The 54,388-nt window shown below is 62.8% G+C and carries 59 protein-coding genes, 1 tRNA gene and 1 pseudogene; 25 read left to right on the top strand and 36 right to left on the bottom strand.

Annotation, left to right across the window (positions count from 1 at the left end):
* Positions 1 to 60: 60 nt before the first annotated feature.
* Positions 61 to 981 (top strand): diacylglycerol/lipid kinase family protein, encoded by a 921-nt coding sequence (locus AC1DX4_RS27080; RefSeq protein WP_477223218.1) that lies wholly within the window; start codon positions 61 to 63, stop codon positions 979 to 981.
* A gap of 29 nt (positions 982 to 1,010) precedes the next feature.
* On the opposite strand, the gene AC1DX4_RS27075 is transcribed toward AC1DX4_RS27080, so the two are convergent.
* A complete protein-coding gene (locus AC1DX4_RS27075; RefSeq protein WP_477223217.1) occupies positions 1,011 to 1,184 on the bottom strand; it encodes a hypothetical protein in 174 nt (57 codons plus the stop codon).
* Between the two features lie 136 nt (positions 1,185 to 1,320).
* Between AC1DX4_RS27075 and AC1DX4_RS27070 the strand changes: the two genes are divergently transcribed.
* Positions 1,321 to 2,853, top strand: coding sequence for a sensor histidine kinase (locus tag AC1DX4_RS27070; protein WP_477223216.1), 1,533 nt, complete (start codon positions 1,321 to 1,323; stop codon positions 2,851 to 2,853).
* Positions 2,854 to 2,883: 30 nt separating this feature from the next.
* Here AC1DX4_RS27070 and AC1DX4_RS27065 read toward each other — a convergent pair whose 3' ends face one another.
* The 3 genes from AC1DX4_RS27065 to AC1DX4_RS27055 all read right to left on the bottom strand — a co-directional run bounded on the left by AC1DX4_RS27065 (position 2,884) and on the right by AC1DX4_RS27055 (position 4,565).
* Positions 2,884 to 3,342 (bottom strand): hypothetical protein, encoded by a 459-nt coding sequence (locus AC1DX4_RS27065; protein WP_477223215.1) that lies wholly within the window; start codon positions 3,340 to 3,342, stop codon positions 2,884 to 2,886.
* A gap of 11 nt (positions 3,343 to 3,353) precedes the next feature.
* Positions 3,354 to 3,680: an ElaB/YgaM/YqjD family protein gene (locus tag AC1DX4_RS27060; RefSeq protein WP_095201311.1), complete on the bottom strand. Its 327-nt coding sequence runs from the start codon at positions 3,678 to 3,680 to the stop codon at positions 3,354 to 3,356.
* Positions 3,681 to 3,803: 123 nt separating this feature from the next.
* The gene (locus AC1DX4_RS27055; RefSeq protein ID WP_477223214.1) at positions 3,804 to 4,565 is read right to left on the bottom strand and encodes a Crp/Fnr family transcriptional regulator; all 762 of its coding nucleotides are present in this window, start codon (positions 4,563 to 4,565) and stop codon (positions 3,804 to 3,806) included.
* A gap of 80 nt (positions 4,566 to 4,645) precedes the next feature.
* Here AC1DX4_RS27055 and AC1DX4_RS27050 point away from each other — a divergent pair, with 80 nt between their 5' ends.
* The gene (locus tag AC1DX4_RS27050; RefSeq protein WP_477223213.1) at positions 4,646 to 5,095 is read left to right on the top strand and encodes a response regulator; all 450 of its coding nucleotides are present in this window, start codon (positions 4,646 to 4,648) and stop codon (positions 5,093 to 5,095) included.
* A gap of 42 nt (positions 5,096 to 5,137) precedes the next feature.
* On the opposite strand, the gene AC1DX4_RS27045 is transcribed toward AC1DX4_RS27050, so the two are convergent.
* A complete protein-coding gene (locus AC1DX4_RS27045; RefSeq protein ID WP_010911883.1) occupies positions 5,138 to 5,689 on the bottom strand; it encodes an RNA polymerase sigma factor in 552 nt (183 codons plus the stop codon).
* A gap of 3 nt (positions 5,690 to 5,692) precedes the next feature.
* Positions 5,693 to 5,896, bottom strand: coding sequence for a NepR family anti-sigma factor (locus AC1DX4_RS27040; RefSeq protein ID WP_477223212.1), 204 nt, complete (start codon positions 5,894 to 5,896; stop codon positions 5,693 to 5,695).
* A gap of 222 nt (positions 5,897 to 6,118) precedes the next feature.
* Here AC1DX4_RS27040 and AC1DX4_RS27035 point away from each other — a divergent pair, with 222 nt between their 5' ends.
* The 6 genes from AC1DX4_RS27035 (at position 6,119) to AC1DX4_RS27010 (ending at position 9,580) form a co-directional block, all read left to right on the top strand.
* On the top strand, positions 6,119 to 6,913 hold the full coding sequence (locus tag AC1DX4_RS27035) for a response regulator (RefSeq protein WP_477223211.1): 795 nt from the start codon (positions 6,119 to 6,121) through the stop codon (positions 6,911 to 6,913).
* Positions 6,914 to 7,117: 204 nt separating this feature from the next.
* Positions 7,118 to 7,282, top strand: coding sequence for a DUF1328 domain-containing protein (locus AC1DX4_RS27030; protein ID WP_027031438.1), 165 nt, complete (start codon positions 7,118 to 7,120; stop codon positions 7,280 to 7,282).
* Between the two features lie 187 nt (positions 7,283 to 7,469).
* Positions 7,470 to 8,501, top strand: coding sequence for a sensor histidine kinase (locus tag AC1DX4_RS27025; protein ID WP_477223210.1), 1,032 nt, complete (start codon positions 7,470 to 7,472; stop codon positions 8,499 to 8,501).
* Positions 8,502 to 8,614: 113 nt separating this feature from the next.
* Positions 8,615 to 8,791 (top strand): hypothetical protein, encoded by a 177-nt coding sequence (locus tag AC1DX4_RS27020; protein ID WP_477223209.1) that lies wholly within the window; start codon positions 8,615 to 8,617, stop codon positions 8,789 to 8,791.
* A 133-nt stretch (positions 8,792 to 8,924) separates the two neighbouring features.
* A complete protein-coding gene (locus AC1DX4_RS27015; protein ID WP_477223208.1) occupies positions 8,925 to 9,251 on the top strand; it encodes a hypothetical protein in 327 nt (108 codons plus the stop codon).
* A gap of 83 nt (positions 9,252 to 9,334) precedes the next feature.
* Complete coding sequence (locus AC1DX4_RS27010; RefSeq protein WP_477223207.1) at positions 9,335 to 9,580, top strand: YMGG-like glycine zipper-containing protein; 246 nt, start codon at positions 9,335 to 9,337, stop codon at positions 9,578 to 9,580.
* 86 nt (positions 9,581 to 9,666) lie between these two features.
* On the opposite strand, the gene AC1DX4_RS27005 is transcribed toward AC1DX4_RS27010, so the two are convergent.
* From AC1DX4_RS27005 to xylF, 4 genes are all read right to left on the bottom strand, one after another.
* On the bottom strand, positions 9,667 to 11,307 hold the full coding sequence (locus AC1DX4_RS27005; protein WP_477223206.1) for a CHASE domain-containing protein: 1,641 nt from the start codon (positions 11,305 to 11,307) through the stop codon (positions 9,667 to 9,669).
* A 152-nt stretch (positions 11,308 to 11,459) separates the two neighbouring features.
* The gene (locus AC1DX4_RS27000; protein WP_477223205.1) at positions 11,460 to 12,260 is read right to left on the bottom strand and encodes an ATP-binding cassette domain-containing protein; all 801 of its coding nucleotides are present in this window, start codon (positions 12,258 to 12,260) and stop codon (positions 11,460 to 11,462) included.
* 13 nt (positions 12,261 to 12,273) lie between these two features.
* Positions 12,274 to 13,605 carry a sugar ABC transporter permease gene (locus AC1DX4_RS26995; protein WP_477223204.1) on the bottom strand — a complete coding sequence of 444 codons (1,332 nt, stop codon included), beginning with the start codon at positions 13,603 to 13,605 and terminating at the stop codon, positions 12,274 to 12,276.
* A gap of 145 nt (positions 13,606 to 13,750) precedes the next feature.
* On the bottom strand, positions 13,751 to 14,791 hold the full coding sequence (gene xylF, locus AC1DX4_RS26990) for a D-xylose ABC transporter substrate-binding protein (RefSeq protein WP_477223203.1): 1,041 nt from the start codon (positions 14,789 to 14,791) through the stop codon (positions 13,751 to 13,753).
* A 271-nt stretch (positions 14,792 to 15,062) separates the two neighbouring features.
* On the opposite strand from xylF, the gene AC1DX4_RS26985 reads away from it, so the two are divergent.
* On the top strand, positions 15,063 to 16,307 hold the full coding sequence (locus AC1DX4_RS26985; RefSeq protein ID WP_477223202.1) for an ROK family protein: 1,245 nt from the start codon (positions 15,063 to 15,065) through the stop codon (positions 16,305 to 16,307).
* A gap of 12 nt (positions 16,308 to 16,319) precedes the next feature.
* On the opposite strand, the gene phoB is transcribed toward AC1DX4_RS26985, so the two are convergent.
* The 7 genes from phoB to AC1DX4_RS26950 form a co-directional block, all read right to left on the bottom strand.
* Entirely contained in the window at positions 16,320 to 17,009 is a 690-nt protein-coding gene (phoB, locus tag AC1DX4_RS26980; RefSeq protein WP_032917568.1) for a phosphate regulon transcriptional regulator PhoB, read from the bottom strand.
* 19 nt (positions 17,010 to 17,028) lie between these two features.
* On the bottom strand, positions 17,029 to 17,736 hold the full coding sequence (phoU, locus tag AC1DX4_RS26975) for a phosphate signaling complex protein PhoU (protein WP_010911897.1): 708 nt from the start codon (positions 17,734 to 17,736) through the stop codon (positions 17,029 to 17,031).
* Between the two features lie 25 nt (positions 17,737 to 17,761).
* A complete protein-coding gene (gene pstB / locus AC1DX4_RS26970; RefSeq protein ID WP_027041877.1) occupies positions 17,762 to 18,565 on the bottom strand; it encodes a phosphate ABC transporter ATP-binding protein PstB in 804 nt (267 codons plus the stop codon).
* A complete protein-coding gene (gene pstA / locus AC1DX4_RS26965) occupies positions 18,562 to 19,413 on the bottom strand; it encodes a phosphate ABC transporter permease PstA (RefSeq protein ID WP_475456509.1) in 852 nt (283 codons plus the stop codon). Before pstA ends, pstB begins: the two co-directional genes overlap by 4 nt.
* 3 nt (positions 19,414 to 19,416) lie before the next feature.
* A complete protein-coding gene (gene pstC / locus AC1DX4_RS26960) occupies positions 19,417 to 20,400 on the bottom strand; it encodes a phosphate ABC transporter permease subunit PstC (protein WP_477223201.1) in 984 nt (327 codons plus the stop codon).
* A 67-nt stretch (positions 20,401 to 20,467) separates the two neighbouring features.
* Positions 20,468 to 21,523, bottom strand: coding sequence for a phosphate ABC transporter substrate-binding protein PstS (gene pstS, locus AC1DX4_RS26955; RefSeq protein WP_477223200.1), 1,056 nt, complete (start codon positions 21,521 to 21,523; stop codon positions 20,468 to 20,470).
* Positions 21,524 to 22,056: 533 nt separating this feature from the next.
* Positions 22,057 to 26,220, bottom strand: coding sequence for a PAS domain-containing protein (locus tag AC1DX4_RS26950; RefSeq protein ID WP_477223199.1), 4,164 nt, complete (start codon positions 26,218 to 26,220; stop codon positions 22,057 to 22,059).
* 216 nt (positions 26,221 to 26,436) lie between these two features.
* Between AC1DX4_RS26950 and AC1DX4_RS26945 the strand changes: the two genes are divergently transcribed.
* Entirely contained in the window at positions 26,437 to 26,760 is a 324-nt protein-coding gene (locus AC1DX4_RS26945; RefSeq protein ID WP_477223386.1) for a hypothetical protein, read from the top strand.
* Between the two features lie 36 nt (positions 26,761 to 26,796).
* Here the strand turns inward: AC1DX4_RS26945 and AC1DX4_RS26940 are convergent, their stop codons facing one another.
* Entirely contained in the window at positions 26,797 to 27,033 is a 237-nt protein-coding gene (locus AC1DX4_RS26940) for a hypothetical protein (RefSeq protein ID WP_477223198.1), read from the bottom strand.
* Between the two features lie 111 nt (positions 27,034 to 27,144).
* A complete protein-coding gene (locus tag AC1DX4_RS26935) occupies positions 27,145 to 28,095 on the bottom strand; it encodes a DUF2865 domain-containing protein (protein ID WP_477223197.1) in 951 nt (316 codons plus the stop codon).
* A gap of 279 nt (positions 28,096 to 28,374) precedes the next feature.
* On the opposite strand from AC1DX4_RS26935, the gene AC1DX4_RS26930 reads away from it, so the two are divergent.
* Positions 28,375 to 28,590, top strand: a complete 216-nt coding sequence (locus tag AC1DX4_RS26930) for a hypothetical protein (RefSeq protein WP_477223196.1) — start codon at positions 28,375 to 28,377, stop codon at positions 28,588 to 28,590.
* 97 nt (positions 28,591 to 28,687) lie between these two features.
* Here AC1DX4_RS26930 and AC1DX4_RS26925 read toward each other — a convergent pair whose 3' ends face one another.
* From AC1DX4_RS26925 to AC1DX4_RS26895, 7 genes are all read right to left on the bottom strand, one after another.
* Positions 28,688 to 29,059: a hypothetical protein gene (locus AC1DX4_RS26925; RefSeq protein ID WP_477223195.1), complete on the bottom strand. Its 372-nt coding sequence runs from the start codon at positions 29,057 to 29,059 to the stop codon at positions 28,688 to 28,690.
* A gap of 372 nt (positions 29,060 to 29,431) precedes the next feature.
* Positions 29,432 to 30,307, bottom strand: coding sequence for a glutathione S-transferase family protein (locus tag AC1DX4_RS26920; protein ID WP_477223194.1), 876 nt, complete (start codon positions 30,305 to 30,307; stop codon positions 29,432 to 29,434).
* A gap of 29 nt (positions 30,308 to 30,336) precedes the next feature.
* On the bottom strand, positions 30,337 to 30,918 hold the full coding sequence (locus AC1DX4_RS26915) for a VOC family protein (protein ID WP_477223193.1): 582 nt from the start codon (positions 30,916 to 30,918) through the stop codon (positions 30,337 to 30,339).
* 647 nt (positions 30,919 to 31,565) lie between these two features.
* Entirely contained in the window at positions 31,566 to 31,937 is a 372-nt protein-coding gene (locus tag AC1DX4_RS26910) for a hypothetical protein (RefSeq protein ID WP_477223192.1), read from the bottom strand.
* Between the two features lie 20 nt (positions 31,938 to 31,957).
* A tRNA-Glu gene (locus AC1DX4_RS26905) sits at positions 31,958 to 32,032 on the bottom strand.
* A gap of 90 nt (positions 32,033 to 32,122) precedes the next feature.
* The gene (locus AC1DX4_RS26900) at positions 32,123 to 32,530 is read right to left on the bottom strand and encodes a VOC family protein (RefSeq protein WP_477223191.1); all 408 of its coding nucleotides are present in this window, start codon (positions 32,528 to 32,530) and stop codon (positions 32,123 to 32,125) included.
* Between the two features lie 39 nt (positions 32,531 to 32,569).
* Positions 32,570 to 32,953 carry a fimbrial protein gene (locus AC1DX4_RS26895; RefSeq protein ID WP_477223190.1) on the bottom strand — a complete coding sequence of 128 codons (384 nt, stop codon included), beginning with the start codon at positions 32,951 to 32,953 and terminating at the stop codon, positions 32,570 to 32,572.
* 26 nt (positions 32,954 to 32,979) lie between these two features.
* On the opposite strand from AC1DX4_RS26895, the gene AC1DX4_RS26890 reads away from it, so the two are divergent.
* Both AC1DX4_RS26890 and rpoH read left to right on the top strand, forming a co-directional pair.
* Positions 32,980 to 34,020, top strand: coding sequence for an RluA family pseudouridine synthase (locus AC1DX4_RS26890; protein WP_477223189.1), 1,041 nt, complete (start codon positions 32,980 to 32,982; stop codon positions 34,018 to 34,020).
* 212 nt (positions 34,021 to 34,232) lie between these two features.
* Positions 34,233 to 35,144: an RNA polymerase sigma factor RpoH gene (gene rpoH / locus AC1DX4_RS26885; protein ID WP_477223188.1), complete on the top strand. Its 912-nt coding sequence runs from the start codon at positions 34,233 to 34,235 to the stop codon at positions 35,142 to 35,144.
* A gap of 321 nt (positions 35,145 to 35,465) precedes the next feature.
* Here rpoH and AC1DX4_RS26880 read toward each other — a convergent pair whose 3' ends face one another.
* The 4 genes from AC1DX4_RS26880 to AC1DX4_RS26865 form a co-directional block, all read right to left on the bottom strand.
* The gene (locus AC1DX4_RS26880; protein ID WP_477223187.1) at positions 35,466 to 36,338 is read right to left on the bottom strand and encodes an MBL fold metallo-hydrolase; all 873 of its coding nucleotides are present in this window, start codon (positions 36,336 to 36,338) and stop codon (positions 35,466 to 35,468) included.
* Positions 36,339 to 36,479: 141 nt separating this feature from the next.
* Positions 36,480 to 37,139, bottom strand: a complete 660-nt coding sequence (locus tag AC1DX4_RS26875) for a peroxiredoxin (RefSeq protein ID WP_027041898.1) — start codon at positions 37,137 to 37,139, stop codon at positions 36,480 to 36,482.
* 164 nt (positions 37,140 to 37,303) lie between these two features.
* On the bottom strand, positions 37,304 to 37,666 hold the full coding sequence (locus AC1DX4_RS26870; RefSeq protein ID WP_477223186.1) for a cell division protein ZapA: 363 nt from the start codon (positions 37,664 to 37,666) through the stop codon (positions 37,304 to 37,306).
* Between the two features lie 10 nt (positions 37,667 to 37,676).
* Positions 37,677 to 37,949 (bottom strand): DUF4164 domain-containing protein, encoded by a 273-nt coding sequence (locus AC1DX4_RS26865; RefSeq protein WP_006200774.1) that lies wholly within the window; start codon positions 37,947 to 37,949, stop codon positions 37,677 to 37,679.
* A gap of 262 nt (positions 37,950 to 38,211) precedes the next feature.
* Between AC1DX4_RS26865 and tkt the strand changes: the two genes are divergently transcribed.
* The 7 genes from tkt (at position 38,212) to AC1DX4_RS26830 (ending at position 47,664) form a co-directional block, all read left to right on the top strand.
* Positions 38,212 to 40,203, top strand: a complete 1,992-nt coding sequence (tkt, locus tag AC1DX4_RS26860; RefSeq protein WP_477223185.1) for a transketolase — start codon at positions 38,212 to 38,214, stop codon at positions 40,201 to 40,203.
* 160 nt (positions 40,204 to 40,363) lie between these two features.
* Positions 40,364 to 41,374 (top strand): type I glyceraldehyde-3-phosphate dehydrogenase, encoded by a 1,011-nt coding sequence (gene gap, locus AC1DX4_RS26855; protein WP_027041901.1) that lies wholly within the window; start codon positions 40,364 to 40,366, stop codon positions 41,372 to 41,374.
* A gap of 197 nt (positions 41,375 to 41,571) precedes the next feature.
* Entirely contained in the window at positions 41,572 to 43,455 is a 1,884-nt protein-coding gene (locus tag AC1DX4_RS26850) for a potassium/proton antiporter (RefSeq protein ID WP_477223184.1), read from the top strand.
* A gap of 156 nt (positions 43,456 to 43,611) precedes the next feature.
* Positions 43,612 to 44,808, top strand: coding sequence for a phosphoglycerate kinase (locus tag AC1DX4_RS26845; protein ID WP_477223183.1), 1,197 nt, complete (start codon positions 43,612 to 43,614; stop codon positions 44,806 to 44,808).
* A gap of 127 nt (positions 44,809 to 44,935) precedes the next feature.
* The gene (locus tag AC1DX4_RS26840; protein ID WP_477223182.1) at positions 44,936 to 45,961 is read left to right on the top strand and encodes a class I fructose-bisphosphate aldolase; all 1,026 of its coding nucleotides are present in this window, start codon (positions 44,936 to 44,938) and stop codon (positions 45,959 to 45,961) included.
* A 168-nt stretch (positions 45,962 to 46,129) separates the two neighbouring features.
* Positions 46,130 to 46,849, top strand: a complete 720-nt coding sequence (locus tag AC1DX4_RS26835; protein ID WP_477223181.1) for a DUF899 domain-containing protein — start codon at positions 46,130 to 46,132, stop codon at positions 46,847 to 46,849.
* A 101-nt stretch (positions 46,850 to 46,950) separates the two neighbouring features.
* Positions 46,951 to 47,664: an SGNH/GDSL hydrolase family protein gene (locus AC1DX4_RS26830; protein ID WP_477223180.1), complete on the top strand. Its 714-nt coding sequence runs from the start codon at positions 46,951 to 46,953 to the stop codon at positions 47,662 to 47,664.
* A gap of 28 nt (positions 47,665 to 47,692) precedes the next feature.
* On the opposite strand, the gene AC1DX4_RS26825 is transcribed toward AC1DX4_RS26830, so the two are convergent.
* Positions 47,693 to 47,854: a hypothetical protein gene (locus AC1DX4_RS26825; RefSeq protein WP_183447746.1), complete on the bottom strand. Its 162-nt coding sequence runs from the start codon at positions 47,852 to 47,854 to the stop codon at positions 47,693 to 47,695.
* Positions 47,855 to 47,969: 115 nt separating this feature from the next.
* The gene (locus tag AC1DX4_RS26820; protein WP_477223179.1) at positions 47,970 to 48,923 is read right to left on the bottom strand and encodes a ring-cleaving dioxygenase; all 954 of its coding nucleotides are present in this window, start codon (positions 48,921 to 48,923) and stop codon (positions 47,970 to 47,972) included.
* A gap of 309 nt (positions 48,924 to 49,232) precedes the next feature.
* Between AC1DX4_RS26820 and AC1DX4_RS26815 the strand changes: the two genes are divergently transcribed.
* From AC1DX4_RS26815 to AC1DX4_RS26800, 4 genes are all read left to right on the top strand, one after another.
* Positions 49,233 to 49,400: a hypothetical protein gene (locus AC1DX4_RS26815; RefSeq protein ID WP_081850348.1), complete on the top strand. Its 168-nt coding sequence runs from the start codon at positions 49,233 to 49,235 to the stop codon at positions 49,398 to 49,400.
* 141 nt (positions 49,401 to 49,541) lie between these two features.
* The gene (locus AC1DX4_RS26810; protein ID WP_477223178.1) at positions 49,542 to 50,132 is read left to right on the top strand and encodes a DJ-1/PfpI family protein; all 591 of its coding nucleotides are present in this window, start codon (positions 49,542 to 49,544) and stop codon (positions 50,130 to 50,132) included.
* A 74-nt stretch (positions 50,133 to 50,206) separates the two neighbouring features.
* Positions 50,207 to 50,614 carry a hypothetical protein gene (locus AC1DX4_RS26805; protein ID WP_477223177.1) on the top strand — a complete coding sequence of 136 codons (408 nt, stop codon included), beginning with the start codon at positions 50,207 to 50,209 and terminating at the stop codon, positions 50,612 to 50,614.
* 72 nt (positions 50,615 to 50,686) lie between these two features.
* Positions 50,687 to 51,406: a helix-turn-helix transcriptional regulator gene (locus AC1DX4_RS26800; RefSeq protein ID WP_027041910.1), complete on the top strand. Its 720-nt coding sequence runs from the start codon at positions 50,687 to 50,689 to the stop codon at positions 51,404 to 51,406.
* Between the two features lie 62 nt (positions 51,407 to 51,468).
* Here the strand turns inward: AC1DX4_RS26800 and AC1DX4_RS26795 are convergent, their stop codons facing one another.
* The 4 genes and pseudogenes from AC1DX4_RS26795 to AC1DX4_RS26780 all read right to left on the bottom strand — a co-directional run.
* Positions 51,469 to 52,164 carry a DUF1013 domain-containing protein gene (locus AC1DX4_RS26795; RefSeq protein WP_172223075.1) on the bottom strand — a complete coding sequence of 232 codons (696 nt, stop codon included), beginning with the start codon at positions 52,162 to 52,164 and terminating at the stop codon, positions 51,469 to 51,471.
* 181 nt (positions 52,165 to 52,345) lie between these two features.
* Positions 52,346 to 53,428, bottom strand: coding sequence for a helix-turn-helix transcriptional regulator (locus AC1DX4_RS26790; RefSeq protein WP_477223385.1), 1,083 nt, complete (start codon positions 53,426 to 53,428; stop codon positions 52,346 to 52,348).
* Between the two features lie 380 nt (positions 53,429 to 53,808).
* On the bottom strand, positions 53,809 to 53,949 hold the full coding sequence (locus AC1DX4_RS26785) for a DUF1127 domain-containing protein (protein WP_081850349.1): 141 nt from the start codon (positions 53,947 to 53,949) through the stop codon (positions 53,809 to 53,811).
* A gap of 200 nt (positions 53,950 to 54,149) precedes the next feature.
* Positions 54,150 to 54,388 (bottom strand): annotated as a pseudogene (locus tag AC1DX4_RS26780) (IS110 family transposase); the annotation flags it as partial.

Raw genomic sequence — 54,388 nt, 5'->3', positions numbered from 1 at the left:
CGTTTCAGCCTGCGGCTGGGTTTTCCCGGCCTGTTTTGGGCTGGCATAACGGAGTGGGGCATGAAATTTGCGGCGGTGCTGAACCGGGACGGCGGCACTTTGCGCACCACTGACCTCGCCGCCTTTTCCGACAGGATGCGTCAGACGCTGGAAAGCGCCGGCCACTCCTTGAGCATCGATGTGGTTGCGGGCAAGGAGGTGGTGGAAACGCTCAACGATGCTGCTTCGCGCCGCGCCGTCGATGTCGTGCTGGCCGGTGGCGGTGACGGAACCATTTCAGCGGCGGCCGCCAGGCTGATGGGTAAGGAAAAAGCGCTTGCCATACTGCCGGCAGGCACCATGAACCTGTTCGCGCGTGGCCTTGGCATTCCACAGTCGCTTGACGCCGCGCTGAAGTCCTTCGCCGACGGCGAAATCATCGCCGTCGACATGGCCACGGCCAACGGCCGGCCGTTCATCCACCAGTTCTCGATCGGCATGCATGCCAGGATGGTACAGTTGCGCCAGGGGATGGAGTTCGGCTCGCGCCTGGGCAAGATCGGGGCTTCGGCGAAGGCAGCGTGGGCGACGATCAAGAACCCGCCGGCGATGAACGTTACGCTCGGCATCGGCGAAGCCGAGATAACGGCGCGCATCTCAGGCATCGGCGTCACCAACAATCTGTTCGGCGAAGGCCACCTGCCCTATGCCGACAACCCTTCGGGTGGCGTGCTCGGCATCTATGTCACGGTGGCGCAGCAGCGCGCCGAACTGGTGAAATTCCTGTTCAATGTGGCGCGCGGCAAATGGCGCGACAACGAACATGTCGAAATCCATCAATCCGACCGCACCGTCCTGAAAATCCATTCCGGCAGCAGAAAGTTCCGCGCCGTCATGGATGGCGAACTGGTCAGGCTGGAGCGCGAGACGACGATCGAAATTCGGCCTGGCGCGCTTAATGTCCTGGTGCCGGCCAGCATTGCCGCGGCAAAGGCGGCCTGATGCGATCTCGAACGATGACGGCCGAAGATCTAGCCGCCCGACGCATTTCCCTGCTCCGTCGCCGGCGTCTTGGCCGCTTCACCATAGATTTCAGCGATGCCCCAGGCGGCGAAGGCCAGAAGCAGCGCGGCGATCAGGATACGAAGGCCGTGCCAGCCCCACCGGCCCTGACGCGCTTTGTCCTGAGGAATGATCTTGGTCATGGTGGATCCTTGTCTCGTTTTGCCCCCGCCAGCCCGCTCGGCAAATCACGGTCGGGTAACGGTTCCTTGTTAGGATGGTTCCGAGGAAGCCGGACCCATGGGGTAAGACGGCGGGAGCCAGGCATTGGGGATTGGCTTGAATAGCAAGGCGGAAATAGGGGCGGGCCTGCCGGCCGAGGTGGCGCTTGCCGTCAATGCCGAAGACCGGCTGTCCGTGCTGCACGGGCTGGAGATGCTGGATACGGCGGCCGACCCGGACTTCGACCGCATCAGCAGCCTTGCTGCGGCCGTCATGCAGGCGCCGATCGCCCTGGTTACGCTGGTCGATCTTGAGCGGCAATGGTTCAAGTCGTGCGTTGGCCTCGACGAAACCGAGACCGCCACCGACATCTCCTTCTGTGCCCACGCCATCGCCGCCGGCGACGAGCCCATGGTGGTGACGGACGCCACGGCGGACCCACGCTTCAAAGCCAACCCGCTGGTCACTGGCAAGCATCATGTGCGCTTCTATGCCGGCGCGCCGATGGTGGTGGCAGGTGCCAGGATCGGCACGCTATGCGTGCTCGACCACGAGCCGCATGCCTTTCCATCACAGGCCAAGCTCGACCAGTTGAAGACGCTGGCAGGCCTTGCCGCCAGCCTGTTCACCTTGAAGGACGCGACCCGCAGCGGCGCCATCGCCGAGGCCGCCCTGGCGCGTGAGGAAAAACGGCGCGCCATCGCGCTCGACGCCGCCTCGCTCGCCAGCTGGGCATGGGACATCCGCACCGACATGATCGAATGCGATGTCCGGCTGTCGGAGCTGTTCGACCTGCCGCGCTCGACCCGGCTGCGCGCACGCGACATCCTGACCGCGATCGATCCGCGCGACGTCTACCAGACCGAAACCCGCTTTCGCGATGCCTTGTCCGGCAGTGACGACTACTTTGGCGAATACCGGGTGAAAGGCTTTCATCCGCCACGCTGGGTGGCGACACGCGGCCGTGTCATCGAGCGCGACGGCGACGGCAAGCCGACACTGATCTTCGGCGTCAACTACGACATCTCCGAACGCAAGCTGGGCGACGAGCGGCAGCGGCTCCTGCTGCGCGAACTCAACCACCGCGTCAAGAACACGCTGGCGACCGTCCAGGCGCTGGCGACGCAGACCGTGCGTCATGCCCGCCAGCCGAGCGAATTCCTCGAAGCCTTCGGCGCCCGGCTTCAGGCGCTGGGTATCGCCCACAATCTCTTGTCCGACCGCGAGTGGCGTGGCATCGGCATCCGCGAGCTCGTCCAGATAGAGATCAGGCCCTTTGACACCGCCGACCAGCCGCGCATCACGATCTCCGGCGCCGACCTGTTGCTGTCGCCCGACCAGGCAGTCGGCCTCGGATTGATCCTGCACGAACTGGCCAGCAATGCGCTGCAATACGGATCGCTGTCGGTTGCATCGGGCAAGGTCGATCTCGCCTGGAAGACACAAGGCAGGAAGGGTGACCGGCGCCTGGTGTTGACGTGGCGCGAAAGCGGCGGCCCTGAAGTCGCCCCGCCCGAGCGGCACGGCTTCGGCTCGATCCTCATCCGCCGCAGCCTTGCCAAGGTCATTTCAAGCGAAGTGACCCATGAGTTCCGGCCGGAGGGCGTCTTCGCCGAAATATCGCTTCCGCTGGAAGATCTGTCGAAGTGACGGAGCTTTGATCCGAGGCGGGCGCCGACGTTACTTCCCCTCGCCGGCATCCGGATCGTCGGGCTTCACATTCTCACGATAGATGGCATAGGCGGCGAGCGCCACGGCCGGGCCGAGAATGACACCGAGGCCACCCTTTCCCTTGAGCAATGCCGGCAGCACGGCAAGTGCTGCCGTGATGCCGAGCGCCTTCATGTCGGCGTTGCGCCGCCTCGCCGCGCGGCGGGCACGGGCGCCGGACATCAACCGATGGACCAGAAGAACGAGGCCGGCGATCACCAGAAAGCCGACACCGAACCCAAGCGCCGCCGCGAACGATCCATAGCGGGCGGCGGCCCAGATATAAGCTGCCCCGACCAGGAAGCCGAGACCGCAGAATGCCGCCAGCGCGGCAAGCGCATACATGATGGCCGCCGTGCGCGCACGGCGTATGGCGGCCACGGTTTCACCCGAGGCGAAACCCGAGAGCAGGGATGCCAGCAAACCCATCTCAGGCGGGACTAGCGACGCGCAAGCAGCGCGAAGAGGAAGCCGACGCCGGCGGCGATCGCCAGCGACGTCACCGGCTTTTCGCGGACATTGGCCAGCAGCTGCGCCTCTATATCCTTGGCACTGCCGCGAAGGTTGTCAAACGCCGCTTCGCCCTGCGCGCGCAATTGCTCGACGCCCTCGGTGGCCGCGCGGCGGGCAGTGCCATAGCCATGTTCACCGGTCTTGGCCAACTGCTTGGTCAGCTTGTCGATGTCGGCCTTCAACTGCCGGATGTCGGCTTCGAGGTCCGAATTCGCACGCGCTTCGTTGGCGGTCTTCCCTGCGGCGGTTGCCATTGCTTAACTCCTTGTGATTGCTCGATTTCAAACGCGCCGTGCGTCTCAAGGTTCCGGCATCGGGACAAACTAGCCGAAAACGCTAGCGTGCACCAATCGCCAACCCGTGGCGAAGGCGCTTCGTCAGATCAGCGGCCGGCGGCCCTCGCCCAGCCCTTCCCAGCCGGCGAGCGACTTGAGCCCCTCGATATCGACGACCTCGCAGCCACCATCGCGCCAGAGGATCAGCTTACGGTCCATGAGCTTGCGAATCGTCTTGTTGGTGTGAACCAGCGACAGGCCAAGCGTGTCGGCGATATGCTGTTGCGTGATCGGTATCTGGATGGATTGCTTGCCGTTCAGCCCGACAACCTTTGCACGGCTGGCTATGAAAGCAATCAGATAGGCGGCGCGCTCGATGGCGCTGCGGCGGCCGACACTGAGCAGGTTCTCATCCAGCATGCGTTCTTCACGCGATGCGATCCAGGTGATGTCGTAGCCGAGGCCCGGATGGCTGCGGTAGAGCTCGTGCAGATTGTCGCGCTCGAAGACGCAGAGCAGCATCGGCGACAAGGCCTCGACGGAATGCTGCATTTCCCCCATGACGCTGCCTTGCAGGCCGATGAGATCGCCAGGCATGAGGTAATTGAGAATCTGTCGACGACCGTCCGGCAACAGCTTGTAGCGAAACGCCCAGCCGGACAGCACCGTGTAGAGATGGGCGCTGTGGCTCCCCTCGACCAGCACCGTGGCGCCCTTGTCGACCGCGAGTTCCCCCTTTTTGAACTTGCTGATGAAAGCCAGTTCCTCCTTCTCGAATTCCCGGAAAACCGGCAATGGCCGCAAAGGACAATTCTCGCAAGGATACTGTCGGCCGGATAAAGCACGCCCATTCTGGCTTGGCATTTCGACCCTCTTCGAAAGCCTGCTCATCAGCAGGCCTGTTTTAAACGCTTTGCCGGGATCGGAGTTCCGGGGTAGAAGGCATGTCTTTTTTAAATGACAACACACGCAATAGCGATCATGACTCCCGGCGTTTCAAGGAGCCTCCACCTGTGCCCACATTGCTTGACGGATTGCGGATTCTTGTCCTGGAGGACGAATTCCTCATCGCCATGGATGTCGAGCAGCTTTGCCGCGACCATGGTGCACAAGAGGTGGTGATCGCCCGGGACCTCACGGAGATCGACGACCGAAAGGTCGCAACGCAATTCGACGCGGCTATCGTCGACCTGATGCTGGGCGGCACCTCGACGCTCGAATTCGCCGCTGGCTTGCGTGAAACCGGCTTCCCTTTCGTGTTTGCCTCCGGCTATTCGGACGCGGACGAGATCAAGGCATCCTTTCCAGGGGTGAGGCTGGTCACCAAACCCTATTCAGGCGACGATCTCGTCGAAGCGGTGGCGCTGGCCTATGGACGCGGTTCTCCGGGGTGATATTGATGCGGCAGGTCCGGATTGCGAAATCCGGACCTCACATCAGTGTGCCGCTGTCCCCGTGACCTGAGCCGAGATCGCATCGGGACCATATTCGTCCTCGCCGGATATCTTCAGGATTTCCTGCAGGCGGGTGCGGGCCCTGCTGACGCGGCTCTTGATCGTTCCGACCGCGCAACCGCAGATTTCCGCGGCCTCCTCGTAGGAGAAGCCCGATGCGCCGATGAGGATGATGGCCTCGCGCTGATCCTCCGGCAATTGCTCGAGAGCGCCCCGAAAATCCTTGAGGTCTAGTTGGCCGTGCTGGGCCGGATGCACGGCAAGCCTGGCCGTCATGATGCCGTCGCTGTCCTGCACCTCGCGGCCGCGTTTGCGCATCTGCGAATAAAATTCATTGCGCAGGATGGTGAAAAGCCATGCCTTGAGGTTGGTGCCGGGCTGAAAGCTCTCGTGCTTGTCCCAGGCTTTGACCAGCGTTTCCTGAACGAGGTCGTCGGCCTTGTCGGCATTCTGCGTCAGCGAAACGGCGAAGGCCCGCAAGCTCGGGATTGCCCCAAGCAGATCGGTCTTGAAGCCTTGGGAGACCGCGGCCATGCCTCAGTCCTTCTTCTGTGCGGGTTCGGTCTGTTCCAATTGGCTGAGCAACTGGGCAAAGCGATCCGGCACGTCGTCGGAAACCAGCTCGTCGTAATATTGTTTGAGTTTCCGCCCGATTTCGGAGTTAGCCCCTAGCGGGTCGCCTACTCCGTTCCGGCGCCTGCCCGCGGCGCCAGCCAAAATATCTTTCGTCATATCCTTCATTTCGCCCTTATATTCCCAGTACCCAGGCCGCTCATATCCAACTCAACACAAGGCAAGCGGCACCCTCGTCTGGTTGCCCATCCCGACACCAAACGCCGTTCCCGCCTATTCGTTCCATATGGGCGGAACTTTTTCGGAAAACCGGCGTTGTATTAGCGGGGCTTGCAATCAGCTTGACCTGCAATCCATGCAATCACGTCATTCTGAGGGAGACGTCTTACCATGAGTTTATCCGCCACCATCGCACCGCACCTGCCGTTCCTGCGCCGCTTCTCGCGCGCCGTATCGGGATCGCAAGAGAGTGGCGACGCGCTGGTCGCCGCGATGCTTGAGGCCATCATCGCCGACGTCGATATTTTCCCCGAGGCCTCGAGCGACCGTATCGCGCTCTACAAGGTCTTCGCCAAACTCTTCACCTCGATCGCCATCCGCGTGCCGCAGGAGCAGGCACAATCGGCGTGGGAGCAGCGCGCCGCCGCCAATCTCAACGCGATCGCACCCCTGCCCCGCCAGGCCTTCCTGCTGGTTGCCGTCGAAGGCTTCAGCGAGGACGAGGCGGCAGAGATACTGGACGTCGGCGACCAGCAATTCTCCGAACTGCTTGCCCAGGCAAGCAATGAGATTTCCCGCCAGGTGGCGACCGACGTGCTCATCATCGAGGACGAACCGCTGATCGCCATGGACATCGAGGAGATGGTCGAGAGCCTCGGTCATCGTGTCGTTGGAACGGCGCGCACACACGCCGAAGCGGTAACGATGTTCGCCAAGACACGGCCGAAGATGGTGCTGGCCGACATCCAGCTCGCCGACGGCAGTTCGGGCATCGAGGCGGTCAACGAGATCCTGTCGTCAACCTCGGTGCCGGTGATCTTCATCACTGCCTTCCCCGAGCGCCTGCTGACCGGCGAGCGCCCCGAACCGGCCTTCCTGGTGACCAAACCGTTCAACCCCGACATGGTCAAGGCGCTGATCAGCCAGGCACTATTCTTCGACCGCCAGGCGAAGGCTGCCGCATAGTTTCGCTGCTTTTTTGGCAGGGGCACACGAAATCAAAGGCCGTCTGATGCCATGCATCGGGCGGCCTTTTTTAGGCCGAACCTATCACCGAAAATTTCGTGGGGCTCCGCCCGAACCATTGGCAAGCACCGTCTTTTTCGGCAAAGGGTGGAACAAACCGCATCCACCCACGTTTTTATTGCACCATTCGGAAGGAGATGAACCATGCTTTACTGGGCGCTCGTATTTCTTGTCGTGGCGATCATAGCCGGCGCGCTTGGTTTCGGCGGCATCGCCGGTACATCTGCCGGCATAGCGCAGATATTGTTCTTCATCTTTCTCGCCTTCCTGGTCATTTCGCTTTTGGCCGGCCTGTTCAAGCGGGCGTGACGCGAACGCGCCTATTCGAGCGAACACTGGAAGCCGCACCCCTCAAACGGTTTCCAGCCACCGCCGGGCGGTATCCTTCAAAGGGACACCGTCCGGCGGACCTTTTTGGAGGCTGCTCGGCGATTTCATTTTGGGAACCCATTTGAGAGTGGGCCGTTCAGCCTGAGTTGGGTGGACAGATTGACCGATGCGTTCCAGGACTGCAGATAAAGAGGGAAACACACGGAGCGACGAAGTCATCGCGTTGCATCCTGCCGAAAGTGGCATGCAGCTTGGCCGGGCTCTTCTCCACGCACTCCACAATGCCGGCATTTCCGTCCTCTATCAGGATCGCGACATGAAAACCGTCTGGGCCCGCAACATGCGCGCCCCCTGGGTTTCGGACAGTGCCGACGGCAATGGCATACTGCCGGTGGCGCAGGCCGACCGCATCAGCGCCGCCAAGCGCGAAGTGGTCGCGACCGGCAATCCGGAGCGCCTTGAGATCAGTGTTCCGGTCGAGAATGGCGTCCGCTGGTTTCAGGTCTGGGTCGATGCCGACCGGGGCGACGCCGGCGACGTGCAAGGTGTCGTCACCACCATGGTCGAGACCACCGAGCAGAAGCGGCGCGAACAGACACTGACAACGCTGCTGCGCGAGGTCAGCCACCGCTCGAAGAATCTCCTGGCGATCATCCAGAGCATCGCGACCCAGACCGGTCGCTATTCCGACGGCATCGGCGACTTCCTGACCCGCTTTCGCGGCCGGCTGCAGTCGCTGGCCTCGTCCCAGGATCTGGTGACCTCCTCGAACTGGCGCGGTGCGGCCCTTCATGAACTGGTGATGGGCCAGGTCGGCCGTTATGGGACAAACACATCGCACAGCCTTCGCTTCCGGGGCGCCAACCCCTATCTCAATCCCAATGCCGCCCTGCATATCGGCTTGGCGATGCATGAACTTGCGGTCAACTCGGTCAGTTACGGCGCCTTGTCCCGGCAAGATGGATTCGTCGAAGTGACCGCCAATCTCAACACCGCCGCCACTGGGGAAGTCGCCCTGTCGCTGACATGGGCCGAAACCATCGGAACCGATGCCGGTCGCAATCAAAAGCGCTTCGGCAGCGTCGCGCTGGAGCGGGTGGTGCCGGCATCCCTGAGCGGAACCGCGAGCCTCGACATCGCGGACGGCCACCTCGAATACCGCCTTGTCGTCCCGCACAGCAATTTCGAGACGCAGTGAGCCGCCTGCGGCAACAACGATCCTTAACCGGCTGTTCACCATAAGAGCGGATGCTGTTTTACCCAGATACCGCCGCAATCCGCCGGGTTGCGGCACGGTGTGGGGAGGAATGCTTGACAGTCGCCGACATGAACAGACTGGAACAGGCCGCCCGTATTTCGATGGGCGAATTCCAGGATCCTGAAGCATCCGCGGAAACGCTTCCCCAGCCGCATCACACATTGCTGTGGGGCATCGTCCTGGCGGCGGCCGCGACAATCCTCCTCATCGCCCTGTTCCAGCTGACCTGACCGAAATCTGCTGCCGGCAATAGTGCGTGGTGTTTAACCGCTTGCTGCAGCGGCATTTATTCGCGTGTCACCCCACCCGCTCAGGAACTTTTGACCGATGTGGGTCGTTATTGCGGCGAGAGGGCATGTCGCCATGGAACACATCGCTGCATTTTTGCTTGTCATCGGTTGCACCAATTCGATGACCGAGTGCCGTGAGTTGCAGGTGCCGGTGAGCATTTTCGAAACCGCCGACGAATGTACCGCAGAGCGCCCCTTTGCCATGGGCGACGTGCAGGGACAGGCACAGCGTATCGTCGCCAAATGTCTCGCTGTCGATCCCGCGCTCGAGGATGACTATGATCAGATCGTCTGGAATGTGCGTCCGGATGGTAACCTTGATGCCTCTCTGGCAATTTCCAGCCTGGTCATGGCATCGAACGCAATGCGCCCAGAAAAAGACTATCTTAGCCAACAATAAATTCCAGCAGCAAAGGCCGTCATTTCGTGCTAAATGGCTGTCGGAGCTTACCAAAGTGTGGACACAAAGTGAGGAGTGACTCTATGCGGAAGATTATTATTGCCATGGCTGCGGTGGTTGCCGTCAGCGGCTGTACCTCGACCGAGGAGAACGTTGTCGGCGGCGGCTTGATTGGCGCCGGTATCGGCGGCTTGGTCGGCGGCGGCAAGGGCGCGCTGATCGGTGCGGCTGTCGGTGCCGGGTCCGGCCTGCTGGTCCGCAGGCTGCAGAACGGCCGATGCAAGTATCGTGATAGGCACGGCAATATCTACATCGCCCGCTGCAACTAATTCGGCGATAACAGTCGATCCGGGGACCGGTCCGCTGGTCTCCGGATTTTCTCGCTTGGAACGCCTTTACGTCTGACGGTGCGCCGTCAGCCCGTGAGCGGAATTTTTATTTCCACCTTCAGACCATCGGCTTGAAAATCGCGCTTGATCGTGCCGCGCAGTTCGCGCGTGACGTTGAGGTCGATCAGCTTGGTGCCGAACCCGGTCTCGGCAGGCGCCTCGACTTTCTTCTTCCCGGTCTCCCGCCAATTCAGTGCCAGCGTTCGCTCGCGCCCTGGCCCTTCCAGCGACCAGTCCACCTTGAGCGCCCAATCACTTCTGACCGAGTTGGCGAAAGTTCCGGCTTCGCCATATTTCAGCGCATTGGTTGCCAGCTCATGGAAGGTCAGGCCAAGCGCTTGCGTCGTGGTCTCGTCGAGCAACACCTCCGGCCCCGACAGCAACCCTTCCGGCAAGTCCTTGCCGAACACCTGGCCAAGTTCAATGCGCAGCAGATCGGCGAGATCGGCCTTCTGCCAGCGCGAGCGCGTCAGCATGTCCTGGGAGGCCGCCATCGCCTGCAGCCTGGCCGAGAAGGATGCCGAAAACTCGCTGACGTCGGTCGCCCGCAAAGCCGTCTGCCGCGCGATCGCCAACACCCTGGTGATCGAATTCTTGATGCGATGCTTCATCTCCTGCAGCATCAGGTCTTTTTCGAGCAAGCTCTTTTCGGTCGTCTCGTGCAGGCGCGATGCCGCCTCATAGGCCCGCTGCTGATAGCGCGCCACCAGCGCGATGGCGCCCGCCGCCAGCAGGCCGAACAGCCCCAGCATCACCGGAATGGCGCGCGACGACGGCTGCGAGAAGGCGCTGGTCGGCCTGAACAACACCGTCCACGGGCGCCCGGCCACCGTGATCTTGCGGGTGACCAGCAACCGGTCGCCAAAGGATGAAGCCGGCGGCGTCTCCGACCGGAACAACAGGTCGTCGCTGTTCACCGCGCCGTCATAAATCTCGGTGTTGACCGGCAGCAGTGGCGCCCGGCTGAGTGCGATCTGGAACAGGTCGCGGGCCCGGAAGGCCGCGTAGAGAAAGCCCGCGGTCGAGGATCGCGATGCGTTGATGACCTCCGGCGCGGTTTCGACATTGAGCCGCACGAAGACCAGGAAGCCGGTGAAGGTCTGTGTCGCACCCGTGCCCTGGCCCAGTTGCACCAGCCCGCTCGCATGCTGCTGGTCATCGGCCATAGCCTTTTCGATCGCCACGCGCCGCACCGGTTCGCTGAACATGTCGTAGCCGATGCTGGACTGGTTGGACGGATCCAGCGGCTCGAAAAGCATGATGGGCGCGCGCCAGGGCTGCGTCGTGTCCGGATAGACCGGATGGCTGGCGCCGAAATCGTGGAGGATGTCGCGTTCGACCGCCGCTTCGTCACCCGTCTTGACGAGGCCGAGGAAGCCGATGCCGCGTAGGCCGGCGAAATTGTTGTCGACATCCAGCGCGTTGAAGAACGCCTTGAACTCGTTCTGGGAGATGTCGCCATTGCGGGCGTCGAACAGCGCCTGCGTCGACCGCAGCAGCGACAAATGCAGGTCGATACGGCTCTCGATCCTGTTGAGGGCGTCGTCGGCCGCCGCTTCGAACTTGATGCGGGAGGCTTCCTGCGTCGCGAAATAAGCGTACCCCGCCATGGTCATGCTGATCAGCGCAACGGCGATGAACGCGACAATCGGAAAGAGTTTCTTCAACGGATGATGCGGTCCATGGGGCAATACCGGACCTTTATGGGCAAGTCGCCGGGCCAACACAATGGCAAGGCCAAGCCATCGCGATCACTGGCATATCACGTGACCGGCAACCGGCCATGCCGATCAAACCCATACCGGACCGCCCGCAGGCCTCAGGCGGCGATCTTCAGCGCGCCCGGCCCGGGAATGGCACCCGGAGGACATTTGCCCAGGATGATCATGCCGAGCACCTCGTCCTGCGTCACATCGGTGGTGCGCGCGGTGCCGACGACCTGGCCGTTCTTCATCACGCAGACCCGGTCGGCCAGTTCGAACACATCGTGGATGTCGTGGCTGATCAGGAAGATGCCTATACCATCGGATTTGAGCTGCTTGACCAGTTCGCCGACCTGCGCCGTCTCCTGCGGGCCAAGGGCCGCCGTCGGCTCGTCCATGATCAGGATGCGGGCGTTGAACAGGATCGCGCGTGCGATCGCCACCGACTGCCGTTGGCCGCCAGACAGCTTGATCACCGGCTCCTTGAAGCGCTGGAAGCGCGGATTGAGCCGGCCCATCACCTTGCGCGCCTCGGCCTCCATCGCAACGTCGTCGAGCGTGCCCCATCCGGTCATCAGCTCGCGGCCGAGGAACAGATTGGCGGCGGCGTCGACATTATCGGCCAGCGCCAGCGTTTGGTAGATCGTCTCGATGCCGTATTTCTTGGCATCGCGCGGATTGGCGATCGAAGCCTCCTCGCCATTGACGAAGATCTGGCCGGCATCGCGCTTGTAGGCGCCGGACAGGATTTTGATCAGCGTCGACTTGCCGGCGCCGTTATGGCCAAGCAGCGCCACGACCTCGCCCGGGAAAAGATCGATCGAGGCGTCGTCGACGGCCCGGATGCCGCCAAAGGCGATCGAGATGTTGCGCATGTCGATCAGGGCGGTGGCTGCAGGAGCAGTCTTGTCAATCATGGCGATGCCTCCCCTAAACGCGCTTGCGGTAAACAGTGTCGAGCCACACGGCGATGACCAGCACTGCGCCGACGACGATGCTCTGCAGCGGCGAGTCGATGCCGAGCAGCACCATGCCCGACTGCAATGATTGCATCAAAAGCGCGCCCAGCATGGCGCCCATCACCGTGCCTGCGCCGCCGGCGAGTGACGTGCCGCCGATGACAGCGGCGGCGATGACCAGAAGCTCGTCCAGCGTGCCCAGCGCATTGGTCGACGCGTTGAGGCGGGCCGACGAGATCGCCGCGCTGATCGCGGCCAGCACACCCATAATCATGAACACCTTCATGGTCACCCAACGGGTGTTGATGCCGGCAAGTTCGGCCGCCTCCGGATTGCCGCCAATGGCAAAGACATAGCGGCCGAAACGCGTGCGCTTGGTGATGAAGGTCATGATAATGCCGACAGTCACCGCCATCAGCACCGGTATGGCAATGCCATGCGCGATGAACAGCCCGCCTGCGGGAATGGTAATGCCGTTCTGCTGGGCGTACTGGCGCACGATGCCGATCGGCCATGGATAGGAATTGGCGATCCAGACGGCGCCAAGGATGGCGGCGCAAGCAACCACGCCAAGCAAGGTCTCGGCCCAAACCGGGCGCAGCGGAAAGTTGAACCGCTTGCGCTGCGACCTGCCGTTGAGCAGCATGAAGGCGACCGCCACGCAGGCGACGACACCGACGATCCAGCTGGCGGTAGCGCCGATCGAGCCGCGTGGTCCGCCGCCCATCAGCTGGAAGGTTGTGTCGAGCGGCGCGACCGTGCGCCCGCTGGTGATCAGCCATGCCATGCCGCGCCAGACCAGCAGGCCGCCCAGCGTCACGATGAAGGCCGGAACCTCCATATAGGCGATGATAAAGCCCTGGAATGCGCCGATCAGGAGACCAAGCACCACACCGGCCGCCAGCGCGATGATCCAAAGCCACGGATTTCCAAGCTGGAAACCGATGACGCGAATGAGGAATTCGGCCTGCGCCACGCCCATGATCATGCCGATCACGCCTTCGACGGATCCGACCGAGAGGTCGATGTTGCGCATGACGATAACCAGCACCATGCCGGTCGCCATGATCGCGACCGACGAGGTCTGCACCGATAGGTTCCACAGATTGCGCGGTGTCAGGAAAAGCCCGCCCGACAGGATATGGATGCCGACCCAGATGACCAGCAGCGCCCCGACCATGCCGAGCATGCGCGTGTCGAGTTCGGTAGCCTTGAGGAACCGTCCAACGGCGCTGAGTTCGGATGCACGCGCCTTGTCCGCCGCGGTGCTGCCGACCGGTTGATTAGAGGTCGTGTCGGTCATGCTATCCTCCCACCGGTTTACCGTCTGGCGCGGATGCCGGAACATGGATGCTATTTGCTTTCCGCAGTCATTTGAAGCGGGAAGCCCCTTGAGAAACGCCGCGGCTTTTGGGCCGCGGCGTCGATATCGAACGGTATTACGCCGTTTAGTTGCAGGCCGCGACGCTGCCGGCGGCGACGCCCGCACAGACTTCGTCCTTCTTGATCCAGCCGGCGTCGATGACGACGTTTAGATTGTCCTTGGTGATGGCGACCGGGGTCAGGAACAGCGACTTGACGGTGTTGCCGCCAGGCGTCGTGAAGTCCTTGACGCCGGCGATGTCGGTCATCTTCTTGCCGTCGGCCAGCTGCGAGGCGATCTCGGCGGCGTTCTTGCCGAGCTCGCGCGCGTCTTTCCACACCGACACGGTCTGGGTGCCGAGCGCGATGCGGTTCAGCGCGGCATGATCGCCGTCCTGGCCCGACACCGGCACGGTGCCGGCCAAGCCTTGCGCCGTCAGCGCCGCGACGACGCCGCCGGCGGTGCCGTCATTGGCGGCGACCACGGCATCGACCTTGTTGTCGTTGGCCGTCAGGAACTGCTCCATGTTCTTCTGGGCGTTGGCGGGCAGCCAGCCGTCCGTATAGGCTTCGCCGACATTCTTGATCTTGCCGCTGTCGATGGCCGCCTTGAGCACTTCCATCGAGCCCGAGAACAGGAAGTCGGCGTTCGGATCGGCGCCCGAGCCCTTGATGAAGACATAATTGCCTTCCGGCTTGGCCTTGAACACCGCAGCCGCCTGCAAGCGGCCGACTTCCTTGTTGTCAAAGGTCAGGTAGAAGACGTCCTTGTTCTCGATCAGGCGGTCATAGCCGACGACCGGAATGCCTTCGTCCAGCGCCTTCTGCACGGCCGGGCCGATGGCCGAGGCATCCTGCGCCAGGATGATCAGCGAATTGGCGCCCTGCGAGATCAGGCTTTCGACATCGGTAAGCTGCTTGCCGGGATTGGACTGCGCATCGGCGGAGATGTACTTGTCGCCGGCGGCCTCGATCGCCTTCTTCATGGCGGCCTCGTCGGTCTTCCAGCGCTCTTCCTGGAAGTTGGACCAGGAAACGCCGATGACCTTGTCCTTCGCCTGCGCGACCGACACAAGCGTCAGCGACATGGCGACACCCGCCAGGATGGCGGCTGTGAATCTCTTCATGATATTCCTCCCTGCGCCGCGTATGGCGCGACCAAACTGGCCCTAAGGCCGGCACAGAGGCTCTATTTTTTCGAGCCTCGAAAAAACACTGATCCAACACCGGAACGCTGTCAACAACGATTCTGATGGATTTTGATGTCCTCATGAATTTTTTTCGAGCCTCGGAATAAATAAATGACAGGACGGGCCGCTTCTGCCAGTATTTGACCGTGTCGCCGGCAGCGTTCGAGGGGCTGGAGGAACCGCGGCGACCGGGAGGATGTGGGAAAACATGTCGGTCGGAATCCGCCACGACGATTTGCGCCGGCGCAACCGCGCGATGGTGATTGCGGCCGTGCGCCGGGCCGGTCGGCCCTCGCGCACCGAGATTGCCGCGACCACCGGCCTCAGCCACTCGACCATATCGGCGATTTCTTCCGACCTGATCGGCGAAGGCATACTGGCCGAAGGCAAGCCGAGCGAGGCCGGCGCACTCAAGCGCGGCCGGCCGCAGGTCGGCCTCGGCCTCAACCCGGAGGCTGCGGCTGTCATGACCGTGGTGCTGTCGCTGAATTTCCTCTCCGTCGCCGTCATCGACTATGCCGGCCAGGTGGTATCGGAAGAACAGCGCCGGCTGGACACGCTGACCATGTCGCGCGAGGCGCTGATCGGCGAATGCGTCGCCATTGTACGGCGCCGCCTCGAGGATCCCGATATCGACGTGCGCAGCGTCGCCCGCATCGCGCTGGCGATCCAGGGCATCACCGACACCGAGGCCCGGGCGATGCTGTGGTCGCCGATCACGCCGCAGACCGACATCGCCTTCGCCGACATCCTCGAGGCAGAGTTCGGCATCCCAGCCACCATGGAGAACGACTGCAACATGATGGCGGTGGCGCTGCGTTGGCGCGATCCCGAGCGCTACCGCGACGACTTCATCGCCATCCTTCTGTCGCACGGCATCGGCATGGGCCTGGTGCTGAAGGGCGAGCTGTTCACCGGTACCCATTCCTCGGGCGGCGAGTTCGGCCACATGATCCATCGGCCAGGCGGCGCGCTCTGCCGCTGCGGACGCCGCGGCTGCGTCGAGGCCTATGCCGGCAACTACGCCATCTGGCGCAACGCCAGGCAGCTCAGCGAGGACACCGAGCCGGTCGCCGATGTCAGCGACGCGCAGATGCGGGCACTGGCCGCGACGGCACGGGAACGCGACGGGCCCGAGCGCGAAGCCTACCGCAAGGCCGGTGAGGCGCTCGGCTACGCCCTCGGCAGCCTGTTCGCGCTGATCGACCCCGCACCCGTCGCGATGGTCGGCGTCAGCGCCGCCGCCTTCGACCTGATCGAGCCGGCATTGCGCGAGGCCATCGCCCAGACGGCCGGCGGCCAGCACTCGAAATCGATTTCCTTCGACACCGAACCGAACGAACTGCCGCTGATCCGCGAAGGCTGCGCCATGCGCGCCCTGACCTTCGTCGACCAGGAGATTTTCGCGCCGGGCGTGCAGGCGAGAGCTGGCACCGGCAAGAACGTTGCCTGAATCAGGTCCCGCTCAATCTTCCCTGATCGCGTAGCCCGCGCCACGAATGGTTCTGATGACATCGGGCATGCGGCCATTGTTGACCGCCTTGCGCAGGCGGCCGACATGCACGTCCACCGTACGCTCGTCGATATAGATCGTCTCGCCCCAGACATTGTCGAGCAACTGGCTGCGCGAGAAGACGCGGCCGGGATGGCGCATCATGAATTCGAGCAGGCGGAACTCGGTCGGCCCGAGCCGGATCTCGCTCTTCTTGCGATAGACCCGGTGCGATTCACGGTCGAGCACGATGTCGCCGACCTTGAGCACGCTGGACAGGACTTCCGGCTTGGCGCGGCGCAGCAGCGCCTTGACGCGAGCCATGAATTCCGGCGTCGAGAACGGCTTGACCAGATAGTCGTCGGCGCCGGTCGAGAGCCCACGGACGCGGTCGCTTTCTTCGCCCCGCGCGGTCAGCATGATGATCGGCAGCCGCTCGGTCTCGGGCCGCATCCGCAGGCGCCGGCAGAGTTCGATGCCGGACACCGCCGGCACCATCCAGTCGAGCACCAGAAGGTCGGGCACGTTCTCCTGCAAGCGGATCTCAGCCTCGTCGCCGCGCGGCACCACCTCCACCTGGTAGCCTTCGGATTCAAGATTGTAACGGAGCAGCACCCCCAGCGGCTCCTCATCCTCCACCACCATGATGCGTGGCGCGATCATTGATTGGTCACCTCTTGCGTCAGGCCGCGGGCGCCGACATCGCCGTCTCGTCCTGCTTGGGACGATTGGCGGGCAACTGCGTGCCGGTCAGGACATAGTAGGCGTTTTCGGCGATGTTGGTCACGTGGTCGCCGATGCGTTCGAGATTCTTGGCGCAGAACAGCAGATGGGTGCAAGCCGTGATGTTGCGCGGATCTTCCATCATGTAGGTCAGCAGTTCGCGGAAGACGGAGGTGTATTTGACGTCGATGCGTTCGTCGTCGGCGCGCAGCTTCGCCAGTGCGGCGGCATCGCGCGCCGCATACTCCTCGATCACGCCCTGCACCTGGATCAGCACCAGCTGCGCCATGGCGTCGATGGAATGCGACAGGTCGCGCGGCGTGGCGCTGAGACCAACGGTGCCGACACGCTTGGCGATGTTCTTGGCAAGATCGCCAATGCGTTCGAGATCGCCGGCCATGCGGATCGAGCCGACGACGTGGCGCAGATCGTCGGCCATCGGCTGGCGCTTGGCGATCAGCGTGATGGCGCGATCGTCGAGTTCGCGCTGGCGCGCATCCATGATGGCGTCGTCGGAGACCACGCGCTGTGCCAGTGCGTTGTCGGAATTCAGCAGCGCCTTGGTGGCGCCGCCGACCATCGAGCCAGCGAGATCGCCCATGTCGCTGATCAGCCTGCTGATCTGTCCGAGATCCTCGTCGAAGGCTGCGACTGTGTGTTCGGCCATGATCCTGGTCCTCGTATGCGTGCGATCAGCCGAAGCGGCCGGTGATGTAGTCTTGCGTGCGCTTCTCGCGAGGCGACGTGAAGATCTTCTCGGTTTTGTCGAACTCGACCAGCTCGCCCAGATACATGAAAGCGGTCTGCTTCGAGACGCGCGCCGCCTGCTGCATGTTGTGGGTGACGATGACGATCGTGTAGTCGGCCTGCAGTTCGTCGATCAGCTCCTCGATCTTGGCGGTCGACAGCGGGTCGAGCGCCGAGGCTGGCTCGTCGAGCAGGATGACTTCCGGCTTCACCGCCACGGTGCGGGCGATGCACAGCCGCTGCTGCTGGCCACCGGACAGGCTGAGGCCGCTGGCGTTAAGCTTGTCCTTGACCTCGTTCCACAGGGCTGCGCGCTTCAGCGCCTGCTCAACGCGGCCGTCCATCTCGGCCTTGCTGATCTTCTCATAGAGCCTGACGCCAAAGGCGATGTTCTCATAGATCGACATCGGGAACGGGGTCGGCTTCTGGAACACCATGCCGATCTTGGTGCGCAGCAGGTTGAGATCTTGCGAGCGGTCGAGGACGTTCTGGCCGTCGAGCAGCACCTGGCCCTCGGCGGTCTGCTTGGGATAGAGCTCATAGATGCGGTTGAAGACGCGCAGCAGCGTCGACTTTCCGCAGCCCGACGGTCCGATGAAGGCGGTCACGCTGCGCTCGGGCAGCGACAGCGTGATATCCTTCAGCGCCTTCGACTGGCCGTAGTAGAAGTTGAGGTTCTTGACCTCGATCTTTACCTTGGCGGCTGCCTCGGCGGCGATCGTCATGTCTGGAGACAACATCTGGCTCATTTGTCCTCTCTGCGTCCGGTCAAGCTGCGCGCAACGATGCTGAGCGCGAGAACCGTCAATGTGATGATGAGTGCGCCAGTCCAGGCCAGCTGCTGCCATTCCTCGTAAGGGCTGAGAGCGAACTGGAAGATGGTGACGGGCAGGCTGGCCATCGGCGCGTTGAGATTGCTCGACCAGAACTGGTTGTTCAGCGCCGTGAAAAGAAGGGGTGCGGTCTCGCCGGAGATGCGGGCGATGGCCAGCAATATGCCGGTGACGATGCCGGACATTGCAGCGCGGTAGGCAACCGACTTGATGACCACCCAGCGCGGGGCGCCGATCGCGGTGCCGGCTTCGCGCAACGCGTTGGGCACCAGGTTGAGCATGTCCTCGGTGGTGCGCACGACGACCGGGATGACCAGGATGGCGAGAGCGACGGCGCCGGCGATCGCCGAGAAGTGCCCCATCGGCCGCACCATCAGCTCATAGACGAACAGGCCTATGATGATCGACGGCGCCGACAGCAGGATGTCGTTGATGAAGCGCACCACGGTGGTGAGCTTCGAGAAGCGGCCGTATTCGGCCATATAGGTGCCGGCCAGCACACCGATCGGCGTGCCGACGATGATGCCGATGATGGTCATCACGATGCTGCCGTAGATGGCGTTGAGCAGACCGCCGGCATCGCCGGGCGGCGGCGTCATTTCCGTGAAAACCGCAAGATTGACACCTGAAAGGCCTTTGTAGAGCAGGGCGCCGAGGATGAGCGCCAGCCAGGCAAGGCCGATGCCGGCGGCGGCAACGCACAGCGTCATCATCACGCCATTCTTGCGCTTGCGGCTCTGGTGAAGCGACGTGGCTGTCGACATCGGTCAGGCTCCCGTGCGGGCGTCGATGCGCATCAGCATGTAGCGTGCGATGGCAAGGATCAGGAAAGTGATGACGAACAGGATCAGGCCGAGCGCCACCAGCGAAGAAGTGTAGAGATCGCCGACCGCTTCGGTGAATTCGTTGGCGATGGTGGCGGAGATTGTCGTTGCCGGCGCGAACAGCGAGGTCGAGATGCGGTGCGCGTTGCCGATGACGAAGGTCACCGCCATGGTTTCACCGAGCGCGCGGCCGAGGCCGAGCATGACGCCGCCCATGATGCCGATGCGGGTGTAGGGAATGACGACGCGGCGGGTTACTTCCCAGGTGGTGCAACCAATGCCGTAGGCCGATTCCTTCAGCACGGGAGGCACCGTGTCGAAGACGTCCTTGGTGATCGAGGTGATGAACGGCAGCACCATGATGGCCAGGATCATCGACGACGTCAGCAGGCCGATGCCGTAGGGCGGGCCGGCAAACAGGCTGTTGAGGCCGGGAATGCCGTGGAACACGCTGATGACGAAGGGCTGCACCGTCGTCTGCAGGAACGGTGCCAGCACGAACAGGCCCCAGATGCCGTAGATGATCGAAGGGATGCCGGCCAGCAGTTCCACCGCCATGCCGATCGGGCGCCGTAGCGGGCGTGGGCAAAGCTCGGTGAGGAAGACGGCGATGCCGATGCCGAGCGGCACGGCGATCAGGATGGCGATGGCAGAGGTGATGATGGTGCCGTAGATCGGCGCCAGGGCACCGAATTTCTCCGTCACCGGGTTCCAGCTTTCGCTGGTCAGGAAGGAAAAGCCGAAGGTCGAGAGGGCTTGCCAGGAGCCGGCAAACAGCGAGATCGCAACGCCGCCGAGCAGGACCAGCACCAGGATCGCGGCAGCACGGGTCATTCCGTGGAAGATCGAGTCGGTCAGCGCGAAGCGTCGGACGATGGCATCACGCGAACCTCTAACGGCTGGCAAGGCTTCCTGGACAGCGCTCATGTCAAGCTCGGCTCTTTCGAATTGAAGGAAAAGGAGCGCCGCAAGCGCGGCGCTCCTTCAAGGGATGTTACTCGCCGGCGTAGACGGGCTTGCCGTCGGTCTGGATGTCGGTCTTCCACGAAGCCTTGATCAGGTCGACGACGCTGTCGGGGATCGAGACGTAGTCGAGCGCCTTGGCGGTTTCCTTGCCGTCCTTGTAGGCCCAGGCAAAGAACTTCAGGGCTTCGCCGGTGGCGGCGGCATCATCCGGAGCCTTGTGGATCAGCACCCAGGTGGAAGCCGCGATCGGCCAGGTGGCGTCGCCGGGCTCGTTGGTGATGATGACGTTGAAGTTCTTGGCAGTCTTGAAGTCGGCATTCGAAGCGGCAGCGCCGAAGGATTCGAGCGACGGCTCGACGACCTTGCCGGCTGCATTCAGCATCTTGGAGTAGGACAGGTTGTTCTGCTTGGCATAGGCGTATTCGACGTAGCCGATGCCGCCATCCGTCTGCTTGACGGTGTTGGCAACGCCTTCGCTGCCCTTGGCGCCAACGCCCGTCGGCCATTCGACGGCCGTGTCCGAACCAACCTTGTCCTTCCAGTCGGGCGAGAGCTTCACCAGATAGTTGGTGAAGTTGAAGGTGGTGCCCGAGCCGTCCGAACGATGTACGACGGCGATCGCGGTCGACGGCAGGGTGAGGGTGGGGTTCAGCGCCTTGATCGCGGCATCATCCCAGGTGGTGATGGCGCCGAGATAGATCTGGGCAATCGTCTGGCCGTCGAGGACGAGTTCGCCCGGCTTGACGCCGGTGAGGTTGACGATCGGCACGATGCCGCCCATCACCATCGGGAACTGCACGAGGCCGTTCTTTTCCAGGTCGGCGTCAGACATCGGCTTGTCGGTGGCACCGAAAGTCACGGTCTTGGCGATGACCTGCTTGATGCCGCCGCCGGAACCGATCGACTGGTAGTTGAGGCCGATGCCGGTATCCTTCTTGTAGGTGTCGGCCCACTTGGCGAACACCGGGTAGATGAAGGTCGAGCCGGCGCCGGAAAGGTCAGCTGCCATTGCTGCGGAAAGGGTGAAGGTAGACGCTGTAGCCATTGCGATCGCAACGGCCGCCGAGCGGATGAAATGTCTCATGTGGCCTGCTCCTGTTCGGAAGATGGTCTCTCGGCGCGTTTTCCTAACCAGCGCCCGCTGAGGCCAATAGCCTTCGATTATAACAGTCGCATGACAGTTTCGTGTCAGCCCGGTAACGCGTTGCCGGCACTGGAAAAGGCGGTGGCGTCGGGCGATCATGGCCTGATCCGAGTTTGCCCCCGGAATCAGTGGCTTGAGCCATCCACCGGCTCGAGCCGCCGCCGGATTCGGCGGGGCTTTTTCAGGTGAAGAAAATCCGGACGGGAGTGCGCTGCTCAAGACCAGAGCGTGTCATGGCCGGGCCATCGCCAAAAACAGGTCCGTTGGGGTAGGTTGACGCTGTTCCATACTGGCGGTCGCTGCTCCCGCCCGTAACTGCAAGGGCGGAATTCGATGTTGCCATTGTCCCGGCTCGGCGCGGCCTTTGATATGGTGCGATCGCACCATAGGCATTGCACGCAGGGGTAGCAGCAAATCGGCGATTGATTCCCTCGGCTTGCCTCCTCGGATCCCTGAAACCACGCGGCCGGATGCTATCCCGCGTTGCGTTGGACCTGGCTGCCGGCGCCGATCCAGCGCTCGACTTTCTCCAGCAGGGCCCTGGGGCTGATCGGCTTTGGCAGATAGTCGTCCATGCCCGCCTCCAGGCAGCGCTCGCGGTCGCCCTTAAGCGCATGCGCGGTGACGCCGACGATCGGCACATGCGTACCGGTTTCCTCTTCCAGCCGGCGGATCGCGGCGGTCGCCTCGAGCCCGCTCATCTCAGGCATCGAGACATCCATCAGGATCATGCACGGACTGAGCTTGCCGAAGGCGTCGAGCGCCTTGCGGCCATTGCCGACGATCTCGAAGCCGTAGCCGGTCTCGCCGAGGATCTGGGTGAAGACCATCTGGTTCACCTCATTGTCCTCGGCCACGAGGATATCCAGCCTGTGTCCGCCATCGCCGGTGGCAGGCAGCCTGGGACGAACCGGCGGCGGCTGCAATTGCGCGCGTTGTTCGTACGGCGCCAGCGGTGGCCGCTGGGGGGCATCAAGCCTCTCGGTTGCGATTTGCTGAACCGGCCCATCCATGGTGTGGCGATGGCGCTGGATGGTCGCCACCAGCGTTTCCAGAAGCACGGAGGAGCGCGCCGGCTTGATCAGCTGGGCATCGATGCCGAGATCGCGGTAGCTGGTGTTGGCGAGCGACTGGTCGACCGAGGTCAGCATGATGATCGGCGTGTCGGCGAGGCCTTCGGTGTTGCGCACGATGCGCGCCATTTCGGCGCCGCTCATCTCGGGCATCTGGTAGTCGAGCACGACGCAATCCACGGCCACGCCATAGGCAGCGGCGGCGATCAGCACCTTCAGGCCCTCGGCGCCGCTCTCGGCCGCACAGGAATCGAACGTCCACGAGGTCATCTGCTCGGTCAGGATGGCCCGGTTGACGGCATTGTCGTCAACGATCAGCACGCGTGCGCCCGTCACGTCCACCGGCATGATGCGCTGCCCGTTCTGCTGACCGGCCCTGGGCAGCGTCACGGTAAACCAGAAGGTCGAGCCCTTGCCCTCTGCGCTCTCGACGCCGATGGTGCCGCCCATCAGCTCGACCAGTCGTGAGGTGATGGCAAGGCCAAGCCCGGTGCCCTCGTGCCGCCGTGTCGAGGAGGTGTCGACCTGGCTGAATTTTTCGAACACCAGTTTCAGTTTTTCCTCGGGGATGCCGATCCCGGTATCGGTAACCGAGATCGTCAGCTTGGTTCCGGTCGGGACCTTCTCGCCGGTCACATCGACCAGCACATGGCCCTCATCGGTGAATTTCACCGCATTGCCGACGAGGTTGGTGACGATCTGCCTGATGCGGCCGACATCGCCGATGAACAGGCTTTCGAGCCTCGGCTCGACACGCACGATGAGCTCGAGGTCCTTTTCCTTGGCGCGCGTCGACACCAGCGTCGCCACGTCCTCGATCGCCTCGGCAAGGTTGAAGGGTGCCGGATCGAGCACCATCTGGCCGGCATCGATCTTGGAGAAATCCAGGATGTCGTTGATGATGGTCAAGAGCGCGTTGCCCGACTTGACGATGATGTCGGTGAACGTCTTCTGCTTCGGATCGAGATTGGATTTGGCCAGGAGTTCCGCCATGCCCAGCACACCGTTCATCGGCGTGCGGATCTCATGGCTCATATTGGCGAGGAACTCCGACTTGGCGCGGTCGGCGAGCACGGCGCGCTGGCGCGCCTCGCTGAGCTCGGCCTCGCGCATCTTCAGTTCCGTGATGTCGGTGGTCGATCCGATCAGGTAGAGCGAACCGTCCGACGCGATCATCGCGCCCTTGCGCGCGAACTGATGCCTGACGCTGCCGTCGGCAAGCCGCACGGTCTCCTCGATCTCCTGGGTGTCGCCGGTGCGCAGCACGGCCAGATCGCCGGCCACGAAAGCCTCGCCGTCCTCCCCGAAAATCTCGATGTCGGTCTTGCCGATCGCATCTTCCCTGCTGAGACCGGTGAGGTCGCACCAGCCCTTGTTGACATAGAACTGCCTGAGATCGGAGCGCTTGGCGTAGATCGACACCGGTACGTTGTCGATCAGACTGCGGAACACCTCGTTCTCGCGCATGCTCTCTTCCAGCGCCCGCTCGCGCGCCTTGACGTCGGTGATGTCGGTGCTGGAGCCGACCAGGTGCATCGATCCGTCGATGGCCACCAGCCGGCTCTTGCGCGTCATCAACTGCCGCACCGTGCCGTCGAGATGGGTGACGGGCTCCTCGACCTCGAGGCCCTTGCCGGTTACGACGACCTCGGTGTCGTCATGGCTGTAGCTTTCCGCGTCTTGCGTGCCGAACAGCTCGCGGTCGGTCCGGCCGATGACGTCTTCCTTGGCAAGGCCCGTAATCGCGCACCAGGCCTTGTTGACGAACTCGATGCTCAAATCCTGCGCCTTGATGAAGGCGGCCACCGGCAACTCGTCCATGACGTGCCGGAACAGATCGATCTGGCGCATCGAATCGCGCAGCGCCGCCTCACGGCTCTTGATGTCGGTGATGTCGACGCGCACGCCGATGAACGTGCCGTCCTCGGTGCGCATGTCGTAGACCTGGTACCAGCGACCGTCCGCATTGAGGCGCTCATAGGACGAATTCGGTAGATGGTAGCGCGCCAGCACGCCGTCGGCCCAGCGTTCGGTGTCAACGTCGTAAAGCTTGTCGAGCTCGGGATCGCCACACGAGCGGAAATAGCCGACCGCATGGCCGAACTCCAGCGCCTCGCGGAAGGTACAGCCGGGCTGCCAGACGGGCTTCAGCGCCGGCAGCGAGTCCTGCAGCTTGCGGTTGGCGAAGACGAACTTGTCGTCGCGGTCGTAGATGATGACGCCGGCCGGCAGCGATTCCAGCACGCTGGCGAGATGCTTGCGCGCATCCTGTGCCTCGGTCTCGCGGCCCTTCATGTCGGTGACGTCGACATAGGAAATGAGCCGCTTGCCTCCGGCCAGCGGCGCCAGTGATGCGACAAGCGTGCGCCCGTCATTGTGTGGCAATTGTCTGGAGCCGGCGACGCCGGCCCTGATTTCGGCTTCGCGCTCGGCGGTATGACGTTGCCAGGCAATTTCATCGGCGCCGTAAGGGTCAATGCCCCGGCTGGCTTCCATCAGCTCGCGAAAGGCCGAGCCGATCCCGGCACGGCCTGGGTCGATCCTCCAGAAGTCATAGAAGGCGCGATTGATGACTTCGGCGCGCATATCGGCATCGATGACGAGAACGCCGATCGGCATCTGGTCGACCATGGTGCGCAGATTGACGAAGGTCTCGGCGATCTTGGCGTTGGCGCTTTCGATCTCGGCATCGCGCCGCTTGAGTTCGGTGACCTCATAGTAGGTCAACAGCCGCTTGCCCCCGGACAGCGCCGTCACCGAGAATATCATCGTCCTGCCGTTGGCATGGATAAATTCGCGTGGCGCGACGAAGCCTGCGCTAATCTCCTCGATACGGGTGGCGAGGTAGCGCTGCCACTGCAGGTCGTCGATGTCGCCATAGATGCCATTGCGGCGGTTGAGGTCCATCAACTGGCTGAACGGAGCGCCGACGGTCACTGCATCATCCGGGATCCTGGACAGATCGCGATAGGCCTTGTTGACGATCAGCGTGTCGAGCTTGGCATCGAGAAGCACGACGCCCATGTGCATGGCGTCCATTGTCCGTTCGAGATCGGCAAGATGCCGGTCGGGTTCGCTACCCGGCAACGGGTTCTGCTCAGCGGTCTCGAAGGCGCTGGCCAGCGCGGTGACGTTGCGGCCTATGCCGCGATAGCCGGCGAATTTTCCTTCGCCGTCAAACCGTGGGAAGCCTGAGGTCAACACCCAGCGGCAGTCGGCGCCGCCTCCCTTCAATTCATAGACGAAGTCGCGGAAGGGCCGGCGCGCCTGCAGATCCTCCAGATGCGCTGCCGCGCTGTGGTTGCCCTGATTGAGGAAATCGAAGCGGAACCGGCCGAGCACATCAGCCGGATCGATACCGGTGGCCGCCTGGTAGGTGGGGGAAAGCCAGGAGAATCGCAGTTCGGCGTCGGTCTCCCAGATCCAATCCGAGCCAGCCTCGACCAGTTGGCGAAGGGCGTCGGGCGAATCCATGTCTGCACATGGCGGCGCGTCGCCGCGGTGCACCGCCTTGCCGGGCCCACGCTTGCCGCGCGCGCCGATTGCTTCTTCCGCTTCCGCCATGCTGCCCCCACCCCGAAAATCAAGGCCGAACCCTCCCTCCGCGGTTCGTCGGCGGAATGTGCCCGAGAAGCATTAACGATCCGCTAACCTTAACGGCGCAACCAGTCCGTTCCTCCTGCGTTATTCGGTCCGGTTGTCGGGTGCACCAAGGCCGCGTTATAAGCCTGTGCAGGGGTGTTGCTTATGATTGGACGGATAGGGCCTTTCTTGCTGGGCGTGGTGCTGCTTTTCGGCAGTGGCTGTTCGCGCAGCTATGACGGCACGGTCATCATTCCGCGGCCGCTCGACGCCAGGCGCTTCTGGGACCGGCCGCCGCCCAATGTCGACTACGCGCCGCAGGTCGACAACGGCGCCTTTCCGGTGCCGCCACAGTCGCCGCCCGGACGATTTTCCGAGCGCAAGGTTTTTAAACCTGGCGTGCAGAGACGGCATCAGACGAGATTTTCCCCGCCGCCTCCCCCGCCCTCTGACCCGGAAAAGCAATTGGCGTGCAAGAACGTAAGCGCGCCAGGACAGCGGGTCCGCATGGTCTGCGAATAATTTCGGGAAAAATCTCGAGCCTTGTGCGGACAGGGCCTATAGCGATGCCGCGCCCTTCTTCGGTTCCTTCGCTCCAAGCTTGTCGAGCGCAAAGCGAACCTGACGCAAATCGTCCTGCCAGCCGTCATCGTCGCCCATGGAACTCTCCGACGCGGCCCGCTGCAGGCCCCGCGCCTCGGATTCGATCTCACGCAGTTCGGCTATCTTCTCGTCATTGGTCAGGGAGCCGTTTTCGACGATCTCCAGAACCCGCATTTCCCTGAACGTGGCCATGGCGTTTCTCCTGGCTGATGTCGACCACAACGCCGTGAGCGCCCCTCTGTTCCAGACGGTCCTATAGCCCGCCGCAACCTGTATCTGATGGATGCGCAGGTAGAGCGGCGGTCATTCAGCCGGGAAGAAGGCCGGGCCAACCACGCGCACTGGCCGCTTGCTGGCCTCGATCGACTGCTCCTGAGCGACACCCAGAGCCTCCGCCTCGGATTGCGGGATTGCCGCAACGCTGCCGACTTCCGGGCTGCCGACGTCCGGCTTTGACTGCGGCAGCGGAATGATGGCATTGCTCATGTCTGTCGGCGTCACAGTCCTTGCCCTCAGTTCGGCGACCCGCTGGTAGTAGCGCTTGGCGTCGCAGGCCTTGAAATTGGCATCGTCCCGGTAGCGGAAAGCCGACGGCAGTTCAGTGTAGGGTTTGCGCGTATCAAGCGCGACCATCTTTTCGGTTTCCAGACTGGCATCGCTCAGCATGTAGAGATCGACGGCCGGATCGTCGCAGATGTAACGGCACTGATCGGCCATATCCTTGACATCTTCGCTGCCGGCGAATTGCGACTTTGGCGCGGGGAAGAAATAACCATCCGACAGGCGCACGCAAAACAGCATCGAATTGCCGGCATAAATCGCTCCGCCCGCCGTGGACTGGGTCTTCGGGCGCTGATCCTTCGCACCGCAGCCAAGCGCCGCGAACCGTGCCTGCAGGCCCGAAACGTCCCGGCCGGAACCAGCCGCAATCTGGCGCAGCACCTCCGTCCGGTTTCTGGCAAGATCGGCACAAGCGTTGAAGAAGCCGCCCGTGGCACTTTGCGCCGTGCACCGGCGCTGCCTCTCCAGGCCTTGGATCGCCGCAAGCTGGCGACGCAACTGCGCCAATTCAGGGCTCACGCCCCCACCGCGGCCGCCGGAAAGCAACTGACCTCTGATCGCGCTGCAACTATCCGCAAGGGAAGACGTCGTGCCGAGCGCAAAGGCGGCCACCGTCAGCGCGATCATGATGAGAAGCCAGGAGCGGATCATCGCGACGACATTGTCCTTGCGGTTGACGGACTGGGACCACATTCATTCGACTGGGGTAACTTTCGACTAAATGAGCTATACCTAATAATTAAAGAATTATGACCTGAGTAGGCCTTCATCTATTGTAATAGAATGGCCCCTGTAAATTCGATATTACATTTTTATTTCAAGATTGAGACGACCCGGAAAACAATGCGGTCAGACCGGCGACTGTCGAGATTGCCGGGCTATGGCATCAGCCAACGATCAATCCGGCGTTATCGGCAGCTGACGCTGAAACCTTTGCCTGACTGCGGCGTTGATAGGCAGAGGAGAACGCAGATGTCGATCCACTTCACGGTATCGGAACTGACAAGGAACCTTTTCCATTCTCTCGGGCTGGATCATGAGCGCGCGCCACGACCGCTCAATCCCGAGCAAAGCCTGCTGCTGGAGTGCTATCTGGCCGGGCAAATCCCGGAATCGGCCTGGAGCGACTATGTATTCGAGACACCGGACCTGGCACGGCATGCCGAGGTTCGGCGCCTGAGCCATTGAGCAATTGGTTGTGAAAAGCAGCTTGGCGGAGGCGGACAGCCTTGCCCGGCGACGCGCTTTGGTCCGGCGATTTCTCGATGAAAGATCGCTCGAGCCGCTATTGCTTTGGGGAAGCCAGTTGCAGCGTGAAGACGTTGCCGCCAATGCCTTTCGCCAGCGCCGGCGAAAGGGTCAGGGGCGTGCAATTCTTGACGGCCGCGATGGCGGCATCGATGAACGCCTTCCGCGCCTTGTCATCACCGGCCACCTTGGCGGCGGTCGGCCGCGGCGGACCGATCAGCGAGCCGTCACGCTTGAAGCTGAAGCTCAGGGTTACGGTCGACTTCCCGGCATCCGCTGGCGGCGTCCAGCACGCCTGGATCGCGGCCCCGACATCATCCATCGTATTGAGCACTGCTGCCTGTGACGGGAGAAGCGTTCCAGCCAGCGTGCCACCAGCGATCATCAGCATTGCTGCCACGCATTTCATCGCAAACCCTCATCTCACTCCAGGTCGGCATTCCAAGCCGAATCCGCTGAAAGGGATGTTAGAGCCAACACCGGCGGTGACAATATACTGGCGCAAAAAGTTGATGCTTCGGCGCTGCCTGATCACCGTCGCGCGATGTCCCGGCATGAGGCCCGCTAGAGCAATTCCAGGAAAAGTGTGAGCGGTTTTTCGTCAGGAATTGCGTCAAAACAAAGCGTTAGAGCGGTTCGCCGTTTCCATGAAACGGTGAACCGCTCTAAAAGCAAAAAGGCCGGCACGGAGCCGACCTTTCCTTCCGCCGATAGTGCGCCAGTACATCCGTGGTCGCGCGGCGAATTCCCAGCAGTAGACAGGGCTTAGGTTAACGAATCCTTAAGCTGAGGCCTTCGCCTGCGACCTTACATAAGCGATATAGCCACGCACGTCGCCGGCTGGCTCGGCGTAAGCCTTGCCGAGCTTCTTCTCGATAGCCGCCATATACTCCTTCGCCCATTTGGGCAGGGCGTAGTCGATGACCGCCAGGAACTCGAGCGTCGCCGCCAGCCGGATATCGGCGATCGACGGGTTCTTGCCGCCGATGAACGGCTTGCCGTCCCTGAAGAAGCTGTGAAAAACCTCCAGCGGCTCGGCGATCGCGGCCATAGCGGCCTTCTGTGCTTCCGACTTCTTGTCGGGATGAGCATCGCTGTGGCCGACCTCGCCGGCATAGTGCGGGAAGCCGAGCGCCGGATAGGTGGCGCGCGCCACATAGGGATAGAGCGTTCCGATCAGGTAGAACATGGCGCTGTCGATCATCGCCCGCTTGGCCGGCGCCTTCGGATAGAATTTCTCCAGCCCGTGCTTGTTGGAGAGATACTGCATGATGGCGCAGCTTTCCCAAAGCACGCCTCTGGGCAGCCCCTTGTCCTCGATCATCGGCGTCAGATGCGCCGGATTGCGCGCCAAATATTCCGGCGAGCGCGTGTGGCCCCAGGCGTCGGTCTCGGCGGCTTCGAACCCGGCCGCGCGGGCGAACACCCGCACCGTCATGTTGTTGACGCTCGGCTTCAGCATGCTGAGCTTCAGCGCCGGCTTTTTCGCCGATTTCGCCTTGGCCTTCGGTGCGGACGTCTTGGCCACCGGTTTTGCCGCCGCCTTCGCGGCAGCCTTTGGCGCCGGCTTGGCTGCAGGCTTCGCAGCCTTACTTGCCGGCTTGGCGGCTGCCTTGGCCGCCGGTTTCCCAGCACTCTTGGTCACTGTCTTTGCCATTATTGTCCTCCCTCTGTTTTTGTTGGCCGTCAGTAAGGGTTCTTCGGCGCCCGGTCGTCCGACAGGGTCGCGCGGGAGCTCTCGACAAGCGCCTGGATCGCGTCGGCGAGGTGCACCTCGGCAATGTTGTAATCGCCGCGCGCGACGCGCAGCCGGTGCGCCTGCATCAGCACGTCGGCATGGGTGAAACCAGCCGGCGGCTCGAAGCGGTAGGAAGCGAGCTCGATCAGCAGGCCGAGCGGATCCTCGAAATAGATCGAATCCATGAAGCCGCGATCCTTGACGCCGCTGTGCTTGATACCGCGCTCGCCGAGCCGGGCGACCGCCTGCAGGAAGGTGACGCGCGACACCGCAAACGCGATGTGGTGGACGCAGCCCGGATCGGTCGGCGTGCGTCGTTTCTGCGGCGTGCGGCTCTCATCGGTGAAGATGGTGATCAGCCGGCCGTCACCCGGATCGAAATAGAGATGGCTTTCGCTGGCCTTGTCGAGGTTGGGCTGCTCGAAGATGAACGGCATGCCGAGCACGCCTTCCCAGAAATCGATCGACGTCTGGCGCCCGGCGCCGACCAGCGTGATGTGGTGGACGCCCTGCGATTGCAGCTTCTGCATTGGCCTTCTCCCCGCGGCATCGGTTGCCGTCCGGATCCGCCTGGCACGCGGCATTCTCTGTGCCGCTTGAGCTGTGCCTCGAAATCCAGACGTGATGCTAATGCAATCGGCCCCGCCGCGCCAGAAGCGGCGAGCCCTATCATTGCATGACGGTGAAACCGCTCTTGGCCGTAAAAGCCTGGAGGATCAATTCAAGAGATGGCGGGCGCTATCGCAACGCGGAAGCCGCCCTCGTCGCGTCCTTGCCGAAGCGGAGGCTACGCGACGGCCTTGAGCTCAGCTTCCACCAGCATCCCCAGGCCGCCACATTCGGCGCACGCGACGGTCTTCCCCGGGCAACTGATCTGGTGCGTCCCTTGGGGGCAGCAATGCCCCTTCGACTCGCTCCATCTGGAGCAATCGAAAATCTTGCCGCCGCCATGGCAGCGCGAGCAAATCATCTTCCCTGACGCCATTCCAACTCTACCCAAACCCAAAATCCGCTGTCCGCAGATGTTACCCCGGCCTCGTAAGTAACAGGGATTGTTGCGCTTTCAAGCGCCGCGGGCTGACTTAAATTGGGGGTATTCGGGCATGCGAGCCGCCGGGTCGCGGGCGTCGCCAGTCAAGAGCAACCTACATCGTGCCTTGTCTGAATGCCGCCAAGGCTAGTCGAGAAACCTGATCTTCGTGAAGGACATCATCTCTCCCATCACATTGCCGCTGTCATCGACCTGCTGCCCTTGCCCGACTGTAACGGTCACGCGTTTTCCCTTGTAGCGGGACGGCATCACGGTTTGCTCGTTCCAGCTTGCGCACTCGGGCGCGGCACACAGGCCGACTTGCTCGACCTTCTTGCCGTCGACAATGGTCAGATAGCAATTGTCGCCACATTCGAAACCTCGAATGGTGCCGGTGATCTTCCTGTCCTTGGAGAACGACGGACTGCACTGGGCAATCAGGGACGCGGAAATGAGGAGCGGCAAAGCCAATTGTTTCATGCCGCCAACTTGCTGCAACATGCCGTACTGCGCAAGCATCACATCTGGCAGAAAATCCTTGGTACGCCCAAGGGGAATCGAACCCCTGTTCCCGCCGTGAGAGGGCGGTGTCCTGACCGCTAGACGATGGGCGCGCTCAAGAACCGGCGATATAGGCTGACGGCTGAGAAAAAGCAACTGGGGTTCGGCCGCTTTCCCTTATCGGGGAAAAGTCGGCTGCAGGCCTAGCGTTTCGGCTCGATCAGATCCCAGAGATTGCCATGGAGATCGGCGAAAACCGCGACCGTGCCATAGGGCTCGAAACGTGGCGCCTCACGGAATTCGACGCCCTTTTCCAGCATCGCCGCATGATCGCGGGCAAAGTCGTCGGTTTCGAGGAACAGGAAAACCCGGCCGCCGGTCTGGTTGCCGATACTTTGCCTTTGCGCCTCATCAGACGCCTCGGCCAGCAGCAGTCTGGCGCCCTGCCCGTTGACCGGCGCCACCGTGACCCAGCGCTTGCCGCCGCCAAGATCGACGTCCTCGAGGAGCAGGAAACCCAGCCGCCCGACATACCAGGCGATCGCCTCGTCATAATTGGCGACGACCAGCGCCACGGTCGCGACACGCCGATGTTCGGCAAAGCCGGTCATTTCGGCGACAAACGTGTTTGTTGCATCGTTGCTGGCAGCCTATTTATTGCGAATTGCAAACTGGCCGATCAGCCTGCGCTCGGCGATATCATAGATGAAGATCGCGCGGCTGCCGTCGGCAAGCTCGGCGTCGATCGAGATGCGATTGCCGGACAGCGACTGGCTGACCACTTTCGCGCCGACCGGCAGCACAATGTCGCCACTCAACGGCTCGCCGGCGGGCACCTGGATATCGCCAGCCAGTGGCGGGGTCACCGATGGTGCTTTACGGGCTTTGTAGACAATCGCCGCGATCACCACCATAAGGGCCAGCAGCAGCAGGCCGAGATTGATGGCCATGAAGCGGACGAGCTTGCCACGCATCTTTTCGACCCCGGGGTCGAGCGGCTTTTCCTGATCTTCGTCGGCATCGGGCCGGGCCATGGCAAATATTCCGGAACGGTTTTTCGATGAGCGCTCATAGCGAAGAGGACCCTGAATTGATAGAGGCGGCACCAACTGTGCTTGTGGCAGGCCCGGATGCGGCCGGACAGCGCCTCGACCAATGGCTGGCGGCGAGCCTCGGCCCCGACATGTCGCGCAGCCGCGTGCAGATGCTGATCAGGGAAGGCGCTGTGAGCATCAACGGCAAGCCGGTCGACGAAACCAAGCGCAAGATGACCGCAGGCGAGAGCGTGTCGGTCGCGATGCCGGAACCGGAGCCCGCCACGCCGCAGGGCGAGGCCATCGCGCTCGACGTACTCTATGAAGACGACGCGTTGATCGTCATCAACAAGCCGGCAGGGCTTGTCGTGCATCCCGGTGCCGGCAACTGGACCGGCACACTCGTCAACGCGCTGATCCATCACTGCGGCGACAGCCTGTCCGGCATCGGTGGGGTGCGCCGGCCGGGCATCGTGCACCGCTTGGACAAGGAAACCAGCGGCGTCATGGTGGTGGCCAAGACCGACCGTGCCCACAAGGCGCTGTCGGAAGCCTTCGCCGATCATGGCCGCAGCGGCGACCTGGAACGCGCCTATCTGGCGCTGGTCTGGGGCATACCGCAGCGGCCGACCGGAACAGTGGATGCGCCGCTCGGCCGCGCTGCGGACCGGGTGCGCCGCGCCGTGGTGCCGGCAGGCCGCGACGACGCCCGCCATGCCATCACCCACTTTGGCGTCCAGGAGCGTTTTGGCGAGAAGCAGCAGGAGTTTGCCACCGCAAGCCTGGTCGAATGCCGGCTGGAAACCGGCCGCACCCACCAGATCCGCGTCCACATGGCCCATATCGGCCATCCGGTGATCGGCGACCCCGACTACGGCCAGGCCTTCCGCACCAAGGCCAACCGGCTGCCGGAGCCGCTGAAAAGTCAGGTCAAGGCATTTTCCCGGCAAGCTTTGCATGCCTGGCTCCTTGCATTTCGTCACCCGGATACCCATCTACCTCTGAGGTTCGAGGCGCCGATACCGGGGGACATGGAGGAACTCGTCGGCGGATTTCGCAATCTCTGAACCTGCTGCCGTCAAGCTCGAAACCAGCCATCAAAAAACCTGACTGGCATTGTTCACTTCAGCGTGACACACTGTTTCGTGTTGAACAAATGCCTGTCTTTTCTGGTTTTGTTCCTGTATAAGATCTGATGTCGCGAGCGAGCCTTTTGGTGTTCGCGTCACATGCCCGCCGCGTTTCGGGGGCATCACTCCAATAGAGAGGGGGCGCTATCATGGCCCAGTCACTACCCAGTATTGTTTCCGGCGAAGGCGGCCTCAGCCGCTACCTGGAAGAAATCCGCCGCTTTCCAATGCTTCAGCCGCAAGAAGAGTACATGCTCGCCAAGCGTTATGCCGAGCATGAAGACACCAGCGCTGCGCACAAGCTCGTCACCAGCCATTTGCGGCTCGTCGCCAAGATCGCCATGGGCTATCGCGGCTACGGCCTGCCGATCGGCGAAGTGATCTCGGAAGGCAATGTCGGCCTGATGCAGGCCGTCAAGAAATTCGAACCCGAGCGCGGCTTCCGCCTCGCTACCTACGCCATGTGGTGGATCAAGGCCTCGATCCAGGAGTACATCCTGCGCTCGTGGAGCCTGGTCAAGATGGGCACGACCGCCAACCAGAAGCGCCTGTTCTTCAACCTGCGCAAGGTGAAGGGCAAGATCCAGGCTCTGGACGACGGCGATTTGAAGCCCGATCAGATCACCGAGATCGCCACGCGGCTGAACGTGTCCGAGGCCGAAGTGGTGTCGATGAACCGCCGCCTGTCCGGCGACGCTTCGCTCAACGCCCCGATCCGGGCGAGCGAGGGCGAGTCCGGCGAATGGCAGGACTGGCTGGTCGACGACCACGAAAGCCAGGAAGAGATGCTGATCGAGCAGGACGAGCTGGAAAACCGGCGCGGCATGCTGTCGGGCGCTCTTGCCGTGCTCAATGAGCGCGAGCGGCGCATCTTCGAGGCCCGTCGCCTCGCCGAGGAGCCGCTGACGCTGGAAGAGCTGTCGGCCGAGTTCGACATCAGCCGCGAGCGCGTGCGCCAGATCGAGGTGCGCGCCTTTGAGAAGGTCCAGGATGCCGTCAAGGCCGCCGCCAAGCGCCAGACCCAGGCGCTGCGCACCATCGAGGCACAGCCAGCGGCGTAAAGCCGGCTTCGGCCAGGAAATATCAAGGCGGCGTCACGAAACTGGCGCCGCCTTTTTTGTATTTTGCCGGTGGTTAGCGAAAGCGAGGGCGACAGCCAATCTCCCCCCTTGCGGGGGAGATGTCCGGCAGGACAGAGGGGGGTGTGAAGGATCGCTACTTTTCGATTTTTGGCATTCCCGACCGGAAACCAGTTTGAAGGCACAGCTACATCCGGCTGACAGGTCGGCGGGACAGCACCCCCCTCTGCCCTGCCGGGCATCTCCCCCGCAGGTGGGGAGATCGGCAGTTTCACCGGCGGCGCCCGCCACAAAAGAATACCCTCAAAGCCCGTCCAGCGGAAACTTCAGGTACCGCCGGCCATTGGCTTCCGGTTCCGGCAGCCGGCCGCCATTCATGTTGACCTGCAGCGCATGCAGGATCAGCCGCGGCATCGGCAAGGTCTTGTCGCGCGCTTCGCGCAGCGCCACGAACTCAGCCTCGCTGTGCGCGGCAACGAGATGAATGTTGGTCGCCTTCTGCACGGCCACCGTGCTTTCCCACAGGGCTTCGCGGCCACCGGCCTGATAGTCATGGCCGACGAAGACGCGCGTCTCGTCCGGCAACGCCAGTATGCCCTGGATCGAGCGCCATAGCCGCGCGGCACTGCCGCCGGGAAAATCCGCCCGTGCCGTGCCGCTGTCGGGCATGAACAGCGTATCGTGCACGAAGGCGGCGTCGCCGACCACATAGCTGATCGAGGCCAGCGTATGACCGGGTGAGAACAGCACCTTGACTGGAAGGCTGCCGATCGCAAACGTCTCGCCTTCCCGGAACAGCCTGTCCCACTGCGAGCCGTCGGCGGGAAAATCGGGCCAGTTGTAGATCACCTTCCACAGCTTCTGGACGCCGACAACCCTGTCGCCGATCGCAGTCGGCGCCCCGGTCTGCTGTTTAAGGTAGTGCGCAGCGGAGAAATGGTCGGCGTGCGGGTGGGTGTCGAGGATCCACTCGAGCTCCAGCCCGTTTTTCCCGACAAAATCGAGCAGGACATCCGCGCTCTTCGTACCCGTGGCGCCGGATTTCTCATCGAAGTCGAGGATCGGATCGATAATGGCGCATCGCTTCGTCGCCGGGTCGGTGACGACGTACTGGATGGCCCCGGTCGGCTTGTCATAGAAGCCGCTGACCACTGGCCTGGCCAAAGCTACGTCCACGTCCGGCTCCCTCAACCCACCGGCAGGAACGATTTTCTCCACCGGAACCCAACAAGAGCATGGTTGTCCACGCTTGCGGGCCAGTCAAGCATGACTTGGCTCGCAAGGGCGGAAACGGCAAAACCCGTTCCGGCGCCTGTTTCAGGCAGAAGGCTGCTTGGTCTTCCTGAGATAAGGCAGGATGGTCTCGAAGGCGCCAAACCGCTTGATCGCATCCTCGTTGGAAACGGCGGCGGTGATGATGACGTCCTCACCCTGCTTCCAGTTGGCCGGCGTCGCCACCTGATGCTTGGCGGTGAGCTGCATGGAATCGACCGCGCGCAGGATCTCGTCGAAGTTGCGGCCCGTGGTCATCGGGTAGGTCAGCACCAGCTTGATCTTCTTGTCCGGCCCGATGACGTAGACCGAGCGCACGGTGGCGTTGTCGGCGGGCGTACGGCCTTCCGAGGTCTCGCCGGCGCCGGCGGGCAGCATGTCGTAAAGCTTGGCGACCTTGAGATCCTTGTCGCCGATCAGCGGATAGTGCACCGTTTGGCCCGTCGCCGTCTTGATGTCGGCCTGCCATTTGTCGTGGCTCGCCACCGGATCGACAGAGATGCCGATGATCTTGACATTGCGCTTCTTGAATTCGCCCTCCAGCCCCGCCATCGTGCCGAGCTCGGTCGTGCAGACCGGTGTGAAATTCTTCGGATGGCTGAACAGGATCGCCCAGCCGTCGCCGATCCAGTCGTGAAACTTGATCGCGCCTTGGGTGGTCTCGGCCGTGAAGTCCGGCGCTATGTCGTTGATACGAAGGCTCATGGTCCCTACCCCTGTGAAATACCGCCGGATGGCGGGTTCCGACCCTTTTACCACTCCGGCGGCGACCTTCAAAACGTTGAGGTCGCCGGCAGCGATGCAGGCCGCGAAAAATTTTCGCAATTTGTTGGAGAATGCAGAAATTTCGCTGCGGACGCTGAAAGAGTCTAGGTTTTCACCGCCAGTGTCGACGTCAAATCTTCCATGCGCTGCGCCAGCGCGCCAAGCGCGTTGGTCAGCACACTGTCGCTCTTGTCGGCCTTGGTCAGCGCCTCGTCGCGCGTCTTGCGCAAGGTCAGCACTTCGCTCTCCATGCCCTTGACGCGCTTCTGCAGTTCCGAGAGTTCGTCCATCACCATAATGCCGGCCATGACGGTCAGCCGCTGGTCACCGATCTCGCCGAAGGAATCTTTCAGATGCGAGACATAGCGGTCAAAGCGTTCGGCGAGATCGATCAGATGCTCTTCCTGGCCCTCGTCGCAGGCCATCCGATACTGTTTGCCGTCGATTGAAACCGTGACCTGTGCCATGGGCCAGCTCCTATCTGTCCAACACGGCGCGGATGGTTTCCATGGCGGTCACCAGCCGTCGCGAGACTTCCTTGTTGGCGTCCTCCAGCCGTTCGGCGCGCGCTTCGGAATTGTCGAGTTCCTGCGCCAGCCGCGAGCGGTCGGCATTCATCCGCTGCACTTCGGCCTCGGCTTCCGAGTAGTCGCGCTCGTGCTCCAGCTTGGCCGCGACAGCATTTTCCAGCCCCTCGATGGCCTTGCCCAGCCTGGCGATGACTTCCTTGAGTGTGGTTTCCCCGGTCATGGCCTTCGTCCTGTGCCCTGCCCATCACCGAATCGTTCGCGTTCAGAACGCCTTATCCCGGAAACATTAGGCACCGGGTGAAGGCAACGTCAACAAAGCTCTCGCGACTGTCCCCCGCTAACGCTAATGTAGACCCGCCATCGGCATCACAAGACCGGCAAATGTGCTCCCGATTTGTTGACTAAAAGCCCGCGCCTGCTATGTGTCGCGCACCCTTTTCAAGGGCTCTCCCAAGCCCCAAACCCCCATTTCTGGAGGAACCATGACGTCGCGTGAACAACATGACCGGATGGCAAATGCGATCCGCTTTCTCTCCATGGATGCCGTCGAGAAGGCCCAGTCCGGCCATCCCGGCCTGCCCATGGGCTGCGCCGACATCGCCACGGTGCTGTTCACCCGCTTCCTGAAATATGATCCCAAGGCCCCGCACTGGCCCGATCGCGACCGCTTCATCCTGTCGGCCGGCCATGGCTCGATGCTGCTCTATTCGCTGCTGCATCTGACCGGCTACGAGGACATGACCCTCGACCAGATCAAGCACTTCCGCCAGTTGGGCTCGAAGACGGCAGGGCATCCCGAATACGGCCACGCCACCGGCATCGAGACGACGACCGGTCCGCTCGGCCAGGGTCTCGCCAATTCGGTCGGCTTCGCACTCGGCGAGCGCATCATGAACGCCGCCTTCGGCAACGACCTCGTCAGCCACTACACCTATGTGCTGGCCGGCGATGGCTGTCTGATGGAAGGTGTTTCCCAGGAAGCCATCGCGCTTGCCGGGCATCTGAAGCTCAACAAACTGATCGTCTTCTGGGACAACAACAACATCTCGATCGACGGCCCGGTCTCGCTCGCCGACAACACCGACCAGGTCGCCCGCTTCCAGGCCTCCGGCTGGAATGCCAGCCATATCGACGGCACCGATCCGGAAGCCATCGCCTATGCCATCGAAGCCGCCCGTCATTCCGACAAGCCGACGATGATCGCCTGCAAGACGACCATCGGCTTCGGCGCGCCGACCAAGGCCGGCACCAACAAGGCGCATGGCTCGCCGCTCGGCGCCGACGAGATCGCCGGCGCGCGCAAGTTCTTCAACTGGGACTCGCCACCCTTCGAGATTCCGGCCGACATCCTCGATGCCTGGCGCACCGCCGGCAAGGCCGGCGTCAAGCCGCGCATCGACTGGGAAGGCCGCCTCGCCAAGGCCGAGCCGAAGCTGAAGGCCGAGTTCGAGCGCCGCCTCGGTGGCAAGCTGCCGTCCAACTTCGACGCTGTCATTGACGACTACAAGAAGAAGCTCTCGGCCGACAAGCCGAAGGTCGCCACCCGCAAATCGTCGGAAATGGCGCTGGAAGTCATCAACGGCGCCGTGCCGGAAACCATCGGCGGCTCCGCCGACCTGACCGGCTCCAACAACACCAAGACCAGCCAGACTAAGAACATCACGCCGGACGATTACGGCCAGCGCTATGTCCACTACGGCATCCGCGAGCATGGCATGGCCGCAGCCATCAACGGCCTGACGCTGCATGGCGGCCTCATCGCCTATGGCGGCACCTTTATGTGCTTCTCCGACTATGCCCGCCCGTCGATGCGGCTTTCCTCGCTGATGGGCATCCGCTCGATCTTCGTCATGACCCATGATTCAATCGGTCTGGGCGAAGATGGCCCGACCCACCAGCCGGTCGAGCATCTGGCGGCCCTGCGCGCCATCCCGAACCACAATGTCTTCCGTCCGGCCGACGCTGTGGAAACCGCCGAATGCTGGCAGATCGCGCTCGAATCCGAAAAGACGCCGTCGACACTGGCGCTGACCCGCCAGAACCTGCCGACGGTGCGCACCGAGCACTCGGCCAAGAACCTGAGCAGCCAGGGCGCCTACGAGCTGGCCGCGGCCAGCGGCGAGGCGGCGGTGACGATCTTCGCCACCGGCTCCGAGATCGAGATCGCCCTTGGCGCCCGCGACTTGCTGGAAAAGCACGGCCATCCGACCCGCGTCGTCTCGGTGCCTTGCTTCGAACTGTTCGACAAGCAGAGCGACGACTATCGCAAAAAGACGATCGGCAACGCGCCGATCAAGATGGCGATCGAGGCCGGCATTCGCCAGGGCTGGGATCATCTCATCGGCTCGGACGGCATCTTCGTCGGCATGACCGGCTTTGGCGCCTCGGGCACGATCGAGCAGCTCTATCCGCATTTCGGCATCACCGCCGAGGCGGCGGCCAAGGCAGCGGAAGGACGCTTGCACGCCAAGTAAGGGTTTGGCTTCAGCCCGGCGAAATCGCGCAAAGCGATTTCGCCGGGTTGCCCCAACCTAATCGATTTAAATCTGCGTCGCAGCGGCTGGATTCTTTCCGCTTGCGCCGCTATGAAGCTGCGGACTTGATCTTCGGCCTCCAGCTCCCAGGGAGAGAAAAATGACCGTCAGAGTTGCCATCAACGGATTCGGCCGCATCGGCCGCAACATCCTGCGCGCCATCCATGAATCCGGCCGCAAGGACATCGACGTCGTCGCCGTCAACGACCTCGGCCCGGTCGAGACCAATGCCCACCTGCTGCGCTACGACAGCGTGCATGGCCGCTTCCCGCACGAGGTGAGCGTCGATGGTGACCAGATCACCGTCGGCAAGGAAAAGTTCAAGGTCACCGCCATCAAGGATCCGACCCAGCTGCCGTGGAAGGAACTCGGCGTCGACATCGCGCTCGAATGCACCGGCATCTTCACCGCTCGCGACAAGGCCGCCGCGCACCTGACCGCCGGCGCCAAGCGCGTGCTGGTCTCGGCGCCTGCCGACGGCGCCGACCTGACCGTCGTCTACGGCATCAACCACGACAAGCTGACCAAGGACCACATCGTCATCTCGAACGCGTCCTGCACCACCAACTGCCTGGCGCCGCTGGCCGCCGTGCTGCACGAGACGGTCGGCATCGAAAAGGGCATGATGACGACGATCCACTCCTACACGGGCGACCAGCCGACGCTGGACACCATGCACAAGGATCTCTACCGCGCCCGCGCCGCGGCCCTGTCGCAGATCCCGACCTCGACGGGCGCCGCCAAGGCCATCGGCCTTGTGCTGCCCGACCTCAAGGGCAAGCTCGACGGCATCTCGATTCGCGTGCCGACCCCGAACGTCTCGGTCGTCGACTTCAAGTTCATCGCCAAGCGCGCGACCACGGTCCAGGAAATCAACGAAGCGGTCATCGCCGCCTCCAACGGCAAGCTCAAGGGCATCCTCGGCGTCACCCATCACCCGAACGTCTCGATCGATTTCAACCATGATCCGCGCTCGTCGATCATGGCGCTCGACCAGACCAAGGTGATGGACGGCAACTTCGTTTCCGTGCTGTCCTGGTACGACAATGAATGGGGCTTCTCCAACCGCATGAGCGACACCGCCGTCGCCTTCGGCAAGACCATCGCCTGATCGCGGACCCAGCTTCCAGAGACTTGAAACGCCCGGCTTCGTCCGGGCGTTTTTCATTTGCCGGAGCAGCAGTGCCAAAACCCGCGAAAATCCGAGGCATAAGGCAAAAAGCCACGCCGCCGCCTTGCACTGGTCACGTCTTCGCCCCACTCTGCCGTAAACCAGGAGACAGACGAATTTGAGGGGCTGATTTTAAGATGGAGCATGCGATCTATCTCGTCACGCTGGTCGGCACTGCTCTTGTCGTCGCCGCCGCGTTTTCGAGCCTGATCGCCTTCCGCTTCGGCGCCCCCCTCCTGCTTCTGTTTCTCTGCATCGGGCTCGCCACTGGAACCGACGGCCTCGGTATCGAATTCGACAACGCCCGCATCGCCTATTTTGCCGGCTCACTGGCGCTGGCCGTCATCCTGTTCGATTCCGGCTTCGGCACGCCGCTCAACGCCTTGCGGCAGGCGGCGGGACCGGCGCTGTCGCTGGCGATTTTCGGCGTGCTTCTGACCACCGGCCTGTTCGGCGCCGCCGCCCACTATCTGCTCGACCTGACCTGGCTGGAATCCTTTCTGCTCGGCGCCGCCGTCGCTTCGACCGACGCGGCCGCGGTGTTCTTCCTGCTGCGCGCCGGCGAGATCAATCTACGCGAGCGTGTGCGCTCCACGTTGGAGGTGGAATCCGGCACCAATGACCCGATCGCCATCTTCCTGACGATCACCCTGGTCGAGATCATCGCCGCCCACGCCAACCCCGAGACCAATGTCCTGGTCACCAGCCTGATCCTCGGCTTCCTCCTCAATATGGGGCTCGGCGCCATCGTCGGCGTGCTCGGCGGCCTTGCCATCGTGCGTCTCGTCGACCGGCTCAATCTCGACCACGGCCTGCTGCCGATCTTCGTGCTGACGCTGTCGCTGATGATCTTCGCCGCCGCCGGCGCCATTGGCGGCTCGGGCTTCCTGGCGGTCTATATCGCCGGTCTCATTGCCGGCAACTCCGACATCCGCGCCGTCACCATCCTCAAGCGCTTCCAGGACGGCATGTCGTGGCTGGCGCAGATCATCATGTTCCTGATCCTTGGCCTTTTCGCGACGCCCTCGCAATTCCCAGCCATCATGCTGCCGGCGATAGCGCTTGGCCTGTTCCTGATGTTTATCGCACGGCCGATCGCGGTCTGGCTCTGCCTGATCCCGTTTCGCCTGCCGCGCCCCGAGGTCGCTTTCGTATCCTGGGTCGGCCTGCGCGGCGCGGTGTCGATCCTGCTCGCTATCACCCCACTGCTCGGCGGGCTGGAAAACGGCCGCGTCATCTTCAACGTCGCCTTCATCATCGTGCTGGTGTCGTTGGTCGTCCAGGGCTGGACCGTTGGACCGCTGGCGCGCCGCCTTGGCCTGATCGTGCCGGCGCGGCTCGGACCGCTGGACAAGGTCGAGCTGGAATTGCCCGGCTCCGCCCATCACGAGCTTCTCGCCTATCGCGTGGCGCATGGCAGCCCGGTGGCGCGCGGCGAGCGCATTCCGCGTTGGGCGCGGCCCTCACTGGTGCTGCGCGACGGCCGTTCGATGCGCTTCCAGGACATGGGCCGGCTCGCCGCCGGCGACCAGGTCTACATCTTCGTTCCGGACCGCTATCCGCGCCTGCTCGACAAGCTGTTCGCCAGCCGCGCGGTGGTCGACCCGGAAGATGCCGATTTCTTCGGCGCCTTCGCCGTCGACCCGGCACGCTCCGCCGCCGAGCTGGAAGCCGCCTATGCGCCGGGCCTGACCGAGGCGGAGCAGAAGCAGACCGTCGGCGCTCTGGTCACCGCACGGCTTGGCGGCCATGCCGAATATGCCGACCGTGTGCTGATCGGCCAGATCGAGCTGATCGTGCGGGATGTTGACGACAAGGGCAAGATCACGGGTCTTGGCCTTTCCTTCGAGCCGACCGCGCCGGTAGCGCGGGTGCCAGTGTTCCTCAGTGCCGGCGAGATGGGCGACCGTCTTAGCGCCTTCATCCGCAACTGGCGCAAGCCGACGGAGACACAGGAGGCGGCAGTACAGACGGAAGACGCCCCTGAGCCCCCGGTCGAAAAGGCAACGACCGGGGGCTGACAAGGGCGATCGTTCGCGCCGCTCCCCATCACGTCGGACAGTCTTCACGGACTATGTCCCCGCCCGCCTCAAAATTTCGCGCCGCACCGCCGTCAAAGCCTTGCATCGTCACGGATGCGGGGTATGTTCCCCCGATTTTTCGCGAAAGGAACCCGCATGGCCGCCTTCAAGACCTTGGACGACATCGGCAACATCAGCGGCAAGCGTGTGCTGGTGCGCGTCGACCTCAACGTTCCCGTCGCCGACGGCAAGGTCACTGACGCCACCCGCATCGAACGCATCGCGCCGACCATCGCCGAATTGTCCGGCAAGGGCGCCAAGGTCATCCTGCTCGCCCATTTTGGCCGGCCCAAGGACGGCCCCTCGCCCGAATTCTCGCTCGAGCCGATCGCCAAGGCGACGGCTGAGGTGCTCGGCCGTCCCGTTGGCTTCGCCTCGGACTGCGTCGGCGACACGGCTGGAAGTGCCGTCGCGGCCATGAACAAGGGCGACGTGCTGCTCTTGGAAAACACCCGCTTCTACAAGGCCGAGGAAAAGAACGATCCTGTCTTCACCGAAAGGCTCGCCGCCAATGGCGACATCTTCGTCAACGACGCTTTTTCCGCAGCGCACCGCGCCCATTCCTCGACCGAGGGGCTGGCGCACCTGTTGCCTTCCTTTGCCGGCCGCACCATGCAGGCCGAACTCGAGGCGCTGGAGAAGGGCTTGGGCAACCCGGTCCGTCCGGTCGTCGCCATTGTCGGCGGCGCCAAGGTCTCGACCAAGATCGACCTGCTGATGAACCTGGTGAAGAGGGTTGACGCACTGGTCATCGGCGGCGGCATGGCCAACACCTTCCTTGCCGCGCGCGGCACCGACGTCGGCAAGTCGCTGTGCGAGCATGATCTGGCCGCCACCGCCAAGCAGATCATGATCGAGGCGGCCGAGGCCGGTTGCGCCATCATCCTGCCGGTCGACGGCGTCGTCGCCAAGGAGTTCAAGGCGGGCGCGGCCTGCGAGACCGTCGCCATCTCCGACGTGCCGGCCGACGGCATGATCCTCGATGTCGGCGCCAAGACCGTGACCACGATCGGCGAATGGATCGATCGCGCCGCGACATTGGTCTGGAACGGTCCGCTCGGCGCCTTCGAAATCGAGCCGTTCGACCATGCCACGGTGGCCGCGGCAAAACACGCCGCCGCGCGAACCAAGGCCGGCAAGCTGGTCTCCGTCGCCGGTGGCGGCGATACGGTGGCGGCGCTCAACCATGCCGGTGTCGCCGACGACTTCACCTATGTCTCGACCGCTGGTGGCGCCTTCCTGGAATGGATGGAAGGCAAGCCGCTGCCCGGCGTCGACGTGCTGAAGAAGTAGGCCCCGGCGGGATCGACGACGCTGCGGACGGCGCCCGAAACTTTCAATCGATTCGAGCTTTCCGATGCCATTCCTTTGGCGGTAGACTTCCGTTAAGCGCGGAACGAACCCCTCCAGGAGAAGCATGATGAGCGAACGTCTCGAAGACATTGCCGCCGCGATCGTGGCCAACGGCAAGGGCCTGCTGGCTGCCGACGAAAGTTCCGGCACGATCAAGAAGCGCTTCGACGTCATCGGCGTCGAATCGACCGCCGACAGCCGCCGCGATTATCGCGAGATGATGTTCCGCGCCAAGGACGCGATGACCAAGTATATTTCCGGCGTCATCCTCTATGACGAGACCATCCGTCAGAAGGCCGCCGACGGTACGCCGCTGGTCGACATCATCAAGGCGGCCGGCGCCATCCCCGGCATCAAGGTCGATGCCGGCGCCAAGCCGCTGGCCGGCTTTCCCGGCGACACCATCACCGAGGGTCTCGACGGCCTGCGCGAGCGCCTTGCCGACTATTACAAGCTCGGCGCCCGCTTCGCCAAATGGCGCGCGGTGATCGACATCGATACCGGCAAGAGCGTGCCCTCGGTCAATTCGATCAACTCGAACACCCATGCGCTCGCCCGCTATGCCGCGCTTTGCCAGGAGGCCGGCATCGTGCCGATCGTCGAGCCGGAAGTGCTGATGGATGGCGCCCACGATATCGATACCTGCTACGAGGTTTCCAAGGCGACGCTGATCAAGCTTTACGATGAACTCCATGCGGCCGGCGTCGTACTCGAAGGCACGATTCTGAAGCCCAACATGGTCCTGTCGGGCAAGAAGTCGGGCACCGTGGACAGCCCCGAAAAGGTCGCCGAGATGACCATAAAACTGTTCCGCGAGACGGTGCCGGCGGCGGTACCGGGTATCGCCTTCCTCTCCGGCGGCCAGGAGGACGAGGAGGCGACCGCCAACCTCAACGCCATCAACGCCATCGGTCCGCATCCCTGGAAGCTGACCTTCTCCTATGGCCGCGCGCTGCAGGCCGCCCCGCAAAAGGCATGGAGCGGCAAGGCATCGAACATTGCCGCCGGTCAGGCCGCCTTCACCCATCGCGCCCACATGAATTATCTGGCCGCGCTCGGAAAATGGAAAGCGAGCCTCGAACAGGCCGCCTGAACACAGTTCTTTCGTCTTCTTCGAACCCGGGCCATTGCGCCCGGGTTTTTGTTGCCTGCGGATTTGGGGGAAGACCTCCTCATTCCTATTTCCTCTGGGCGTTGCCGGCGGCGATGTCGGTTTGCGCTCATCCCGAACGTCCTTGGGATGAGAGACAGGGAGAGGTTCATGCATCGCAACAAGATCGTTTCACGCGAAGACTGGTTCCAGGCGCACAAGGCGCATCTGGCGCGCGAGAAGGAACTGACGCGGCTTCGCGATCGCATCGCGGCCGAGCGGCGCGAACTGCCCTGGCTGAAGATCAGGAAGGACTATGTTTTCGAGACCGAACAAGGGCCGAGGAGGCTGGCCGACCTGTTTGGCGCCAACAGCCAGCTGATCGTCTACCACTTCGTGTTTGCGCCAGGTTCCAATCATCACTGCGAAAGCTGTGCCTTCGTCGCCGACCATATGGATGGCGCCAACCAGCATCTTAGGCATCATGATGTGTCGCTTGTCGCCGTGTCGCGGGCGCCGCTCGCCGAATTGCTGCCCTACAAGCAGCGCATGGGTTGGAAGTTCGACTGGCTGTCTTCTTATGCCTCGGACTTCAATTTCGATATGCAGGTGTCCTTCACCGACAAGCAGATTGCATCTGGCGAAGCGGTCTACAATTTCGAAACACCCGTGCTGACGTCGAAAGACCTGCCCGGCACCACTGTCTTCCACAAGAGCGAAACCGGTGACATCTTCCTGACCTTCATGTCACGCGCCCGCGGCAGCGAGCAGTTCATCGGCGCCTATCAGTATCTCGACATTGCACCGAAAGGCCGCGACGAAACCGGTCCTTACAGGACCTTCATGGACTGGGTGCGACTGCACGACGAATATGGAAACAGGTCGCTATGAGACGACGCTTGCCCTTGGGGCAACGGCCGGCTGTGCAAGGATCCGTTCACCTCGGCCGAAACATGCGCTAAGCCTGCCGCAGATCATTCCACGGTACCGCCATGCGCTTCCCCGCCCTGTTCACCTGGCTCGCCTTCCCTGTCTATGTCTGGCAGGGGCTCGGCGTGCGCCGCCGCACCTCGCGCATGCTGCCGGCGCAAGGGCCGGTCATGCACGAGATATCAGGCGAGGCGCCTGATATCTCGCTGCTGGTGCTGGGCGATTCCTCGGCGGCCTCGGTCGGCATTGGCAATTCGGAGAACGGGCTTGCCGCACAACTCGCCGTTCTGATTTCCGAGCGTACCGGCCGCGCCGTACGCTGGCGCGCCGCAGGCTTCAATTCGGCGACGTCGGGCCAGATCCGCGATCATGTCCTGCCCAATCTGTCGGCTGATCCGTGGACACATATCGTGCTTGCCATCGGCACCAACGACACCAAGAATTTTCATTCGGTGCCGCGCTTCAAGAAGGAGTTCGGCGGCTTGCTCTATGCACTGCGCGCCAAATGGCCGGAGGCGCGCGTGGTGTGGTCGCCGGTTCTGGAGTTCACCCGCGCACCGGCCATGCCGCCGCTGCTCGGCAAGATCCTCGAAATCCGCGCTACTGAAATGAACCGTATGGGCGAACGCCTGTGCCTGGAGCGCGGCGCGGTGCCCGCACCTCGCCTGCCGATCACCAATCCTGAACAAGGTTTTGCCTCTGACGGCTTTCATGCCTCAGAGGCAGGTTACCGGGCCTGGGCGGAACATCTTCTCGGCCCGGTGCTTGCTGACTGAACACCGACGAAGGGGTTGTGGCCCGGGCCTAGGTCAAATGCCCGAGCACGGCCGCCAGCGAAATGGCAGCCATCGCCAGCAGCGCCAGCTTCCAGAAATCGCCGCGACGCTTGAGCCCGGGCCAGCCCAGTGGCTTGATCAGCTGGATCACCATGAAGCCGATGATGACAAGGGCGAGGAGTTTCGTCATGCCGCCTTTGACCAGCAACGCGGCCGGCTGTCAAAGCGCGTCGTTTGGTCTCTGAGAAAGAACGGGCGCCACGTTCCCGAACCGGAACGTCGCGCCCGCCGTTTTGGAGCCCGATCTACTTCAGCGGCTTGAGGCCGGCTTCGATCGAGGCGCGCTTTGCTTCGAGGAAAGGCGGCAGGGCAAGGCTTTCGCCCAGCGTCTCCAGCGGCTCGTCGGCGGTGAAGCCTGGCCCGTCGGTGGCGATCTCGAACAGGATGCCGTTCGGCTCGCGGAAATAGAGCGAGCGGAAGTAATAGCGCTCGACCTCGCCGCTCGACGGCAGCCGGAATTCGGCCAGACGGGCGGTCCACAGATGCAACGTCTCCTGGTCTGGCGCCCTGAAGGCGACATGGTGAACCGCACCGGCGCCTTGCCTTGCCGGCGCCAGCCCGGGCTGCACGGCAACATGAAGCTCGGCTGCCGGCCCACCCGCACCCATTTCGAAGACATGGACCTGGCCCTCGCCATCCGGCGAGCCATAGTCGCGAACCCCGCGCATGTTCATCACCCGGGTCAGCACCGCCTCGGTGTTGGTGATGTCAGGAACACTGATGACGATCGGCCCGAGCCCGCGGATCTGGTGCTCGGCCGGCACCGGGCTTTGCGCCCATGGGTGGCTGCCGCCCTTGCCGCCATCGCTGACCAGCCGCAGGCGCTGGCCTTCGGGATCTTCGAAATCCAGCGACGGATAGCCGCCGATGTCGGCAATCTCACTCGTTACGATGTTCTCGCCGGCGAGGTGCTGCTTCCACCAGGCAAGGCTTTCCGGGCTGCCGACCCTGAGGCTGGTCCGCGCGATGCTGTTGGTGCCGCGCCGTTCGCGGCCAACCGGCCAGTCGAAGAAGGTAAGGTCGGTGCCTGGCGTCGCTTCGCCGTCGGCATAGAAGAGATGGTAGGCCGATGTGTCGTCCTGGTTCACCGTCTTCTTGACCAGCCGCAAGCCAAGAACCTTCGTGTAGAAGTGAAGATTGCCCGGCGCATTGGCGGTGATGGCAGTCAGATGGTGGATTCCTGTCAGTTGCAGGCTCATGGTCGTCTCCCTGGTTTTGGGGAAGAATTTCTCCTTTCATATCAGAACTGCGAGCACCTCACTAAAGGCCGCCTATCCTGACAGTCCGTCGCCATGCGGTGAACAATTTTGTCCTCACTGTCATCCGATTGGTGAACAATCGGTGCCCCGCAGGCTTCCTGCGGCAAGGCACGATGGCGGCGGAAAACAATGCTATCCCTCGGCAGACGCACCGAACGAAACTATCGTCGAGCGCCTGACATCCTCCTGACAGACTGCTGTCAGGAGGGGTGTGCGATAGTGTCTCCATCAAGAGAGAGGAGACTGGTCATGAACGGTTACACCATTCTGCGCGGCATGCAGCACTATGTCGGCAAGGTTCGCACCATGCGCAACGAAATCCGCACGCAGCGCTTCATGAATTCACTTCCCGCGGACATCCGTAAGGATATCGGCTGGCCCGACATGTATTCGGAACGTCGCTCCCGCGGCAATTGAGGCGAATTTTTCGACGTCGATATTGGACATGGACGCGCCAATGCCCAGATATCTGCATGTCGCCCAAAAGTGGCCCCCGGTTTTGGGGGCACGACATGCATGAAAACAAAGCTACGGCGCGCCGAGGGATGGAGCGAGCTTATGCCCGATCAGAAGACAATCGGCTTCCTTTTCATCGAAGGCTTTGCCGACTGGGAATACGGCTTGCTGGCGGCCTCGGCGGTTGAATGGTTCGGCGCCCGCGCCGTCTCGCTGACGCCCGAAGGCAAGCCGGTGACCGGAATCAGCGGTTTTCGGCTAACGCCCGATCGTTCGGTCGATGTTGATGAGAACGCCGATCTCGATGCTGTAGCCGTCATCGGCTCCGACCAGTGGGCGGGCAAGGCGCCGCCGGACGTCGCTGAACTGCTCAACGCCGTCGCAACGCGCGGCGGCGTGGTCGGCGGTATCTGCGCCGGCACGCTGGCACTGGCCCGAGCCGGCATGTTCGAAGAAGCCAGCCATACCAGCAATGGCCGTGACTGGATCAACGGCCATGAAGCCGGCTATGCCGGCGACAGCAACTATCAGGACGTGCCGCATGCCGTCGCCGACGGCAAGATCGTGTCCGCGCCGGGCTCGGCGCCTGGTACCTTTGCCCTTGCCTTTCTGAACACGCTCTATCCCGAAAGAGGCAGCGATCTCGCGCAGATGCGGACGCTGTTTGCCAAGGAGTATGCTGAAGCCTCCTGACAGTATGCTGTCAGGAGGGGCGTGCAATGATGCAAGATCGAGACACCGCGCGTCGACGGTCGAAAGGACGATCGATGAAGAGTTGGAACGACAGGCTGAACACGCCGGGCATCAACGGCGTCAAGCCGACACCGCGCACGATGGCAGACGTGGTCGAGGGCCAGCCTATGCTGGTGCCGACCGCGCGCCAGGTCGACGATTTCATCCGCTCGATTCCGCAAGGCGTCGAGATGGATATCCGCGCGTTGCGCACTGCCCTTGCCATCGAACATGGCGCCGAAGTGACATGTCCGGTCACCATAGGCTACCATCTGCGCACGGTTGCCGAGGCCGCCAATGAGGACCTTGAGCGCGGCATGACGCTGAGCGACATCGCGCCCTTCTGGCGCGTGCTCGATGCGAAGACGCCGACAACGAAAAAACTGTCCTTTGGCGCGGAGTTCGTTGCCGCCCAGCGCAAGCGCGAGGGACTGAAACCGTAATGCATGTCATCTGGAAGTGGGCCCAGTTCCGGGACCACGGCATGCATAAAGAAGAAACTGGGGAAGCACACGATGCGCCGCGCCGACAGGCTCTTTCAGATCGTGCAGCATCTGCGTGGTGGCCGTCTGGTCACCGCCCAGAAGCTCGGCACGTGGCTCGAGGTTTCCGAGAGAACGATCTATCGCGACATAGCCGACCTGCAGTCGACCGGGGTGCCGATCGACGGCGAGGCGGGGGTCGGTTACATGATGAGGGAGGGTTTCGACCTTCCTCCGCTTATGTTCACGCGTGACGAGATCGTGGCGCTGGTTGCCGGCGCGCGCATGGTGCGCGCCTTTGGCGGCGCCGCCATGGCACGGGCCGCCGACGAGGCACTGGTCAAGATCGGCGCCGTGCTTCCCGATGCCGAAAAGGATCGCATCGCCCGCACCGAAATCCACACTCCGATGTGGGTGGTCAGCGACGCCGCCCGCGAGGCGATCGACCTGATTGAGCGCGCGGTCGAAAAGCGCCAGGTGCTGACCATCGACTACTCGGACGAGGCCGGCCGCGGCACCGCGCGCGACATCAGGCCGCTCGGCCTCTGGTTCTGGGGCAAGGTGTGGACGCTGGTCGCCTGGTGCGAGATGCGCGACGACTTCCGCGCCTTCCGCATCGACCGCATCGCCTCGGTGGTCATCGCCGGCCGCATCTTCAAACCGGAGCGCGGCAAGCAGCTTGCCGATTTCTACCGGGCCGTGGAACGCAGCGAGGATTACGGCATGGCGCCGGACCGCGTGGCGCGAAGCTGAGCCGATCAGACTGCACAAAAAAGCCCGCTCGAAGCGGGCTTTTTCTTGAGTTCGCGGGGCTCTTACTCGTCGTCGTCCGTGTCCGGGGTCTTCGACTTCAAGGCCGAGAGCTTGGCGAACACCGCGTTGGCGTCGAGCTCGGCATCTTCGTCTTTCGGCTTTTCCGGGGCTGGCACCAGCCGCTCGGTCAGCGCCGCCGGCAGCAGCGTATCGCCAACCGGCTGCGCCTGTTCGCGGCCGCGCGAGGCGCGGTTGACTTCCATGTCGAGGTCGATCTGCGAAGCGAGGCCCAGCGTCACCGGATCCATCGGCTGCAGATTGGCTGAATTCCAGTGCTTGCGTTCACGGATCTGCTCGATCGTCGACTTGGTGGTGCCGACGAGACGCGAAATCTGCGCGTCCTTGAGTTCGGGATGGTTGCGCACCAGCCACAGGATGGCGTTCGGCCGGTCCTGACGCTTCGACAGCGGCGTGTAGCGCGGACCCTTGCGCTTGGATTCCGGCACCCGCACCTTGGGGTCGGAAAGCTTCAGGCGCTGGTTCGGGTCTTTCTCGGCGCGCGCGATCTCGTCGCGGGTCAGCTGACCGGTCATGATCGGGTCCATGCCCTTGATGCCTTGCGCCGATTCGCCGTCGGCGATCGCCTTGACCTCGAGCGGATGCAGCCCGCAGAACTGCGCGATCTGCTCGAAAGACAGCGCGGTGTTGTCGACCAGCCAGACGGCGGTCGCCTTGGGCATCAACAGCGTATTGGCCATTTCAAAAATCCTTCTCGTTCGCCCGCGTTCCCGCGCGGGCGGTGGTTTAGAGCCACCAAAATGGGAAATTCGCGGCCTGTATAACCGTTCCCTGCCTGTTTCGCAACGTTTTTGGAAAGGCGCGGCGGCCCGATACTTTCACAACCGGCAAGCGCATTCGATGCCCTGACGGTCGGCGACGTCAGCCAAAGGGGCCGGCGCTTTTGAGCAAGGCCACGAGCTGGCTTTGCTGGCGTGTCCCGGTCTTGGCGAATATTCGCTCCAGATAAGTCCGGGCGGTTTTTTCCGTGATGTTGGAACCGGCTGCCGCCGCCTTGAGCGCATGGCCTTGCGACAGCGCCGTCGCCAGGCGCGCCTCGGCTGGCGTCAGATCGAACAATCCGGCCAGCAGCGTTGGCGACGGCACGAGCGAACTGGCGCTGAGCGCCGTTGCCGCCACCAGAATGTCGGCGCCCGAAAAGATCTCATGCGCCGAACGATGCAACGGCAGCATGTGTAGAATCATCGGCGGCCGGCCGTCGACGCCTTGCACCGGTATGGAACGCACCGTCGGCTCCAATTCGTTGCGCGCGGCGACGACTGCCTGCTGGAACAGCCGATTGGCTTCGGCGTCGGCAATGGCCATGCCGCCAAAGGCGGTGGGCAGGAACAGGGAGGACAGGCCGTCGAACAATGCGTTGGCGACCATCACCCGCCCTTTCAGCGACAGGACGGCAGCCGGCAGGCCCATCGCCGTCATGGCGGCAACGGTTCCCTCGGCGCGTTCGAGGCCAAGCCGCCCTGCGATCAGGCCGGCGCGCGCCATGGTTGGCCGCAGACTGTCGAGCACATCCAGGCTCTTTTGATCGTAGTCGCCTTCACCAAGCCGTCGCTGGAAAACGAAAATCGCCAGCTCGCCGCTGGGCATCGGTATCGCGGTGCAGGCATGCGCGCCGATGCCCATGGCGCGAAGCCGTTGGCGTACCGGATCGTTCTCGATCTCTTCTGGTGTCAGGAAAGCCTCGACATCGACGAAGCTCGCCGGCTGCAGCGCGCACATGCGCGAAACCGCCGTCGAAAACTGCAGCGTATCGCTCGCCAGCAACTCGCCTTGCAAATCCTGCAGGAATTTAATCGCCCTGCCGCGCGTCGGCTGGTCGTCACCGAACAGAAACACGGCGCCGCCCACGGAACCGGATACGGAATCAATGTCCTCCAGCACATCAGGCCAGAGATCGGGCACGAAGGCCGCCTCATAGATCCTGTTCGTCAGGTCGTCGAGCATGGGCACGAAGCCTTTCCGGGGCAACAAGTTTGCCGGAGCCAAACAATCAATGCTTCAGGCCGGCCGGTCTTCCCCCACGTCAAGATGTCACGGCAGTCACCGCGGTCAATCTTGGATAAGCAAAATGCCACAGAACGGTTCCGTTCGGGCAGCGCCGTTGAACGGCTTCCTGTTGCCGGTCTTGCGCAACCAGGACGGGGGAGGCGCGACGCATTCCTGGAATTGGTGGGGCCTGGAATTGGTGAGGCAAGTGCCCGGCACCCAAAACGACAAAACCCGCTGGACAAAGTCCAGCGGGTTCGGAACCGGAAACGGGGAACGTCTGCGACGGCTCTACTTCTCAACATGAGCCCGGCCTTGCGGCCGGGTCGTGCCTGAAATCAGATCGCCTGGCGAGCGATCCGCTCGATGTCGCCGCGGTTGATGCCGAGATCGTTGAGCTGACGGGCGTTGAGCTTGTTCAGTTCGCGCACGGTCTCGTTGTACATGCGCCAGTTACGGAAAGCGCGGATCGGGTTCATGGTAGTCCTCCTGATGGGGTGTTCGTTTCGATGCTGCACAGATAGTGATCATCGACGGGGACTTGAACGGCCGATTTTGCATAGCAATGATGCAAATGCTGCATTGCACCATTAAGCCTCTGTTCATCTTGTAGGCAGTGGCAGGGCCCGGGGCGAACCGCATGCCTTGGCGATTGGCGCAAACATCAATCGCTTCGTCATCAACTCTGAGAAATGGCGGCGTCCCTTAGTCTTGCATTTAGGGTAACGATGATCTTTCGCATGACGGCAGCGATTGCCACCATTGGCTTTTTTCCGTTTGTGACGAGGCGTTTGTAGAAGGGTGCGAATTCGCCCCTTCCAGCTGCGGCGCGCAGGGCTGGCATGAACAGCGCGGTTCTGACATCAGGGCGCCCGCCACGGATTTTGCGGTAGCCTTGCTTTTGTCCGCTGTCGTTTG

This window comes from Mesorhizobium sp. P3_A8 (assembly GCF_056402995.1).
This window is presented reverse-complemented; position numbering and strand designations above follow the sequence as displayed.

Excerpts from the sequence above, each read along its gene's own strand:
- AC1DX4_RS26835 (WP_477223181.1), top strand. The coding sequence starts at position 46,130 with ATGCATCGCAACAAGATCGTTTCACGCGAAGACTGGTTCCAGGCGCAC.
- AC1DX4_RS26785 (WP_081850349.1), bottom strand. The coding sequence starts at position 53,949 with ATGAACCCGATCCGCGCTTTCCGTAACTGGCGCATGTACAACGAGACC.
- pstC (WP_477223201.1), bottom strand. The coding sequence starts at position 20,400 with ATGAGCGCTGTCCAGGAAGCCTTGCCAGCCGTTAGAGGTTCGCGTGAT.
- phoB (WP_032917568.1), bottom strand. The coding sequence starts at position 17,009 with ATGATCGCGCCACGCATCATGGTGGTGGAGGATGAGGAGCCGCTGGGG.
- AC1DX4_RS26825 (WP_183447746.1), bottom strand. The coding sequence starts at position 47,854 with ATGACGAAACTCCTCGCCCTTGTCATCATCGGCTTCATGGTGATCCAG.
- pstS (WP_477223200.1), bottom strand. The coding sequence starts at position 21,523 with ATGAGACATTTCATCCGCTCGGCGGCCGTTGCGATCGCAATGGCTACA.
- AC1DX4_RS27010 (WP_477223207.1), top strand. The coding sequence starts at position 9,335 with ATGCGGAAGATTATTATTGCCATGGCTGCGGTGGTTGCCGTCAGCGGC.
- AC1DX4_RS27040 (WP_477223212.1), bottom strand. The coding sequence starts at position 5,896 with ATGAAGGATATGACGAAAGATATTTTGGCTGGCGCCGCGGGCAGGCGC.
- AC1DX4_RS26875 (WP_027041898.1), bottom strand. The coding sequence starts at position 37,139 with ATGAGCCTTCGTATCAACGACATAGCGCCGGACTTCACGGCCGAGACC.
- AC1DX4_RS26815 (WP_081850348.1), top strand. The coding sequence starts at position 49,233 with ATGAACGGTTACACCATTCTGCGCGGCATGCAGCACTATGTCGGCAAG.
- AC1DX4_RS27055 (WP_477223214.1), bottom strand. The coding sequence starts at position 4,565 with ATGCCAAGCCAGAATGGGCGTGCTTTATCCGGCCGACAGTATCCTTGC.
- rpoH (WP_477223188.1), top strand. The coding sequence starts at position 34,233 with ATGGCCCAGTCACTACCCAGTATTGTTTCCGGCGAAGGCGGCCTCAGC.
- AC1DX4_RS26820 (WP_477223179.1), bottom strand. The coding sequence starts at position 48,923 with ATGAGCCTGCAACTGACAGGAATCCACCATCTGACTGCCATCACCGCC.
- AC1DX4_RS26985 (WP_477223202.1), top strand. The coding sequence starts at position 15,063 with ATGTCGGTCGGAATCCGCCACGACGATTTGCGCCGGCGCAACCGCGCG.
- AC1DX4_RS26995 (WP_477223204.1), bottom strand. The coding sequence starts at position 13,605 with ATGACCGACACGACCTCTAATCAACCGGTCGGCAGCACCGCGGCGGAC.
- gap (WP_027041901.1), top strand. The coding sequence starts at position 40,364 with ATGACCGTCAGAGTTGCCATCAACGGATTCGGCCGCATCGGCCGCAAC.
- AC1DX4_RS26840 (WP_477223182.1), top strand. The coding sequence starts at position 44,936 with ATGAGCGAACGTCTCGAAGACATTGCCGCCGCGATCGTGGCCAACGGC.
- AC1DX4_RS26805 (WP_477223177.1), top strand. The coding sequence starts at position 50,207 with ATGAAGAGTTGGAACGACAGGCTGAACACGCCGGGCATCAACGGCGTC.
- AC1DX4_RS26790 (WP_477223385.1), bottom strand. The coding sequence starts at position 53,428 with ATGCTCGACGACCTGACGAACAGGATCTATGAGGCGGCCTTCGTGCCC.
- AC1DX4_RS26795 (WP_172223075.1), bottom strand. The coding sequence starts at position 52,164 with ATGGCCAATACGCTGTTGATGCCCAAGGCGACCGCCGTCTGGCTGGTC.
- AC1DX4_RS27025 (WP_477223210.1), top strand. The coding sequence starts at position 7,470 with ATGCGTTCCAGGACTGCAGATAAAGAGGGAAACACACGGAGCGACGAA.
- AC1DX4_RS26870 (WP_477223186.1), bottom strand. The coding sequence starts at position 37,666 with ATGGCACAGGTCACGGTTTCAATCGACGGCAAACAGTATCGGATGGCC.
- AC1DX4_RS27080 (WP_477223218.1), top strand. The coding sequence starts at position 61 with ATGAAATTTGCGGCGGTGCTGAACCGGGACGGCGGCACTTTGCGCACC.
- AC1DX4_RS26850 (WP_477223184.1), top strand. The coding sequence starts at position 41,572 with ATGGAGCATGCGATCTATCTCGTCACGCTGGTCGGCACTGCTCTTGTC.
- AC1DX4_RS27035 (WP_477223211.1), top strand. The coding sequence starts at position 6,119 with ATGAGTTTATCCGCCACCATCGCACCGCACCTGCCGTTCCTGCGCCGC.
- AC1DX4_RS26900 (WP_477223191.1), bottom strand. The coding sequence starts at position 32,530 with ATGACCGGCTTTGCCGAACATCGGCGTGTCGCGACCGTGGCGCTGGTC.
- AC1DX4_RS27045 (WP_010911883.1), bottom strand. The coding sequence starts at position 5,689 with ATGGCCGCGGTCTCCCAAGGCTTCAAGACCGATCTGCTTGGGGCAATC.
- AC1DX4_RS26865 (WP_006200774.1), bottom strand. The coding sequence starts at position 37,949 with ATGACCGGGGAAACCACACTCAAGGAAGTCATCGCCAGGCTGGGCAAG.
- AC1DX4_RS26950 (WP_477223199.1), bottom strand. The coding sequence starts at position 26,220 with ATGGCGGAAGCGGAAGAAGCAATCGGCGCGCGCGGCAAGCGTGGGCCC.
- AC1DX4_RS27000 (WP_477223205.1), bottom strand. The coding sequence starts at position 12,260 with ATGATTGACAAGACTGCTCCTGCAGCCACCGCCCTGATCGACATGCGC.
- AC1DX4_RS27065 (WP_477223215.1), bottom strand. The coding sequence starts at position 3,342 with ATGGGTTTGCTGGCATCCCTGCTCTCGGGTTTCGCCTCGGGTGAAACC.
- AC1DX4_RS26895 (WP_477223190.1), bottom strand. The coding sequence starts at position 32,953 with ATGGCCCGGCCCGATGCCGACGAAGATCAGGAAAAGCCGCTCGACCCC.
- AC1DX4_RS27015 (WP_477223208.1), top strand. The coding sequence starts at position 8,925 with ATGGAACACATCGCTGCATTTTTGCTTGTCATCGGTTGCACCAATTCG.
- AC1DX4_RS27075 (WP_477223217.1), bottom strand. The coding sequence starts at position 1,184 with ATGACCAAGATCATTCCTCAGGACAAAGCGCGTCAGGGCCGGTGGGGC.
- pstA (WP_475456509.1), bottom strand. The coding sequence starts at position 19,413 with ATGTCGACAGCCACGTCGCTTCACCAGAGCCGCAAGCGCAAGAATGGC.
- AC1DX4_RS26935 (WP_477223197.1), bottom strand. The coding sequence starts at position 28,095 with ATGTGGTCCCAGTCCGTCAACCGCAAGGACAATGTCGTCGCGATGATC.
- AC1DX4_RS26925 (WP_477223195.1), bottom strand. The coding sequence starts at position 29,059 with ATGAAATGCGTGGCAGCAATGCTGATGATCGCTGGTGGCACGCTGGCT.
- AC1DX4_RS27050 (WP_477223213.1), top strand. The coding sequence starts at position 4,646 with ATGTCTTTTTTAAATGACAACACACGCAATAGCGATCATGACTCCCGG.
- AC1DX4_RS26930 (WP_477223196.1), top strand. The coding sequence starts at position 28,375 with ATGTCGATCCACTTCACGGTATCGGAACTGACAAGGAACCTTTTCCAT.
- AC1DX4_RS26890 (WP_477223189.1), top strand. The coding sequence starts at position 32,980 with ATGAGCGCTCATAGCGAAGAGGACCCTGAATTGATAGAGGCGGCACCA.
- AC1DX4_RS27060 (WP_095201311.1), bottom strand. The coding sequence starts at position 3,680 with ATGGCAACCGCCGCAGGGAAGACCGCCAACGAAGCGCGTGCGAATTCG.
- phoU (WP_010911897.1), bottom strand. The coding sequence starts at position 17,736 with ATGGCCGAACACACAGTCGCAGCCTTCGACGAGGATCTCGGACAGATC.
- AC1DX4_RS26915 (WP_477223193.1), bottom strand. The coding sequence starts at position 30,918 with ATGCAGAAGCTGCAATCGCAGGGCGTCCACCACATCACGCTGGTCGGC.
- xylF (WP_477223203.1), bottom strand. The coding sequence starts at position 14,791 with ATGAAGAGATTCACAGCCGCCATCCTGGCGGGTGTCGCCATGTCGCTG.
- pstB (WP_027041877.1), bottom strand. The coding sequence starts at position 18,565 with ATGAGCCAGATGTTGTCTCCAGACATGACGATCGCCGCCGAGGCAGCC.
- AC1DX4_RS26845 (WP_477223183.1), top strand. The coding sequence starts at position 43,612 with ATGGCCGCCTTCAAGACCTTGGACGACATCGGCAACATCAGCGGCAAG.
- AC1DX4_RS26810 (WP_477223178.1), top strand. The coding sequence starts at position 49,542 with ATGCCCGATCAGAAGACAATCGGCTTCCTTTTCATCGAAGGCTTTGCC.
- AC1DX4_RS27030 (WP_027031438.1), top strand. The coding sequence starts at position 7,118 with ATGCTTTACTGGGCGCTCGTATTTCTTGTCGTGGCGATCATAGCCGGC.
- AC1DX4_RS26910 (WP_477223192.1), bottom strand. The coding sequence starts at position 31,937 with ATGCTTGCGCAGTACGGCATGTTGCAGCAAGTTGGCGGCATGAAACAA.
- AC1DX4_RS26920 (WP_477223194.1), bottom strand. The coding sequence starts at position 30,307 with ATGGCAAAGACAGTGACCAAGAGTGCTGGGAAACCGGCGGCCAAGGCA.
- AC1DX4_RS26800 (WP_027041910.1), top strand. The coding sequence starts at position 50,687 with ATGCGCCGCGCCGACAGGCTCTTTCAGATCGTGCAGCATCTGCGTGGT.
- tkt (WP_477223185.1), top strand. The coding sequence starts at position 38,212 with ATGACGTCGCGTGAACAACATGACCGGATGGCAAATGCGATCCGCTTT.
- AC1DX4_RS26830 (WP_477223180.1), top strand. The coding sequence starts at position 46,951 with ATGCGCTTCCCCGCCCTGTTCACCTGGCTCGCCTTCCCTGTCTATGTC.
- AC1DX4_RS26940 (WP_477223198.1), bottom strand. The coding sequence starts at position 27,033 with ATGGCCACGTTCAGGGAAATGCGGGTTCTGGAGATCGTCGAAAACGGC.